This window comes from Streptomyces sp. NPDC048018, from assembly GCF_043202995.1.
GTDB lineage: Bacteria > Actinomycetota > Actinomycetes > Streptomycetales > Streptomycetaceae > Streptomyces.
On record NZ_JBIDBK010000008.1, the window covers coordinates 1 to 56,410 of the forward strand.

Consider the following 56,410-nt stretch of genomic DNA (forward strand, 5'->3'; position numbering starts at 1 on the left):
ATGAAGACGGCGGTGGCCTACCTCGAACCCCACATGGAGAAGTCGGACTCCGAGGGCAAGGGCACCATCGTCCTCGCCACCGTCCGCGGCGACGTCCATGACATCGGGAAGAACCTCGTCGACATCATCCTGTCGAACAACGGCTACAACGTCGTCAACCTGGGCATCAAGCAGCCCGTCTCCGCGATCCTGGAAGCGGCCGAGGAGCACCGGGCCGACGTGATCGGCATGTCGGGTCTCCTGGTGAAGTCCACGGTGATCATGAAGGAGAACCTGCAGGAGCTCAACCAGCGCGAACTGGCCGCCAAGTACCCCGTGATCCTCGGCGGCGCCGCCCTCACCCGGGCCTATGTCGAGCAGGACCTGCACGAGATCTACCAGGGCGAGGTCCGCTACGCCCGTGACGCCTTCGAGGGCCTGCGGCTCATGGACGCCCTCATCGCGGTCAAGCGCGGCGTCCCCGGCGCGACCCTGCCCGAGCTCAAGCAGCGCCGGGTCGCCAAGGGAGCCGGCACCCTGCAGGTCGACGAGCCGGAGCCCGGCGGGCGGTCGGACGTCGCGGTCGACAACCCGGTGCCCACCCCGCCGTTCTGGGGCACCCGGGTCGTCAAGGGCATCCAGCTCAAGGAGTACGCCAGCTGGCTCGACGAGGGCGCCCTGTTCAAGGGCCAGTGGGGCCTCAAGCAGAACCGGGCCGGTGACGGGCCGTCGTACGAGGAGCTGGTGGAGACCGAGGGCCGGCCGCGGCTGCGCGGCTGGCTGGAGCGCCTGCACACGGAGAACCTGCTGGAGGCGGCCGTCGTCCACGGCTACTTCCCCTGCGTCTCCAAGGGCGACGACCTGATCATCCTCGACGACGCGGGCAACGAGCGCACCCGCTTCACCTTCCCGCGCCAGCGCCGCGGCCGCAGGCTCTGCCTGGCGGACTTCTTCCGCCCGGAGGAGTCGGGCGAGACCGACGTCGTCGGCCTCCAGGTCGTCACCGTCGGCTCACGGATCGGCGAGGCCACGGCCAAGCTCTTCGAGTCCGACTCCTACCGTGACTACCTGGAGCTCCACGGCCTGTCCGTGCAGCTCGCCGAGGCCCTGGCCGAGTACTGGCACGCCCGGGTCCGCGCCGAGCTCGGCTTCGCCGGCGAGGACCCCGCGGACGTCGAGGACATGTTCGCGCTCAAGTACCGCGGTGCGCGCTTCTCGCTCGGCTACGGCGCCTGCCCCGACCTGGAGGACCGGGCGAAGATCGCCGAGCTCCTGGAGCCCGAGCGGATCGGCGTCCACCTCTCCGAGGAGTTCCAGCTCCACCCCGAGCAGTCCACGGACGCCATCGTCATCCATCACCCGGAGGCGAAGTACTTCAACGCTCGGTGACCGGGGCGGGGGTAAATCCCTGCGCCTGGTGTGAACCGGACGTACACTGGTCGGTCCAGTGCAGGCCGGCCGCCCACCCCCGTACCGGGGTGGGGGGCCGGCCTCGTCGTCCCTCCGTGGAGGTGTGCCGGATGACCAGTACGGTCCCCGCGTCCTTGTTCCGTGCCAACGGCAGCTCCGCCCTGCAGGCGGTCTTCCTCGACATGGACGGCACCCTCGTCGACACCGAGGGCTTCTGGTGGGACGCGGAGGTGGAGGCCTTCGCCGACCTCGGGCACCGCCTCGACGAGTCCTGGCGGGACGTCGTCGTCGGCGGGCCGATGACCCGCAGCGCCGGCTATCTGATCGAGGCCACGGGCGCGGACATCACCCTGGCAGAGCTCACCGTGCTGCTCAACCAGAAGTTCGAGCAGCGCATCGACCGCGGTGTGCCGCTGATGCCGGGAGCCGACCGGCTCCTCAGCGAGCTGGCCCGGCACGACATCCCGACCGCCCTGGTCTCGGCCTCGCACCGCCGGATCATCGACCGGGTGCTGGACTCCCTGGGGGCCGACCGCTTCGCGCTGACCGTGGCGGGCGACGAAGTGGTCCGTACGAAGCCGCACCCGGAGCCCTATCTGACCGCAGCCCGCGGCGTCGGGGCCGACCCGGTGCTCTGCGCGGTCGTCGAGGACACCGCGACCGGTGTCGCGGCCGCGGAGGCGGCCGGCTGCCGGGTCGTCGCGGTGCCCTCCGTCGCCCCCATCGCGCCCTCGGCCGGACGGGTCGTGGTGCGCTCCCTCGAGGAGGTCGACGTGCCGTTCCTGCGGACCCTGATCGCCACGCCCAGGGGCCTCTGACCCCCGGGTCGCCCCTCCCGAAGCCCTCCCCGCTTCACATCCGGAAACGAACAGGCCATCCGCCGAAAAGGACCCTGAGTGACATTGGTCACCCAGCGTGTCGGCCGACGGGTGGCCTGTCTGCGTGCCGTGTCCGGAACATGACGTTTACGGCCCGCCCATGTGTCCCGATTCGCTCCGCCCCGTACGAATCATTCCGGCGCATGACTATCGAACGCACCGTATTCATGGTCGGCGGACGGTCGCTCCCGCGACCCTGCCCGTCCGGAGGGCACGGCACCGCCCACTAATCTTTCGCCAGTACTCCGCCGCACCATCCGAGTGCTCCGGCGCCCACCCAAGTCGCCGCGTACACAGGACCGATCGCACCCCCTACCGGCCCGATCGACCGCCCCGACCGGGCGGCCGGCGGAGTGACCGAAGCCGCTGTACGTGCCGGCCGTCACCCCGTGCCGGATGAGGAGAACGTTCCCCGATGAACCGCAAGACCCTGGTGCTGCCCGTCGCGGCCGCGCTGCTCACCCCCCTGCTCGCCGGCTGCGGCGGAGGGGACCAGAGCAGAGCGATCGTCGTCGGGACCACGGACCAGTTCGTCGCGACCGAGGACGCTCCCGCGCCGCTCGACCCGGCCTTCGCCTACGACACCGGCGCCTGGAACATCCTGCGCCAGACCGTGCAGACCCTCATGCGCGTCCCGCGCGGCAGCGGCCAGCCCGTTCCCGAGGCCGCCCAGAGCTGCGGTTTCTCCGACAAGGAGAGCGAGAGCTACCGCTGCACCCTCCGCGAGGGCCTGACCTTCGCCGACGGCACCCCCGTCACCGCCGAGGACGTCAAGTTCTCCGTCGAGCGCGTCCTCGCGATCAAGTCCGACAACGGCACCGCCGCACTGCTCTCGAACATCGACGCCGTCGAGACCAAGGGCGAGCTCGAGGTGATCTTCCACCTCAAGACCCCCGACGCGACCTTCCCGTACAAGATCTCCACCCCCGTCGCCGGCATCCTCAGCAAGGCCAAGTACGACGGCAAGGCACTCCGCGCCGGCTTCGACGTCGACGGCTCCGGCCCGTACACGATGAAGACCGAGACCGACGGCGACAAGGTGACGAAGTTCGTCTTCACCAAGAACGCCGCGTACAAGGGCGACATCACCCTGCGCAACGACAAGGTCGAGCTGCGCACCTTCGGCGACGCCGACGGCATGGACAAGGCGCTGCGCGACGACGACATCGACATGGCCGCCCGCGCCATGTCCACCGCGCAGATCAAGGAACTCACCGAGAAGCCCCAGGAGGGCATCGACCTCACCGAGGTCCCCGGCCTGGAGATCCGCTACCTCGGCTTCAACACCAAGGCCCCCGCCGTCGACGAGAAGGCCGTCCGGCAGGCCATGGCCTCCGTCGTCGACCGCGGCCGTCTCGTCGAGCAGGTCTACGGCCCCACCGCCGAGCCGCTCTACTCGCTGATCCCCTCCAGCATCACCGGCCACGCCACGTCGTTCATCGACACCTACGGGCAGCCGGACACCGCCAAGGCCGCCAAGATCCTCCGCGACGCCGGGGTGAAGACCCCCGTCAAGGTCACCCTGAACTACACCACCGACCACTACGGCGCCGAGACGGCCAAGGAGTTCGAGGCCCTGCGCGGCCAGCTCAACGCCACCAAGCTCTTCGACGCCCGGATCCAGGGCACCGAGTGGTCCAAGTTCCGCCCGGCGCAGAAGCGCGGCGACTACGCCGTCTACGGCCTCGGCTGGTTCCCGGACTACCCGGACCCGGACAACTACGTCGCCCCGTTCCTCGACAGCGACAACTTCCTCAACACCCCCTATGTCAATCAGTCGGTCCGCGACCGGCTGATCCCGCAGTCGCGCCGTGAGGCCGACCGCACCGCCGCGACCCCCGTCTACGAGCAGATCCAGAAGATCGTCGCCAAGGACGTGCCCGTACTGCCGCTGTGGCAGGGCAAGCAGTACGTCGCCGCACGCGACGACGTCACCGGCGTCGAGTGGGCGCTGAACACCTCCTCCGACCTGCTCCTGTGGGAGCTCGGACGCGGCACCGCCTGACCCCTTCGTCGTACCGGCCGCGCAGCCGTTGCGCGGCCGGCCTGGTAAGAGATCAAGAGGCAAGTTCTGTGAAGGCACACAACAAGTGGCTGACGGCTCCGCTCGCTGCGGGCCTGGCCGCCACCCTGCTCAGCGGCTGCGGCACCGAAAAGGGCGGCGACGCCGGTGGCTCCGGAGCCACCGTGCGCGTCGGCATGTCGGACGAGATCCTGGCGACCGACCCCGCCGCCGGCTACGACCCCGGCTCCTGGCTGCTCTTCAACAACGTCTTCCAGTCCCTGATCGCCTTCCCGAAGGGCGGCTCCGAGCCCGAGCCCGAGGCCGCCGAGAAGTGCGGCTTCTCGGCCGGCAGCACGGTCTACACCTGCACCCTCCGCGACGGCCTCAAGTTCTCCAACGGCAACCCGCTCACCTCGGAGGACGTCAAGTTCTCCTTCGAGCGCGCGCTGAAGATCGACGACCCCAACGGTCCCGCCCCCCTGCTCGCCTCGATCGCCTCCATCGAGACCCCCGACGAGAAGACCGTCGTCTTCAAGCTGAAGACCCCCGACGCCACCTTCCCCAGCAAGATCGCCTCCGGCGCCGGCTCCATCGTCGACCACCGCGAGTACCCGGCCGACGCGCTGCGCACCGACGGCAAGGCCGTCGGCTCCGGCCCGTACAAGCTCGACTCCTTCGGCCAGACCGAGGCCGTCTTCACCGCCAACGGCAACTACCAGGGCAACGCCAAGCGGAAGAACGACGGCGTCACCCTCAAGCTCTACGGCGGTGACCGGGAAGCCCTCGCCAAGGCCTTCACGGCCGGCGAGGTCGACGTCGCCTACCGAGGCCTGTCCGCCGGCGACATCGCCACCCTGGAGAACGCCCAGGACGACAAGGGCATCCAGGTCGTCCAGGGTTCCAGCGCCGAGGTCCAGCACATGGTCTTCAACGTCAAGGACCCCGTCGTCGGCAAGCTCGGCGTCCGCAAGGCCATCGCCCACCTCGTCAACCGCGAGGCGCTCGTCCAGGACGTCTACCAGTCGACCGCGACGCCGCTGTACTCCATCGTCCCGGCCGGCATCGCCGGACACGCCACCTCCTTCTTCGACACCTACGGCGAGCCCGACAAGGCCAAGGCGAAGAAGGCGCTCCGCGACGCCGGCATCACCGGCAAGGTCAAGCTCACCCTCTGGTCCACCCCGAACCGCTTCGGCCCCTCCACCGACCAGATGATGGAGGCCATAGCCGGCCAGCTCAACGAGAGCGGCCTGTTCGAGGCCAAGGTCCAGTCCGTGCAGTTCGAGCAGTACGAGAAGGACATCGCGGCCGGCAAGTACGGCGTGTACGTCCGCGGCTGGGTCCCCGACTACCCGGACGCCGACAACTTCACCACCCCGTTCTTCGGCGACGACAACGTCCTCGGCAACCGCTACAAGAACGCCCTCATCACCGGCGAGCTGCTGCCCGCCGTCGCCGCGTCCCCCGACCGCGCCGCGACCGGCTCCACCTACAACAAGGTGCAGGACCTCGTCGCCGACGAGCTCCCGCTGCTGCCCCTGTGGCAGGGCAAGCAGTACGCCGTCGCCCGCGAGGACGTCACCGGCCTGGAATGGACCCTCGACGCCTCCACCGTCTTCCGCTTCTGGGAGATCAAGAAGGGCTGACCGAGCCCCCCGTATGCGAAAGGGCCCGGCGCGCATCATGCGCGCCGGGCCCCTCCGCATCCGGTCACTGCGCGCCGGGACGCACCAGACCGCTCTCGTACGCGTACACCGCCGCCTGCACCCGGTCCCGCAGGCCCAGCTTGGTCAGCACATGCCCCACATGCGTCTTCACGGTCGTCTCGCTGACGAACAGATCCGCCGCGATCTCCGCGTTCGACAGACCGCGCGCCACCAGCTTCAGCACCTCGACCTCACGGTCGGTCAGCGTGTTCAGCGTGTCGGGCACCTGCTCCTCGCCCGACGGCAGATGAGCCGAGTACTTGTCCAGCAGCCGACGCGTGATCGACGGCGCCAGCATCGCCTCGCCGGCCGCCACCACCCGGATCGCCTGCACCAGCTCGTGCGCCGGCGCGTCCTTCAGGAGGAAGCCGCTCGCCCCCGCACGCAACGCCTCCACCACGTACTCGTCCAGGTCGAACGTGGTCAGCACCAGCACCTTCGCCGGCCCGTCCCGGCCCGGACCGGTGATCTGCCGGGTGGCCTCCACCCCGTCCATCCGCGGCATCCGGATGTCCATGAGCACCACGTCGGGCTGCAGCGCCCGCACCTGGTCCAAGGCCTGCAGGCCGTCCCCGGCCTCACCCACCACCGCGATGTCCTGCTCCGCCTCCAGAATCATCCGGAAACCGGTGCGCAGCAGCGGCTGGTCGTCGACCAGTAGGACGCGGATCGCCACGAACGAACTCCTTCATCGGCCTGCATTCGGCCCGACCCGGCCTCAGACGGCCGGCGGGACCTGATCCATTCTGCCCTGACCCCCCTCGTCGGGTCCGCCCGACTCCGCAGGGCGCGCGGGCACCACCGGCAGCGGATACACCGGGGGAGTCCCGCCGAACTCCGGACACACCGCCCGGTGGTCGCACCAGCCGCAGAGCTTCGTCGGGCGCGGCCGCCAGTCGCCCGTCTCCGTCGCGAGCCGGATCGCCTCCCACAGCGCGAGCAGCTTGCGCTCCACCCGCAGCAGATCGGCCTCCACCGGGTCGTACGTCAGCACCTCACCACTGCCCAGATAGACCAGCTGCAGCCGGCGCGGCACCACGTTCCTCAGCCGCCAGACCACCAGCGCGTAGAACTTCATCTGGAACAGCGCGCCCTCGCTGTACTCGGGGCGGGGCGCCTTGCCCGTCTTGTAGTCGACGATCCGCACCTCGCCCGTCGGCGCCACGTCGACCCGGTCGATCACGCCGCGCAGCCGCAGCCCCGACTCCAGCTCCGTCTCCACGAACAGCTCACGCTCCGCCGGCTCGAGCCGCGTCGGGTCCTCCAGCGTGAACCAGCGCTCGACCAGCCGCTCCGCCTCCGACAGCCACCGGGCCAACCGCTCGGCCGGCGGCTCCGTCGGGTCCCCGGCGCCGTCACCGCCCTCGGCGAAGAGCTCGCCCAGCTCCGGCCGCGACGCGAGCAGCCGGTCCCACTGCCCCGGGATCAGCGCCTTCGCCCGCGGCGCCGTACGCTCCACGGCCGGCGCGTCGAACAGCCGCTCAAGGACCGCGTGCACCAGCGTCCCGCGGGTCGCCGCCGCACTGGGCTTCTCCGGCAGCCGGTCGATCACCCGGAACCGGTACAGCAGCGGGCACTGCATGAAGTCACTCGCCCGCGAAGGCGACAGCGACATGGGCGCCCGGGGCTCCACCGGCGGCTGCTCGCTCGTAGTCATGACACAGACCCTACGACCCGGCACCGACAGCGACGGCCCACCCGACCCTGATCCACCGGACGGACCCCCGCGGAATACCATCGACGCAGGAGCCCGTCGCGCTGCATGATCGATCAGTGACCCAGCGCGCGGACCGAGCAGCTCGGCGACGAGAGGAACCCGTGAACCAGGACGAGTCCAAGCCGCAGCGGACCGACGACCCGGGCGGCGGCATCCTCATGGGCCGGCCCTTCGGAGTGCCCGTCTACGTGGCGCCCAGCTGGTTCCTGGTCGCCGCCCTGATCACCTGGGTCTTCGGCGACCAGATCGAACGCGTCCTCCCCGACCTCGGCGCCGCCCGCTACCTGGTCTCCCTCTTCTTCGCCATCGCCTTCTACGCCTCGGTGCTCGTCCACGAACTGGCCCACACCCTCGCCGCGCTCCGCTTCAAGCTCCCGGTGCGCCGCATCCAGCTCCAGTTCTTCGGCGGCGTCTCCGAGATCGACAAGGAGACCGAGACCCCCGGCCGCGAGTTCGTCCTCGCCTTCGTCGGCCCGCTGCTCTCCCTCGTCCTCGCCGGGATCTTCTACCTCACCCTCTACGCCGTCGAACCCGGCACCGTCCCCGGTGTCCTCCTCGGCGGCCTGATGATCTCCAACCTGATCGTGGCGATCTTCAACCTGCTCCCCGGCCTGCCCCTCGACGGCGGCCGCATGCTCCGCGCCGTCGTCTGGAAGATCACCGGCAACGCGATGAGCGGCACCGTCGCCGCCGCCTGGGTCGGCCGCGCACTCGCCGTCACCGTACTCATCGGGCTCCCGCTCCTGACCCGCACCGGCCTCTTCGGCAACTCCACCGAGGACATCTCCGGCTTCACCACCGTCACCGACGCCCTGCTCGCCGCGATCCTCGCCGCCATCATCTGGACCGGGGCCGGCAACAGCCTCCGCATGGCCCGGCTGCGCGAACACCTCCCTGAACTCCGCGCCCGCGCACTCACCCGCCGCGCCATCCCCGTCGAGACCACCACCCCGCTCTCCGAGGCGCTCCGGCGCGCCAACGAGGCCGGCGCCCGCGCCCTCGTCGTCGTCGACGGCCACGGCACCCCGACCGGCATCGTCCGCGAGACCGCCATCGCCGGCGTCCCCCAGCACCGCCGCCCCTGGGTCGCGGTCAGCTCCCTCTCCCAGGACCTCGTCGACGGCATGAAGGTCCCCGTCGACCTCACCGGCCAGCCCCTCCTCGACCACCTCCGCGCCAGCCCGGCCACCGAGTACCTGGTCGTCGAGGACAGCGGCGAGATCTACGGCGTCCTGTCCACGGCCGACGTCGAGAGGGCCTTCGTGAAGGCCATGGCACGACCCGGTTCGTAGGCCCGGTACCCTGTTCACATGTCCGAACCGACCGGTGCCGCCCGCCGTCGCGGGCCCTTCAAGGTCGGGGACCAGGTCCAGCTCACCGACCCCAAGGGACGCCACTACACGTTCACGCTCGAGGCCGGGAAGAACTTCCACACCCACAAGGGTTCCTTCCCCCACGACGAGCTGATCGGCGCTCCCGAGGGCAGTGTTGTCCGTACCACGGGGAACGTCGCCTACCTTGCGCTGCGCCCCCTGCTCCCCGACTACGTCCTGTCCATGCCCCGCGGCGCCGCCGTGGTCTACCCCAAGGACGCGGGGCAGATCCTGGCCTTCGCCGACATCTTCCCCGGCGCCCGTGTCGTCGAGGCGGGCGTGGGCTCGGGCTCGCTCAGCTCCTTCCTGCTGCGCGCCATCGGTGACGACGGCATGCTGCACTCCTACGAGCGCCGCGAGGACTTCGCCGAGATCGCCAAGGGCAACGTCGAGCGCTACTTCGGCGGCCCCCACCCCGCGTGGCAGCTGACCGTCGGCGACCTCCAGGACAACCTGTCCGACACCGACGTCGACCGCGTCATCCTCGACATGCTCGCCCCCTGGGAGTGCCTGGAGGCCGTCTCCAAGGCGCTCGTCCCCGGCGGCATCCTCTGCTGCTACGTGGCCACCACCACGCAGCTCGCCCGCACCGTGGAGTCCATCCGCGAGTTCGGCTGCTACGCCGAGCCGCAGCCCTGGGAGTCCATGATCCGCAACTGGCACGTCGAGGGCCTGGCCGTCCGCCCGGACCACCGGATGATCGGCCACACCGGCTTCCTCGTCACCGCCCGCCGTCTCGCGGACGGCGTCGAGCCCCCGATGCGCCGCCGCCGGCCCGCCAAGGGCGCCTACGGCGAGGACTACGAGGGCCCCAACAAGGGCTGACGCCCCACGACGGGGCCCACGCCACCGACGGGGCCGAGAGGCCCCCACGGCGCTGAAGTCCCGACGGTGCTGACGCGCCGACAACGCACCCGTGCCGCCGCCGAGTTCCCGCCCCCGGGCGCGGAAGTCGACGGCGGCACCCTCATGTTCGGCCCCCGGCCGGCACCCGCCTCACCCCGCCCCCGTCACCGCACCCACGACAAGGGCCCACCCGGCTGTTCCGCCGCCCTGTGACGTGTGGCACGATGCCCGGAACTCCTTCCGCACCGCCCTCACAGGAGACTTCTCGCGTGCAGACCTCCGCCGTCACGGACCTGGCGCACACCCATGCCCGGCCGGTGCACTGGCTGGCCACCGCCACCGCGATGGCCGGAGTCGTCGCCCTCGCGGGCCTCACCCAGCCGGGTCCCGCCGGAGCCGCCTCGGCCCCCGCCCCGCTGCCCGCCCCCGACGCCGCCACGGCGCACTACCCGCTCCACTGCGGGGGAGCCCCCAGCAAGATCGCCCAGCGGGCCACCGGAGACCTCGACGGCGACGGAAACCCCGAGACCGTCGCAGTCGTACACTGCGAAGCCGGCTCCGGAACGCCGCCCAGCGGCATCTACGTGCTCACCCGCGGCAAGGGCGCCGGCGCCCCCGCCGCACGCGTCGTGGCCACCCTCGTCGAGCCCTCACAGCTCAAGAACGTCAGCGACTTCGCCGTACGCGACGGCGCCGTCCGGGCCACCCTGCTCGGCTACTCGTCCCCCGACGTGCCCAGCTGCTGCCCCGACCAGCGCGAGCAGGTCACATGGCGCTGGCGAGGGGGAACCTTCGTCCGCACCGGCCAGGACGACGCACGCGCCGTCTGACCCGGCGAACCCGTCACCGCACCGTCACCCGGCGTCGGGACCGTACACCTCGACACCGTCCCCCACCCGCCGCACGTGGATGCAGTCGCCCGGGCACTCCTTCGCGGAGTCCACCACGTCGAGCAGCAGCGGCAGCGGCACCGGCGTCGTCGCACCCGGCTCCTGGAGCAGCTCGTCGTCCGCGCTCTTCACATACGCGAGCCCGTCGATGTCGAGCTCGAAGACCTCCGGCGCGTACTGCACGCAGATCCCGTCCCCGGTGCACAGGTCCTGGTCGATCCAGACCTCGAGCGGCTCCTCGGCACCTGCGGCCGGAGCCTCCTGCTGCACGGTCATGTCTCCTGCCGTTTCTGCGTCTCGCGGGTAAGTCGGGCCAAGCCTGACGGGTGTTGACCACCCATGACGATACAACCGCGGGCTTTTGCAATGACCGGCGGTGGGGTATTTCCCTGGCGTGAGGGGAAGCGCAAGGGTGAAGATCGGACACACCCCGGAGTCTTTTTGATCTAGGGGTTTCAATCATCACCCACCCAGGTAGGGTCAGGAAGCGTCCAGCTCCCCTTGGAGGAGGTGAGGACCGTGGCAGCCCACGACGACGACATCAACCGCGGCATCCGGCCGGGGCGGGGGTCTGAGGACCCCGCCGGCCAGGTTGCCTATCTCGAGCAGGAAATCGCCGTCCTGCGCCGCAAGCTCGCCGACTCTCCGCGTCACACGAGGATTCTCGAGGAGCGGATCGTCGAGCTGCAGACGAACCTGGCCGGCGTGTCCGCTCAGAACGAGCGACTCGCCAATACACTCCGTGAGGCCCGCGACCAGATCGTGGCCCTCAAGGAGGAGGTCGACCGGCTCGCCCAGCCGCCGGCCGGCTTCGGTGTCTTCCTGCAGGCGAATGAGGACGGCACGTGCGACATCTTCACCGGGGGCCGCAAGCTCCGGGTGAACGTCAGCCCCAGCGTCGAGCTCGACGAGCTCAGGCGGGGCCAGGAAGTCATGCTCAACGAGGCGCTCAACGTGGTCGAGGCCATGGAATTCGAGCGCGCCGGGGACATCGTCACCCTCAAGGAGATCCTCGAGGACGGCGAGCGCGCCCTGGTGATCGGGCACACCGACGAGGAACGGGTGGTGCGGCTCGCCGAGCCCCTGCTGGACATCACCATCCGCCCCGGCGACGCCCTGCTGCTCGAACCCAGGTCCGGCTACGTCTACGAGGTCGTCCCCAAGAGCGAGGTCGAAGAGCTCGTCCTCGAAGAGGTCCCGGACGTCGACTACGACAAGATCGGCGGCCTGGGCAACCAGATCGAACTGATCCGCGACGCCGTCGAGCTCCCCTACCTCTACCCGGACCTCTTCAAGGAACACGAACTGCGGCCCCCGAAGGGCATCCTGCTCTACGGCCCGCCCGGCTGCGGCAAGACGCTGATCGCGAAGGCCGTCGCCAACTCCCTTGCCAAGAAGGTCGCCGAGGTGACCGGCCAGCCCGCCGGGAAGTCCTACTTCCTGAACATCAAGGGCCCCGAGCTCCTCAACAAGTACGTCGGCGAGACCGAGCGGCACATCCGCCTCGTCTTCCAGCGTGCCCGGGAGAAGGCGAGCGAGGGCACCCCCGTCATCGTCTTCTTCGACGAGATGGAATCCCTCTTCCGCACCCGCGGATCCGGAGTCAGCTCGGACGTGGAGAACACCATCGTCCCCCAGCTGCTCGCCGAGATCGACGGCGTCGAAGGCCTGGAGAACGTCATCGTCATCGGCGCCTCCAACCGCGAGGACATGATCGACCCCGCGATCCTGCGGCCCGGCCGGCTCGACGTCAAGATCAAGATCGAGCGTCCGGACGCGGAGGCCGCCAAGGACATCTTCGCCAAGTACCTGACCTCCACCCTCCCGCTGCACGCCGACGACCTCGCCGAGCACAGCGGATCGAAGGAGGCCGCCGCCCACGGGATGATCCAGTCCGTGGTCGAGCAGATGTACGCGGAATCCGAGGAGAACCGCTTCCTCGAGGTCACGTACGCCAACGGCGACAAGGAAGTCCTCTACTTCAAGGACTTCAACTCCGGCGCGATGATCCAGAACATCGTCGACCGGGCCAAGAAGATGGCCATCAAGGCCTTCCTCGACCACGACCAGAAGGGCATTCGCGTCTCCCACCTCCTCCAGGCCTGCGTGGACGAGTTCAAGGAGAACGAGGACCTTCCCAACACCACCAACCCCGACGACTGGGCCCGCATCTCCGGAAAGAAGGGCGAGCGGATCGTCTTCATCCGCACCCTCGTCACCGGAAAGCAGGGCGCGGACACCGGCCGCTCCATCGACACGGTGGCCAACACCGGTCAGTACCTGTAGTGACGCGCAACTCGCAGTGACGCGCACCGGCTGCGGATGTCCGGAGAACGGACATCCGCAGCCGTCGCTTTCCACTCACGTATTCGCTTTTGATCTCCCCGTACGCGCGCGGCCGCTCTAGGCTCGTGGGTACCGCCGAATCACGCACTGTGCGGGGAGCGGCGCCGGGCAAGGAGGGCCGCATGACCGTACGGCGAGTAATGGGCATCGAGACGGAATACGGGATCTCCGTCCCGGGGCACCCCAACGCCAATGCCATGCTCACCTCGTCCCAGATCGTCAACGCCTACGCGGCGGCGATGCACCGGGCGCGCCGCGCCCGCTGGGACTTCGAGGAGGAGAACCCGCTGCGGGACGCCCGCGGCTTCGACCTCGCCCGCGAGGCCGCCGATTCCAGCCAGCTCACCGACGAGGACATCGGCCTCGCCAACGTCATCCTCACCAACGGCGCCCGGCTCTACGTGGACCACGCCCACCCCGAGTACAGCGCCCCCGAGGTCACCAACCCCCGCGACGCCGTCCTCTGGGACAAGGCCGGCGAACGGATCATGGCCGAGGCCGCCGAACGCGCCGCCCAGCTCCCGGGCGCCCAGCCCATCCACCTCTACAAGAACAACACCGACAACAAGGGCGCCTCCTACGGCACGCACGAGAACTACCTGATGAAGCGGGAGACCCCCTTCTCGGACATCGTGCGCCACCTGACGCCCTTCTTCGTCTCCCGCCAGGTCGTGACCGGCGCCGGCCGCGTCGGCATCGGACAGGACGGACGCGAGAACGGCTTCCAGCTCAGCCAGCGCGCCGACTACTTCGAGGTCGAGGTCGGCCTGGAGACGACCCTCAAGCGCCCCATCATCAACACCCGCGACGAGCCCCACGCGGACGCCGAGAAGTACCGGCGGCTGCACGTGATCATCGGAGACGCCAACCTCTCCGAGATCTCCACCTACCTCAAGCTCGGCACGACGGCCCTGGTCCTCTCCATGATCGAGGACGCCTTCATCACCGTCGACCTCGCCGTCGACCAGCCCGTGCGCACCCTCCACCAGGTCTCCCACGACCCGTCCCTCCAGTACCTGCTCACGCTGCGCAGCGGCCGGACACTCACCGCGGTGCAACTCCAGATGGAGTACTTCGAGCTCGCGAGGAAGTACGTGGACGAGCGCTACGGGGCGGACGCCGACGAGCAGACCAAGGACGTCCTGGTCCGCTGGGAGGACACGCTCAACCGGCTGGAGAACGACCCGATGAGCCTGGCCGGCGAGCTGGACTGGGTCGCCAAGCGCGAACTCATGGAGGGCTACCGCCGGCGCGACAACCTCGACTGGGACGCCGCCCGCCTGCACCTCGTCGACCTCCAGTACGCGGACGTGCGCCCCGACAAGGGCCTGTACAACCGCCTGGTGGCCCGCGGGCGCATGAAGCGCCTCCTGGACGAGCCGACGGTGGAGCGGGCCGAGACGAGCCCTCCTGAGGACACCAGGGCCTACTTCCGCGGCCGCTGCCTGGAGCAGTACGCGGACGACGTGGCCGCCGCCTCCTGGGACTCGGTCATCTTCGACCTGCCCGGCCGGGACTCCCTCCAGCGCGTTCCGACCCTGGAACCCCTCCGGGGTACCCGGAACCACGTGAAGGAGCTGCTGGACCGCTGCCGGACGGCGGAGGAACTCGTCCGCGTCCTTTCCGGCGACTGAAAAGCACCGGGATTCGACACCCGCTCCCCGGCGCGGCTGAAATGCCCGGGGACTGGGAATCATGGAAGCAGTGCCCGGACGTTCTTGGAACTGCGGGGCCGATGTCAGTCCCGGCTTGTAGGGTCTGATCTTGTAGAGACCACACGAGCGGGCCGATTCGAGCGGGGTGAGGTTTATGGCGACCAAGGACACCGGCGGCGGACAGCAGAAGGCGACGCGTTCCACGGAGGAGGTCGAGGAGACCACCACGGAGGCCAGCTCCGATCTCCAGGAACGCCAGGAGAAGCTCTCGGACGACGTGGACTCCGTCCTGGACGAAATCGACGACGTCCTCGAGGAGAACGCAGAGGACTTCGTGCGAAGCTTCGTCCAGAAGGGCGGCCAGTAGCCTTCGAATCGAAGGTGAGGTCGCAGGGGTGGGTGGATGTCAAAGGCTGCCAGATATTGCCGCGGTTGTGGGCGGGACGTCCCGCTGACCGGATTCGCGCCGGACTTCGATCGCGGGGACGGACCACAGCCGAGGTGCCGGGAATGCGTCGCCACGTACGGGGCCGAGCGTGACCGGACAGGACAGGCAGCCCAGGGCAAGGTCGTCCGGAGCAAGGCGCACATGCCGGCGGGGCACACACCCTGCCGGCAGTGCGGCGGGATCGAGCCGCACAGCGCTCGGCATCGCGGCGCCACCGCCTCGGACGGCCTCGCCACTCGCTGCAAGGCAGGCGGAGAGTCCCAGGGACGAGCGGGTCATCTCCAGCGCCGGTACGGCCTCACCGGGGCCGATCGTGACGAGATGACCACCTCTCGAGGAGGTCTCCGCGCGATCTGTCCCGCGGCTCCCGCCGTACATGTGGATCACCGCCACGGGACGGGTAGGGTCCGTGGCGTACTGTGCTTCAACTGTAATTCGGCCATCGGCAAGTTGGGAGACGATCCCGACGTCCTCCGTCGGGCCATCGCATACCTGGAGGGAAACGCGTGGAAGCCAACAACCTGAGCACAGGGCGTCTCCCAGCTGCCTTCCTGACGCCTGGATCGTCCTCGTTCTACGACTTCCTGGCGAGCCACTCGCCGGAGGTGCTTCCGGGCAACCGCAAGCTCCCCGAGGGGATCGTCGAGGCGCCGCACGGCACCACGATCGTGGCCGCGACGTTTCCCGGCGGGGTCGTGCTCGCCGGCGACCGGCGGGCGACCATGGGGAACATGATCGCGCAGCGGGACATCGAGAAGGTGTTCCCGGCCGACGAGTACTCCGCGGTCGGCATCGCCGGCACGGCCGGTCTCGCCGTGGAGATGGTCAAGCTGTTCCAGCTGGAGCTGGAGCACTTCGAGAAGGTGGAGGGCGCGACGCTCTCCCTGGAGGGCAAGGCCAACCGCCTGTCCACGATGATCCGCGGCAACCTCGGCATGGCCATGCAGGGCCTTGCCGTCGTCCCGCTCTTCGCCGGCTGGGACGAGGGCCGGGAGAAGGGCCGGATCTTCTCCTACGACGTCACCGGCGGCCGCTCCGAGGAGCACGGGTTCGCCGCCACCGGCTCGGGCTCGATCTTCGCGCGCGGGTCGATGAAGAAGCTCTACCGGGACGACCTGACCGAGCAGCAGGCCACGACGCTCGTCGTGCAGGCGCTGTACGACGCGGCGGACGACGACTCGGCGACCGGCGGTCCCGACATGGCCCGGCGGATCTTCCCGATCGTCACCGTCATCACCGACGAGGGCTTCCGCCGGCTCACGGAGGCGGAGTCCTCCGAACTCGCCCGGTCGATCACCGAGCGGCGGCTGGAGCAGCCCGACGGGCCGCGCGCCGCCTTGCTGTGACCCCTCGTCGACCGATGAAGCCCTCCAGAGCCTTTCAGACCGGAAGAAAGGGACGGTAGCCGGTGTCCACGCCGTTCTATGTCTCACCTCAGCAGGCCATGGCCGACCGGGCCGAGTACGCCCGCAAGGGCATCGCCCGCGGCCGCAGCCTGGTCGTCCTCCAGTACGCCGACGGCATCGTCTTCGTCGGCGAGAACCCGTCCCGTGCGCTGCACAAGTTCAGCGAGATCTACGACCGGATCGGTTTCGCCGCCGCCGGCAAGTACAACGAGTACGAGAACCTGCGGATCGGCGGCGTGCGCTACGCCGACCTGCGCGGCTACACCTACGACCGTGACGACGTCACGGCCCGCGGTCTGGCCAACGTGTACGCGCAGACGCTGGGCACCATCTTCTCCAGCGCGGGCGAGAAGCCGTACGAGGTGGAGCTGGTGGTCGCCGAGGTGGGCGCGGAGCCCGAGGGCGACCAGATCTACCGGCTGCCGCACGACGGCTCGATCGTCGACGAGCACGGTTCGGTCGCGGTCGGCGGCAACGCGGAGCAGATCAGTTCCTTCCTGGACCAGCGGCACCGTGACGGGATGTCGCTCGCGGAGGCGCTGAAGCTGGCCGTGCAGGCGCTGTCCCGGGACACCAACGGCACCGAGCGGGAGATCCCGGCGGATCGGCTGGAGGTGGCGGTCCTGGACCGGACCCGTCCGCAGCAGCGCAAGTTCAAGCGGATCCTCGGCCGGCAGCTGAAGCGTCTGCTGGAGGCCGATGACGCGGCCGTCGCGAAGACGGACGACCCGTCGGACGAGGCCGCCGAGGAGTAGGGCGGGCGACGAGAACGGACGGGAGGGCCCCGGGGGCGCGGTGACGCGGTCCCGGGGCCCTCTGTCGTCGCGCGGGGGCGTCAGGTGGTCGGTGCGGGGCCGGAGGAGGCCCGGGGGACGAGGCTGACGGGCAGGTCGCCCGGTTCGGGTGCGCGGCCGTCGAGGACGGCGAGCAGGGCGGCCATGCCGCGTTCGCCGATGCGTTCGGCGGGCAGGCCGACGGTGGTGAGTTCGGGTTCGACGGCGGTGGCGAGGGCGAGGTCGTCGAAGCCGGTGACGGAGAGGTCCTCGGGGACGCGCAGTCCGAGCCGGCGGGCGGCCTTGCAGGCGCCGGCGGCCAGGATGTCGTCGTCGCAGACGAGGGCGGTGGGCCGGGGGCCCGGCCCGGTGAGGGCTCGTTCGGTGGCCTCTCGGGCGCCCTGGACGTCGAGGGGTGCTCGTACGGTCGTCACGTCGGTGCCGGCGAGGGCGTCGGCGAGGGCGGCGGCGCGGACGTCGAAGGTCCAGGACGGGACGGCCGAGGCGAGGTGCAGGAAGCGCCGGTGGCCGAGGCCGAGCAGGTGGCGGGTGACCTGGCGCATGCCGTCCGCGATGTCGAGGTTCACATGGGCGGCCGCGCCGGTGTCGGCGGGGTCGCTGTCGAGCATCACGAGGGGCAGGTCGGTGCCGCGGAAGGCCTGGAGGGCGTCGGAGGCCATGGAGGAGGCGATGACGCCGTCGAGGGCGGCCCGGGCGGAGGCGAAGGGGTCCCTGGCGGGGCCGACGCCGTCGGGGGAGGGGTAGAGCACGACGCCGAAGCCGTGCCGGGCGGCGACGGTGGCGGCGCCGGTGTAGACCCGGGCGAAGAACTCGTTGGTGAGGGCCGGGACGACGAGGAGCGCCGTGCGGGTGCGGCCGAGGCGCAGGTTGCGGGCCGCGAGGTTGGGACGGTAGCCCAGTTCCGCGGCGGCCCGGCGTACGGCGGCGGCGGTGCGTTCGGAGACCCGGCCGCGCCATTTGTCGCCGAGGACGAGGGAGACCGTGGCCTGGGAGACCCCGGCGGCGCGGGCGACGTCGCGGCTGGTGGGGCGGCTCCCGCCGATGGGTTCCGGGCTGTGCACTCGTACCTCCGCGGCGGTTTGCTGCCGGACCGTTCCGGCCGCGCGGGGTGGACCGGCGCGTTGCCGTCATGGTACGTATGACGGCAGACGTTATACGTAAAACCTCGGGCGCAGGCCCCGAGAGGGGAGACGACATGGCCGGCGAGGCCGCGCCCAAGGGCGGCTATCTGGACATTCTGCGCGCGCCCCATGCGGCGCGCCTGCTGACCGGCACCCTGGTCGGCCGGCTCCCCAACGGCACCGGCCCCGTCGCCATCACCGTCTTCACCCGCGCCGAGGGCGGCAGCTACAGCCTGGCGGGCGGCCTCATCGCCGCGTACGGCCTGGCCACCGCCGTCGGCCAGCCCCTCCTGGGGCGCGCCGTCGACCTCAGGGGGCAGCCGCGCGTGCAGCTCCCGGCCGCCGTGATCTCCGCGGTCGGCATGGCCGCGCTGGCCGTCACGGGGATCGGCAACCTGTTCCTCGCCTATGCCGCCGTGCTGGTCGCCGGGCTCTTCACCCCGCCCCTCGAAGGCGGGCTGCGGGCCCTGTGGCCGAGCGTCCTCGGCCGTGAGGACCGGGTGCACCGCGCGTACGCCCTGGACGCGGTGGCGCAGGAGGTCATGTTCACGGTCGGGCCGTTGCTGCTGACGCTGCTCGTCTCCCTGTGGTCGCCCGCCGCCGCTCTGGTCGTCATCAACGTGCTGGGCGTCCTCGGCGCGCTCTCCGTGGTCGTGTCCAAGCCTTCGCGGACCTGGCGCTCGGCGCCCCGCGAGGCGCACTGGCTCGGCGCGCTGCGCTCACCCGGGCTGCTCGCGCTGCTCTCCTGCTTCTTCTTCGTCGGGCTGGCCCTCGGATCCATCACGGTCGCCGCGGTCGCGTACGCCGACGACCGGGGGAACGAGGCCGTGTACGGCTGGCTGATGGCCGCTCTCGGGCTCGGCGCGCTCATCGGCGGGGTGGCCTACGGTGCCCGCCAGTGGGTCGGTGCGCCCGAGCGGCGGCTGCGCGTCCTGGTGCTGCTGCTGGCCCTCGGCTACCTGCCGCTGCTGCTGGTGCCCGGGCCGGCCGCCATGAGCGCTCTCGCGGCGGTCGCCGGTGTGTTCCTGGCGCCCGCCATCGCCTGCGCCTTCATCGTGGTCGACCGTCACGCTCCGGCCGGTACGGTCACCGAGGCCTTCTCCTGGCTCGTCACCACGTTCGGGGTGGGGGCCGCCCTCGGCTCCGCGGTCTCGGGTCCGGCCGTCGAACTCGCCGGGACCCCCGCGGGATTCGCCGTCGCGGGCATCGGCGGTTTCGTCGCGTTCCTGGTCCTGCTGGCCACCGGCCGGGTCCTCGGCCCGGTGCCGCCGGCGCGACACGCCGTCAGCGGGGGTGCGGAAACCGGCGGGCCCCGGACCGGGCAGGCCGAAAAGAACCCGCACTCATCGGAAAATGATCGAAACGGGGCTGCCGAACCCGGTTTCAGCGCAGGGCTTCAGGCGTAATGTTCAGACATGGACCGCCGCATTTTCGGGCTGGAGAACGAGTACGGCGTCACGTGCACGTTCAGGGGACAGCGCCGACTGTCTCCTGACGAAGTGGCGCGCTACCTCTTCCGCCGTGTCGTGTCATGGGGCCGCAGCAGCAATGTCTTCCTGCGGAACGGCGCCCGCCTGTACCTGGACGTGGGTTCGCATCCGGAATACGCAACTCCCGAATGCGACAACGTGGTCGAACTGGTCACCCACGACAAGGCAGGCGAGCGCATTCTCGAAGGACTGCTCGTCGACGCGGAACGCCGCCTGCACGAGGAGGGAATCGCGGGCGACGTCTATCTCTTCAAGAACAACACCGACTCCGCCGGAAACTCCTACGGTTGCCACGAGAACTATCTGGTGGCCCGCCACGGGGAGTTCTCGCGGCTCGCGGACATCCTCATTCCCTTCCTCGTCACCCGCCAGCTCATCTGCGGTGCGGGAAAGGTGCTGCAGACCCCGCGCGGCGCGGTCTACTGCGTCTCCCAGCGGGCCGAGCACATCTGGGAGGGCGTCAGCTCCGCCACCACCCGCTCGCGCCCCATCATCAACACCCGCGACGAGCCGCACGCGGACGCCGAGCGCTATCGCCGGCTCCACGTCATCGTCGGCGACTCCAACATGTCCGAGACGACCATGCTCCTCAAGGTCGGCGCCACCGACCTGGTGCTGCGCATGATCGAGGCGGGCACCGTGATGCGCGACCTCACCCTGGAGAACCCGATCCGGGCGATCCGCGAGGTCAGTCACGACATCACCGGCCAGCGCAAGGTGCGGCTCGCCAGCGGCCGTGAGGCCTCCGCCCTGGAGGTCCAGCGGGAGTACTACGAGAAGGCCGCCGACTTCGTCGACCGGCGCGGCATCCGCAGCGGCGTCGTCGCCCAGGTGCTCGAACTGTGGGGCCGCACCCTCGACGCCATCGAGGCGGAGCAGCTCGACCGCATCGAGACCGAGATCGACTGGGTCATGAAGTACAAGCTCATCGAGCGCTACCGGGCCAAGCACAACATGACCATGTCGCATCCGCGGGTCGCCCAGATAGACCTCGCGTACCACGACATCCACCGCCGCCGCGGTCTGTACTACCTGCTCCAGAAGAACGGCCAGGCGGCCCGGGTGTGCAACGACGTGAAGATCTTCGAGGGCAAGTCGGTACCCCCGCAGACCACCCGGGCCCGGCTCCGCGGTGACTTCATCCGCCGCGCCCAGGAGCAGCGGCGGGACTTCACCGTCGACTGGGTCCATCTCAAGCTCAACGACCAGGCGCAGCGCACGGTGTTGTGCAAGGACCCGTTCCGCTCGGTCGACGACCGGGTGGAAAAGCTGATCGCCGGAATGTAGGAACCGGCCGACGGCGACACGGAACGGTCCGGCGGCCCCGCACGTCCGACGTGCGGGGCCGACGGCATCTCAGGGTGGTCCCCTAGAGTGTCCGGACAACTACTGTGCCGTCTGAGATCTGAGGAACTAGTGCGCCGACTTGCCGGCCTGCTCGTCGTCCCGCTGCTGCTGCTCACCACAGCGGCCTGCGGCAGCGACGACAAGGGCTCCGATTCCGGTTCGATGAAGAACGGTCTTCCCGCCATCACCGCGGGCGAGAAGTTCGGAGAGAAGCCGACCCTCTCCAAGGGTGTGGGGGACCCGCCGAAGGACCTCAAGGTCAACGTCATCAGCGAGGGCGACGGTCCTGTCACCAAGAAGGGCGACGCGCTCCAGGTGAACTACCTGGGCCAGGAGTGGGACGAGACCACCCCCTTCGACAACAGCTTCGACCGGAAGCAGCCCTTCTCGCTGACGCTCGGCGAGGGGCAGGTCATCCAGGGCTGGGAGAAGGGCCTGGAGGGGCAGAAGGTCGGCAGCCGTGTCGAGATCGGCATCCCGCCGACGCTGGGGTACGGCGAGCAGGGCCAGGGCGACATCAAGCCCAACGCCACCCTGGTGTTCGTGGTCGACATCCTGAAGGCCGTCACGATCCCCAAGTCGGCCGAGGGCACCCCGGTCGCCCAGGAGAACAAGGACCTGCCGAAGGTCGGCACCAACACCGACGGCAAGCAGCCCTCGCTGACCGTTCCCAAGGTCGACCCGCCGACCAAGCTGGTCTCCAACTACATCCTGGAGTCCAAGGGCGAGGTCGTCGCGGCGACCGACACCATCGTCGTGAACTACGTCGCCGCCCTGTGGAAGGACGGCAAGGTCTTCGACTCGACCTACACCAACGGCAAGCCGGCCAACTTCCCGCTGAGCCAGCTGACGCTGAAGGGCCTCAAGGACGGTCTCGTCGGCAAGAAGGTCGGCAGCCGGGTCCTGATCGTCGCACCGCCGTCGGAGGCGTTCGGCGACAAGGAGCAGCAGGGTATTCCGAAGAACTCGACCCTCGTGTTCTCCGTCGACATCCTGACGAAGATGTAAGACTGTCCCGGTCGCGCAGACCATCGTCTGGGCGGTTCATAGTTTTTGAGGAGCGCACTGCAGTGAGCATCGAGAAGCCCGAGGTCGACTTCCCGGGCGGCGAGCCGCCGGCCGACCTGGAGATCAAGGACATCTGGGAGGGTGACGGCGCGGTCGCCGAGGCCGGCGACATGGTCAAGGTCCACTACGTGGGTGTGTCCTTCGACTCCGGCGAGGAGTTCGACGCCTCCTGGAACCGCGGCGCCCCGCTGGACTTCCAGCTCGGTGTCGGCATGGTCATCCAGGGCTGGGACACGGGTGTCCAGGGCATGAAGGTCGGCGGTCGCCGCCAGCTGGTCATCCCCGCGCACCTCGCCTACGGCGACCAGGGCGCCGGCGGCAAGATCAAGCCGGGCGAGACCCTGATCTTCGTCTGCGACCTCGTGGGCGTCACCAAGCGCTGACCCGCTCCGTTCGCGGTTCCGAGGGCCCCCGCCTCCCGGCGGGGGCCCTCGGCGTTCGTCCCGGCTTTTGTCCGGACACCCCGGGGCGGTACGGTCGGACGTCTCACCAAGTCAATCCGGCAGAAGAGGGTGCGGGGCGTCGATGGCGATTGCCAAGGCCGAGCGGCTGATGAATCTTGCGCTGTGCCTGCTCGGAACCCGCCGTCCGCTGAGCAAGAGGGAACTCCGCGGCTCCATCGAGGCGTACATGGAGGCGACCGGTGAGGACGCCTTCAACCGGATGTTCGAGCGCGACAAGGACGATCTGCGCGAGCTCGGTCTGGTCATCGAGACCGTCGAGAACCTGGACGCCGAGACCGGCTACCTGGCCCGCCGTGACTCCAACCGGCTGCCGGCCATCACCCTGGACGCCGAGGAGGCCGCCGCCCTCGGGCTCGCGGCGAGGGTCTGGCAGCAGGCCCGCCTCGCGGGGGCCGCGAGCGGCGCCCTGCAGAAGCTGCGCGCGGCGGGGATGCCGGAGGCCGAGGACTCGTACGACACCCACAGCGCTCTGGAACCGCGCATCCCGGTGCACGAGGCCGCCTTCGAGCCGCTGATGCTGGCCTGCCGTGACCGGCGGCCGGTCGTCTTCGACTACCGCAAGGCCAACGCGGCCCGCCCGGAGACCCGGCATGTCGAGCCGTGGACGCTGGAGTGCTGGCGCGGCCACTGGTACCTGGCGGGCTGGGACCGGGACCGCGCCGCCGAGCGGGTCTTCCGGCTGTCCCGGATCACCGGCAAGGTGCGCTCCCGGGCCGGCGCCTTCACCGCGCCCGTGCCCGACGTGGTGACCGTCCGGGAGACCGTCGAGAGCTGGGCGGGCGAGACCGCCACCCGCTCGGCCCGGATCCGGCTGCGGGCCGGCTGTGGCTATCCGCTGCGTTCGCGCGCCCAGTCCGTGAGCGTGGGCGCCGACGGCTGGGACGAGCTGGAGATCCCGTATGGCCACGGCCTGGACGCCTGGCTCGTGGAATTCGGCCCCGACGTGGTCGTGCTCGAGCCCGCCGACCTGCGGGCCGACGTGGTGGAGCGGCTGCGCGCCGTGGCCAAGGGCTGAGGGGGAGAGGAACGACCATGGCTGCCAACGCCATCGACCAGACGAGGCGGATGCTCTCCCTCGTCACCTATCTCCGCGAGCGCCCGGGCGCGCACGTCGCCGACGTCGCCCGGGCCTTCGGGATCACCGAGGACGAGCTGATCTCGGACCTCGACGTGCTGCCGATGTGCGGCACCAGCTTCCGCGGCGGCGACCTGCTCGACATCGACACCGACGGTGACCGGATCTGGTGGCACAACCCGGACGACGTCGCCGCCCCGCTGCGGCTCGCCGCCGACGAGGCCACGGCCCTGCTGGTGGCGGCGCGCGCGGTGGCGACGCTGCCGGGGCTGCGCGAGAGCGACCGCGAGGCGCTGCTGCGGGCCACCGCCAAGCTGGAGGCGGCGGCCGGCGAGGCGGCCGGGGCCAGCTCCCGTCTGTCGGTGACCTTCGAGTCCGAGGGCGGTGTGTTCGCCGAGGTCGACCGGGCGATCTCGGAGCGCCGGCGGCTGTGGCTCCGTTACTACTCGCCGGCCCGGGACGAGCTCACCGAGCGCGAGGTGGACCCGATCCGGCTGTTCGCCGTGGGTCACACGTACATGGAGGCGTGGTGCCGGCTCTCCGAGGCGCGCCGTACCTTCCGGCTCGACCGGGTCGCCGAGATCCGGCTCCTCGACGCGCCGGCGGCGCCCCCGGAGATCGAGCTGCGGGACCTGTCGGAGGGGCTCGTGCAGCCCTCCGCCGAGGACCCGGAGGTCGTGGTGGAGGTCGGGCCCGGCGGCCGCTGGGTCGCCGAGTACTACCCGCACGACCGGGCCGAGGAGCTGCCCGACGGGGGCCTGCGGATCACGCTGCGCACCCCGGCGCCCGCCTCGCTGCGGCGGCTCGCGCTGCGGCTCGGCAGTGACGGCCGGATCGTCGCCCCCCAGGAGCTCGCGGACAGCGCGCGCGAGGCGGCGTCCGCCGCCCTCGCCGCCTACGAGGGCTGAACGGCGCCCGCCGGCCGGGGCCCGGGCGGCGGTGCAACAGGGGGAACGTGACGTTCCGGGGGCTCCGGACGCTGTTTCCAGTGACGTACCCGAACCGCAGTGGGGAGAGTTGAGGGAAATGTCCGCAATGCCCGGCCTGACGGCGACGGTCGCCCCGGTCCACTTCAAGGCCGCGTGCCCCGACTGCCGTTCCCGCTTCGAACTCTCCGCGGGTGCCCTCCGGCTCGCCATCGGCGCCAGCCGCCGCACCACCTTCTACTCCTTCACCTGCCCGGAGTGCGGCAGCGCCGTCCGCAAGCCGGCGGGGGAGCGGATCGTCGAACTCCTCACCGGCGGCGGCGTACGCACCCTGCGCCTGCACACCACGGGCTGACCTCCCGGCCCCCCGGCACCCTCTAGGCTCGGTTCATGTTCTGGCCCATGCTCGCCATCGCCCTCGGCTTCCTCGGCATCGCCGTCCTCGGCATCCTCGGCATCAAGGTCTTCCTGGAGGCCCAGCGCCTCGGCCGTCAAGTGGCACACACCACACAGCGCATCAACGAGGCCGCCGAGCAGCTCGAACGAGCCGCCGCCGACCTGGCGCGAACGGGCGAGACGCTCCGCTGAATTCGCGCCGGTGGCCGGGCTGAGGCCGCACGGGGCTTGCGCGCGGGACGAAAGCGCGAGTATGCACGGCCATTGCCGCCCGTTTACTCCTGCGGGTTACGATCGCTGCAAGCGCGGTGGCCGGACGCATGTCCGACCGTCCGGGCCCGCACTCCAATGTCGCCTCGGTGAAGAAGGTAAACAGCTATGGGTAGGCTCGGCCCCACCGAGATCATTCTGATCCTCGTCGTGATCATCCTGCTGTTCGGCGCCAAGAAGCTTCCGGACATGGCTCGTTCGCTGGGCAAGTCCGCCCGCATCCTCAAGAGCGAGGCCAAGGCGATGAAGTCGGACGACCAGCAGAGCGCGCCCGCCGACCCGCCGCACCCCGCCCCGCAGGAGCAGGCCGTGCCGCGCACCATCCAGGCCGCCCCGGGCGACGTGACCAGCTCGCGTCCCGTGACCGAGCCCACCGACACCACCAAGCGCTGACCCGGTCCGCCGCGGCCGCCGCCCCGAGCGGCGGCTGCCGCACGAGATGAGGACGTGGGTTGCTCAAGTCTGCCCGCAAGCAGGAGAAGGATCCCGAGGGCCGGATGCCCCTCGTGGAGCACCTGCGTGAGCTTCGCAACCGCCTCGCGAAGGGCCTGCTGGCCATCGCGGCGGTCACCGTCGTGGCCCTCGTGTACAGCGAGCAGCTGATGGTGTTCCTGACGAAGTCCGTGCCCAAGTGCGCGCACGGCGTCACGAGCGACGGCGGAAACTGCGCCATCGTCTCCTTCAACACGCTGATGGCGCCCTTCAGCACGACGATCCAGCTCTCGCTGACGACCGGCCTGGTCGTCGCGAGCCCCGTCTGGCTGTACCAGCTCTGGGCGTTCATCGCGCCCGGCCTGCACAAGCAGGAGAAGAAGTACACGTACGCCTTCGTCGGCGCCGCGGTCCCGCTCTTCGCGGCCGGCGCCTACCTCGCGTACCTGATCCTCCCCATCAGCGTGCAGGTGCTCATCAGCCTCACGCCGGAGGGCTCCGCCAACATCCTCTCGCTCGGTGACGTCCTCGACTTCACCCTGCGCATGGTGCTCGTCTTCGGCCTCGCCTTCGAGCTCCCGCTGATCCTGGTGATGCTGAACCTCACCGGCGTGCTGAGCGGCCGGCGGATGGCCCGCTGGTGGCGCGGCGTGATCATGGGCGTCTTCGTCTTCGGCGCCGTCATCACCCCGACCACCGACCCCGTCGGCATGCTCGCCCTCGCCGTGCCGATCACGGTCCTCTACCTGGCAGCCGTCGGCTTCTCGCTGATCAACGACAAGCGGCGCCGGCGCAACAACCCGGACGCCGGACTGGACGACGACGAGGCGTCGAGCCTCGACCTCACTCCGCAGCCCGTCGGCCCGGTCGAGAGCGTCGGCGCCGCCCGGACCCTGCCCGAGCAGGCCACCGGAGAGGCGGACGGCAGGTCGCACCGCCTCAACGGTTACGACGACGTCACCTGATCTTGTAGGGTCCCCCCAGACTCCGTCCGGGGGGACCCGCCATGACCAGCGAGATCACTCTCTTCGTCAATCCCACCGCGGGACGCGGCCGGGGCGCGCACGCCGCGCAGCCGGCCGCTCGTGCGTTCCGGGACGCCGGAGTCACCGTGCGTACCGTCCTCGGCCGGAACGCCGACGACGCCCTGCGACGGGCCCGCGAGGCGGTCGAGGGCGGCACCGGAGCCCTCGTCGCCGTCGGCGGCGACGGCATGGTCTCGCTCGCCCTCCAGGCGGTCGCCGGCACCGGGACCCCACTGGGCGTGATCCCCGTCGGCACGGGCAACGACTTCGCACGCTGCCTCGGACTGCCCCTGCGCGACCCGGCGGAGGCCGGCCGGGTGGCCGCCGAGGCGTTCACGGGCGGCGGCGGAAGGACCGTCGATCTCGGGCGGGTGGAACAACCGCGGGCCGCGGCGGCGGGCGGCCCCGCGCACCGCTGGTTCGGGACCGTGCTCGCCTCCGGCTTCGACTCGCGCGTCAACGACCGCGGCAACCGGATGCGGCTGCCCGCCGGACGCTTCAGGTACGACCTCGCCATCCTCGCCGAGCTCGCCGCCTTCCGGCCCGCCCCGTACCGGCTCACCCTCGACGACGGCGCCGAGACCCGCGTCGAGGCCACCCTCGTCGCGGTCGGCAACGGCACCTCGTACGGCGGCGGCATGCGCATCTGCGCCGACGCGCGCCTCGACGACGGTCTCCTCGACGTCACCGTCGTCGGCGACTGCTCCCGCACGGAGCTGATCAGGGTCTTCCCGAGGGTCTACCGCGGCACCCACCTCGACCATCCCAAGATCACCGTCCACCGGGTCCGCTCCCTCACCCTGGACGCCCACGGCATCACCGGCTACGCCGACGGCGAGCCGCTCGGACCCCTGCCGCTCACCGTCCACTGCGTGCCCGGCGCCCTCCGGGTGCTCGCCCCGCAGACGCCGCCGCAGGTGCCTCGATAAAGATCGCGTCACTGTCAGAGGTGGCGGGTAGGCTCGACAGCAAGATGACAGAGGACCTCACACCAGCCGAAGCGTACGCAGCTGCCCGCGCCCGCAACGCGGAGCAGGCGACCGCGCTGGCCCCCTTCCGCGAGATGTACGAGTTCGGTCTTGACCCCTTCCAGACCGAGGCGTGCAAGGCCCTCGAAGCGGGCAAGGGCGTGCTCGTCGCCGCTCCCACGGGCTCCGGCAAGACGATCGTCGGCGAGTTCGCCGTCCACCTCGCCCTCCGGCAAGGGCGCAAGTGCTTCTACACCACGCCCATCAAGGCGCTCTCCAACCAGAAGTACGCCGACCTCGTCAAGCGCTACGGCCACGACAAGGTCGGTCTGCTCACGGGCGACAACAGCGTCAACGGCGACGCGCCCATCGTCGTCATGACCACCGAGGTCCTCCGCAACATGCTCTACGCGGGGTCCCAGGCGCTCTCCGGCCTCGGCTACGTCGTGATGGACGAGGTGCACTACCTCTCCGACCGCTTCCGCGGCGCCGTCTGGGAGGAAGTGATCATCCACCTCCCCGAGTCGGTGACGCTGGTGTCGCTCTCCGCGACCGTGTCGAACGCCGAGGAGTTCGGCGACTGGCTCGACACCGTCCGCGGCGACACCGAGGTCATCGTCTCCGAGAGCCGCCCGGTGCCGCTCTGGCAGCACGTGCTCGCCGGCCGCCGGATGTACGACCTCTTCGAGGAGGAGACCGACCACGGCGGCCGCGGCGCCTCCCGCCGCGAGGTCAACCCCGACCTGCTCCGCCTGGCCCGCACCGAGAACTCGCGCACGTACAACCCGCGCGACCGGCGCCGCGGCAAGATGGTCCGCGAGGCCGACCGCGAGCGCGAGCGCCGCCAGCGCTCCCGTATCTGGACGCCGGGACGGCCCGAGGTCATCGAGCGGCTCGACGCCGAGGGACTGCTCCCCGCCATCACCTTCATCTTCAGCCGGGCCGGCTGCGAGTCCGCCGTCCAGCAGTGCCTCTACGCGGGCCTGCGGCTCAACGACGAGGACGGGCGCCGCCGCGTCCGCGAGATCGTCGAGGAGCGCACGGCGGCCATCCCCAGCGAGGACCTCCACGTCCTCGGCTACTACGAATGGCTCGAGGCCCTGGAGCGGGGTATCGCCGCCCACCACGCCGGCATGCTCCCGACCTTCAAGGAGGTCGTCGAGGAGCTCTTCGTCCGCGGCCTCGTCAAGGCCGTCTTCGCCACCGAGACCCTCGCCCTCGGCATCAACATGCCGGCCCGCTCGGTGGTCCTGGAGAAGCTCGTCAAGTGGAACGGCGAGCAGCACGCCGACATCACCCCCGGCGAGTACACCCAGCTCACCGGCCGCGCCGGCCGCCGCGGCATCGACATCGAGGGACACGCCGTCGTCCTGTGGCAGCGCGGCATGGACCCCGGCCACCTCGCCGGACTCGCGGGCACCCGCACGTATCCGCTGCGCTCCAGCTTCAAGCCCTCGTACAACATGGCGGTCAACCTGGTCGACCAGTTCGGCCGGCACCGCTCGCGCGAGCTTCTGGAGACCTCCTTCGCCCAGTTCCAGGCCGACCGCTCGGTCGTCGGGATCTCCCGGCAGGTCCAGAAGAACGAGGAGGGCCTGGAGGGCTACCGCGAGGGCATGACCTGCCACCTCGGCGACTTCGAGGACTACGCGCGGCTCCGCCGCGAACTCAAGGACCGCGAGACCGAACTGGCCCGTCAGGGCGCCGCCCACCGCCGCGCCGAGGCCGCCGCCTCGCTGGAGCGGCTCAAGCCCGGAGACGTCATCCACGTGCCGACGGGCAAGTTCGCCGGGCTCGCCCTGGTCCTCGACCCGGGCGTCCCGGCCGGGCGCACCAACGGGCACCGCGGCTTCGAGTACCACGACGGGCCGCGCCCGCTGGTCCTCACCGCCGAGCGGCAGGTCAAGCGGCTCGCCGCCATCGACTTCCCGGTCCCCGTGGAGGCGCTGGAGCGCATGCGCATCCCGCGGTCCTTCAACCCGAAGTCCCCCCAGTCCCGCCGCGACCTGGCCTCGGCGCTGCGCAGCAAGGCCGGGCACATCAACCCGGAGCGGCACCGCAGGCAGCGCTCGGCCGCGGCCGACGACCGCGAGATCGCCCGGCTGCGCACGGAGATCAGGGCCCATCCCTGCCACGGCTGCGACGAGCGCGAGGACCACGCCCGCTGGGCCGAGCGCTATCACCGCCTGCAGCGCGACACCAAGCAGCTGGAACGGCGCATCGAGGGCCGGACGAACACCATCGCCCGCACCTTCGACCGGATCGTCGCGCTCCTCACCGAGCTCGACTACCTGCGCGCCGACGACGTCACCGACAACGGCAAGCGGCTCGCCCGGCTCTACGGCGAACTCGACCTGCTCGCCAGCGAGTGCCTGCGCGAAGGCGTGTGGGAGGGGCTGAACCCGGCCGAACTCGCCGCCTGCGTCTCCGCGCTCGTCTACGAGGCCCGGCAGTCCGACGACGCCGTCGCGCCGAAGCTGCCCACGGGGCGGGCGAAGGCCGCGATGGGCGAGATGGTGCGGATCTGGGGCCGGCTCGACGCGCTGGAGGAGGAGTTCAAGCTCCACCAGACGGAGGGCGTCGGCCAGCGCGAGCCGGACCTCGGCTTCGCCTGGGCCGCCTACCAGTGGGCCTCCGACAAGGGGCTCGACGAGGTGCTGCGCGAGGCGGAGATGCCGGCCGGCGACTTCGTCCGCTGGTGCAAGCAGGTCATCGACGTGCTCGGCCAGATCGCGGCGGCCGCGCCGAAGGAGAACAGCACCGTCGCGAAGAACGCCCGCAAGGCGGTCGAGTCGCTGCTGAGGGGTGTCGTGGCCTACAGCTCGGTGGGCTGACAGCTACAGCTCCGGCAGCGCCCTTGACCCACCCTCAGGGGCGTCGTCCACAGGGGGTTTTCCACAGGGGTGGCGCGGTGTCGGTCCCTTCCGCTTCCATGAACTCGTACAGCAGAACGAGCACTTGGGGCACTGAGGCCATCACCTCGCACCTCCTGCGGAAGGAAACGCACGTGACCACGCAAGCCGGTCCGTCCGCCGTCGGCACCACGACGGCGGACGGGCGGAAGACCGTCCCGGGACCCCGGGGCGTCCCGGGGCTGGGGAACCTGCCGGAGTTCGGCAAGGACCCGCTCGCCTTCTTCGAACGGCTGCGTGAGCGCGGGGACTTCGTCCGCTGGCGCTTCGGCCGCACCCCCGCCCTCTTCATCGCCCATCCCGAGACCATCGGCGAGCTCCTCACCGAGGTCGAGCGGACCTTCGACCAGCCGGACCTCGGCATCGCCTTCCGGACGCTGCTCGGCGACGGCGTCGTGGTCTCCAAGGGCGCCGACTGGCGGCGCAAGCGCTCCCTGGTGCAGCCCTCGGTCCGCCCCCGGCAGGTCAAGTCCTACGCCGCCACGATGGCCGAGTGCGCCGTCGACCTGGCCGAGCGGTGGTCCGACGGGGACCGGGTCGACGTCAAGAAGGAGATGGCCGCCCTCACCCAGCTCATCGCCGTCCGCACCATCTTCGGCGTCGACACCGCCGCCGACGCCGAGGCCATCGGCCGCGCCATGGACGTCGCCCAGCACGAGATCGGCGCCGAGTTCAGCGGCATCGGCGCGATACTCCCCGACTGGATCCCCACTCCCGGACGAGCCCGCATCAAGCGCGCCACCGCCGTCATCGACGCCGAGGTCTCCCGCGTCGTCGCGCGCCACCGGGACGGCGACGGCCAGCGGCCGGACCTGCTCAGCAGGCTCCTCGCCGCCCGGGACGAGACCGGCGTCCCCCTCTCCGACCGGGAGATCCGCGACGAGACGGTCACCCTCTACATCGGCGGGCACGAGACCACCAGCTCCACCCTCGTCTGGGCCTGGTATCTCCTCTCCCGCAATCCCCGGGTCGCGGACGCTCTCGGCGCCGAGCTCGACCGGGTCCTCGGCGACCGCGACCCCGGCTTCGACGACTACGCCGCCCTCGGCTACACCCAGGCCGTGGTGAAGGAGACGCTGCGCCTCTACCCGACGATCTGGCTGCTCACCGGCATAGCCAAGGAGGGTGCCACGCTCGGCGGCGCCCCCATCGCGCCCGGCACCCGGGTCTGGAGCAGCCAGTGGGCCACCCAGCGGGACGGCCGGTGGTACCGGGACCCGCTGGAGTTCCGTCCGGAGCGCTGGCTGCCGGCGAAGGACGGCGGTACGGAGGGGGAGACCGAGGAGATACCGGAGTACGCCTGGTACCCCTTCGGCGGCGGCCCGCGGGTGTGCCTGGGCACGCGCTTCGCCATGGTCGAAGCGGTGCTGATCCTGGCCGTCGTCGCCCGCCGCTTCCGTCTCGACCTCGACGCGGAGGAGGTGCTGCCCGTCCCGGGCCTGACGTTGCAGCCGGACCGGGACGTCCTGGCGACGGTCCGGGCCCGCTAGCGTCCAGAAGGGCCCGGAGGCCCCTGCCGTCCGGCGGTCACCACGCGTCGGCGAGGGCCTCTCGTCAGCCCTTCGTGACGGCGTCCTCGCCCGCCCGTGCCAGGGAACGCGCGAGCGTACGCAGGTCGTCGGCCCGCAGTACCCGGTCGCCGAAGCCCGGCAGCGGCACGTGCAGGTCGGCGGTCCAGCGGGTCGGGATCGCGCCGGGGCCGTGCACGGCCCCGGCGAGGAGGCCGGTGCGGGCGTTGTCGTGCGGGGTGCGTCAGGCCTCCTGCTCGCGCTCCACCTGCTCGTTCCACTCGCGCTTGATCGCGCGCCAGGCCTCGTCCGTCTTGCCCAGGCGCCAGTAGCCCGAGATCGAGAGGCGCTCGCGCGGGACCCCGCGTTCCATGCGGAGGTGGCGGCGGAGCTCCTTCACGAAGCCGGCCTCGCCGTGGACGAAGGCGTGCACGTCGCCGGCCGGGAAGTCGAGCCCGCGCACGGCCTCGGTCAGGGCCTCGCCCACCGGGCGGGCGCCCCGGTGCAGCCAGGTCACGTCCACCCCGGCCGCCGTCGTGAACTTCTGCTCCTCGGACGCGTCCGGGACCTCCAGGAAGGCGTGCACCGTCGTCCCCTCCGGCAGCCGCTCCAGGGCGGCAGCGACGGCCGGGAGCGCGCTCTCGTCGCCGACCAGGAGGTGCCAGTCCGCGGACTCGTCCGGGGCGTAGCCGCCGCCGGGGCCGAGGAAGCGCACGGTGTCGCCCGCCTGGGCCCGTGCCGCCCAGGGGCCGGCCAGGCCCTCGTCGCCGTGGACCACGAAGTCGACGGTCAGCTCGCGCTGCACCGGGTCCCAGGCCCGCACCGTGTACGTCCGGGTCGTCGGCCACTGCTCGCGCGGGAACTCCGCCCGGATCCGCTCCATGTCGAAGGGCTCCGGGTAGCTCACCCCCTCCGCCGCGAAGAGGAGCTTCACGTAGTGGTCGGTGTATGTGCCGATCTCGAAGGTGTCGAGCCCGGGGCCGCCGAGCACCAGGCGCACCATCTGCGGGGTGATCCGCTCCGTGCGCACCACCTGGGCCTCGTGGGCCCTCGGTGCCTTGCGTGCGGGCTGTTCTGCCACGACGTCTCCCGTTCGGGGTGATTACTTAGGTTTGCCTAAGCTAGCATCCCGGAAGCCCCGGGCCCAGAGGGATCAGGGACTCCGGAAGGGCGGCCCGGCCTCAGCCGCCCAGCACCGGCAGCAGACGTCCCACCGCGCCGCCCAGGCCCCACTGCTCGACCAGGCGCGCCAGCGCCTCCGGGTCCCGGGGGGCCGCCGGCACGGCGGCCGAGAACTCCGGCAGCGGCGCGTCCCGGGCCACGCGCACCACCGTCGGCGCCACGTCCAGATACTCCGCCGCCTCGATGATCCCGCGCCGCTTGGCCGGGGTCAGCTTCGACGTCCGGTCGCCCGCGGCCGCGCGCACGCCCGCCAGGTCCCCGTACTCCGTGATCAGCTGCGCCGCCGTCTTCTCGCCGATGCCCTTCACGCCGGGCAGCCCGTCGCTGGTGTCCCCCCGCAGCGCCGCGAAGTCGGCGTACCGGTCCGCCCGCACCCCGTACTTCTCCAGGATGAACTTCTCGTCCACCAGGTCGCAGTCGCCCACGCCCTTGCGCGGATACAGCACGCGCACCCCGCGCCCGTCGTCCACCAGCTGGAAGAGGTCGCGGTCGCCGGTGACGATGTCCACCGGGCCGGCCGCCCGCGCCGTCAGCGTGCCGATCACGTCGTCCGCCTCGAAGCCGGGCGCGCCGACCCGGGCGACGCCGAGCGCCGCCAGCACGTCCACGATCACCGGGACCTGCGGCGCCAGCGTGTCCGGGATCTCCTCCACGTCCGGTCCCGCCGGGGTCTCCTCGGCCACCCGGTGCGCCTTGTACGAGGGGATCAGGTCCACCCGCCACTGCGGGCGCCAGTCGTCGTCCCAGCAGGCGACCAGGTCGTCCGGCCGGTGGTCCTGGACCAGGCGGCCGATGAAGTCGAGCAGCCCGCGCACGGCGTTCACCGGCGTCCCGTCCGGCGCCCGGACCGAGTCCGGCACGCCGAAGTACGCGCGGAAGTAGAGGCTGGCGGTGTCGAGGAGCATCAGGCGTCGCGTCACACCCCCGATCATGCCGCACCCCACCGACAACACCCCCCACCAGGCGTGACACCGGTCACCTTCGCGTTTGTGGGGGAGGAGCCCGGGCAGGCGGGAGCCCGGAGCGGACCCGGTAGGGGATCCGGCCGTCCGGGCACCAGGTCCGGACAGGGACGGATCCCGTACGCGACGGGCGCGCGGGCAGATCCCGCCTCGCTCCACGGCCCGGCTGCTGCGGGGGTGGCGGGCCGTTTTTCGTTGCTACCCCTGAGGTGTATGTGTCCAGGCTCCAGGCCGACCACCTGTACAAGGTGTTCGGCAGACGACCCGACGAAGCAGTCCGTGAACTCGCCGCGGAAGGAGAGAACGCGGTCGACCGCGACGCCCTGCGTGCCAAGGGCACCACGGCAGCCGTCATCGACGCGTCCTTCGTCGTCGAACCCGGCCAGATCTTCGTCGTCATGGGTCTGTCCGGGTCGGGCAAGTCCACCCTCCTGCGCATGCTGAACGGGCTCCTCGCACCCACGGCGGGCCGGGTCCTCTTCGACGGCCGTGACCTCACCGCGCTCGCTCCGCGCGAGCTGCGCGACGTCCGGTCGAAGAAGATCAGCATGGTCTTCCAGCACTTCGCCCTCTTCCCGCACCGCAGCGTCCTCGAGAACGCCGCCTACGGCCTGGAGGTCCAGGGCGTGCCCCGCGCCGAGCGCGAGAAGCGCGCCGCCGAGGCCCTGGAGCTGTGCGGGCTGGCCGGCTGGGAGAAGTCCTGGCCGGACGAGCTCTCCGGCGGCATGCAGCAGCGGGTGGGCCTCGCCCGCGCGCTCGCCACCGACGCCGACCTGCTCCTCATGGACGAGTCGTTCAGCGCGCTCGACCCGCTGATCCGCCGCGACATGCAGGACCAGCTGCTCGTGCTGCAGCAGAAGCTGAAGAAGACCATCGTCTTCATCACCCACGACCTCAACGAGGCCATGCGCCTCGGCGACCGCATCGCGGTGATGCGCGACGGCCGGATCGTCCAGCTCGGCACCGCCGAGGACATCCTGATCCGCCCCGCCAACGACTACGTCGCCTCCTTCATCCAGGACGTCGACCGCACCCGTGTGCTCACGGCCGAATCCGTGATGACGGCCGGCACGGTCGCCCCCGAGGACTGCCCGCCGGGCTGCGGTTGCGAGCTCGTCGCCCCGGAGACGCCGCTGGCCGATCTGTGCGCCGTCTCCGCGCGCTCCCTCCACCCGGTGGCCGTCGCCGCCGCCGACGGCCGGGTCCTCGGCGTCGTCGCCCAGGACCGCCTGCTCGGCGTCATGGGCGGACTCGACGCCGACGTCAGCCCGGCCGAGAAGGCCCGCCCCGTGGACCGGGGCGGGCAGGCCGGCTCCGGAAGCCCGACCGAGCAGGCCGGGGCCGTGCGCCCGGGCGGGAAGGCCGGGGCCGCCACGTCCGTCGACGACACCCGCTCCGACGCCGAGGAGGTGACCACCCATGCCTAGGATCCCCCTCGGCCAGTGGGTCGACAGCAGCGTCGACTGGCTGCAGAGCCGCCTGTCCTGGCTGTTCGACGCCATCAGCACCGGCGTGACCGGCCTCTACGACGGCATCGACGCCGTCCTGTCGGCGCCCCAGCCGCTGCTCTTCGCGGGCATCCTCGCCGTCCTGGCGTGGTGGCTGCGCGGCCTCGCCACCGGCGTCGTCGCCTTCGCCGCGTTCGCGCTCGTCGACTCCGTCGAGCTGTGGGACGAGGCCATGGCGACCCTGTCGCTGGTGCTCGTCGCCACCCTCGTCACGCTCGTGATCGCCGTACCACTCGGCATCTGGGCGGCCCGCTCCAAGACCGTCAGCGCCGTGCTGCGCCCGGTCCTGGACTTCATGCAGACCATGCCGGCGATGGTCTATCTCATCCCCGGCATCATCTTCTTCGGCGTCGGCGCGGTCCCCGGCATCATCGCGACCATCGTCTTCGCCCTGCCGCCCGGCGTACGCATGACCGAGCTCGGCATCCGCCAGGTCGACGGCGAGCTCGTGGAGGCCGCCGAGGCCTTCGGCACCACGCCGCGCAACACCCTGCTGCGCGTCCAGCTGCCGCTCGCCCTGCCCACGATCATGGCCGGCGTCAACCAGGTGATCATGCTCGGTCTGTCCATGGTCGTCATCGCCGGCATGGTCGGCGGCGGGGGCCTCGGCGGTGCCGTCTACCGTGCCATCGGCAACGTCGACATCGGCCTCGGCTTCGAGGCGGGCATCTCCATCGTCATCCTCGCCATGTACCTCGACCGGATGACCGGCGCCCTCGGCCGCCAGGTCTCGCCGCTCGGCCGCCGCGCCGCCGCCAAGGCGCGCGCCGCGAGCGCCGCCCGGGCCGGCGCGAGGATCTGGGGCCACCGCCCGCAGCCCGTCACCGCGCTCGTCGGCGTCGTCGTCCTGGCGCTGGTCGCCGGCGGCATGGGCTTCCTCGGCGGCAGCGGCGGCGCCTCCACCACCGCGTCCGGTCCGAACACCGGCCACGGCAAGAAGATCAGCCTCGGCTACATCCCCTGGGACGAGGGCATCGCCTCCACCTTCCTGTGGAAGGAGCTCCTGGAGCGCCGCGGCTACGAGGTCGAGACCAAGCAGCTGGAGGCCGGCGCCCTCTACACCGGCCTCGCCGGCGGCCAGATCGACTTCCAGACGGATTCCTGGCTGCCCGTCACCCACGCCCAGTACTGGGAGAAGTACCGCAACAAGCTGGAGGACCTCGGCTCCTGGTACGGCCCCACCTCCCTGGAGCTCAGCGTCCCCTCGTACATGAAGGACGTGAACACGCTCGCCGACCTCAAGGGCAAGGCGGGCACGTTCAAGGGCCGCATCGTCGGCATCGAGCCGAGCGCCGGCATGATGGGCATCCTCAAGGACAAGGTCGTCAAGGACTACGGCCTGGAGGGCGAGTACGAGGTCGTGGACGGCTCGACTCCCGGCATGCTGGCCGAACTCAAGCGCGCGTACGACAAGAAGCAGCCGATCGCGGTCACCCTCTGGTCCCCGCACTGGGCCTACTCCACGTACGACCTCAAGAAGCTGCAGGACCCCAAGGGCAGCTGGGGCAAGGGCGACGGCGTGCACACCCTGGCCCGCAAGGGCTTCGCCGCCGAGAACCCCGAGGTCGGTGCCTGGCTGAAGCGCTTCAAGCTCAGCGAGAAGGAGCTCACCGGCCTGGAGGCGGTCATCCAGGAGACCGGCAAGGGCAAGGAGCAGGAGGCCGTCCGCACCTGGCTCGACCGGAACCCGGGCGTCGCGGAGCGGCTCGCCCCGCAGTAGGAACATCGACTCCTGTCCGAAAAGGGGTGGTCGCCGAACGTGTTCGGCGACCACCCCTTTTCGCCACGACGCGAAACACCGGCCCGAAGCTGCGTAAGGTTCAGTTGACCGACCGGTACGAGACCACGAGTGACACGAGGGAGGGGGCCGACATGGACGACAAGGAGTCGCTGCGCGTCGGCGCGGCCGTCAGGAGGCGCCGCCGGGCGCTCCAGCTCACCCTGGCCGTCGTCGCCCAGCGCAGCGGCCTTTCCGTGCCCTTCCTCAGCCAGGTCGAGAACGAGCGGGCCCGCCCCAGCGACCGCTCCCTCCAACTCGTGGCCACCGCCCTGGAGACCACCGCCGCCGAACTGCTCGCGGCGGCCGAGGCCGCCCGGACCGTCGACGTCGTCCGCGCCCACGAGGAGCTGTGGGACATGCCCCCGGGCGTACGGCCGCTGGTGCGCGGCCGGCATCAGCTGCAGGCCCTGGAGTTCACCGGCGAGCAGGACGCCGGCCGGGAATTCCTGCACCGCAACGACGAGTTGCTGTACGTCGCCGACGGCTCCGCCGAGATCGAGGCCGAGGGCCGCGCCTACCGCCTCGGGCGCGGCGACACCCTCTACCTCTCCGGCGGGGTGCGGCACCGCTGGCGGGCCACCGCGGCCGGGACACGCCTCGTGTTCGTGTCCGTCGCGGACCACATCGAGGCCGCCGAGACGTGAGGGCGACCGCATGAGGGTCGTCTCGCTGGTGCCGTCGCTCACCGAGGCCGTCGCCGTCTCCGCGCCCGGCGCCCTCGTCGGCGTCACCGACTGGTGCACCCACCCCGCCGACCTCGGCGGGGCCGTCCGGATCGGCGGGACCAAGAACCCCGACATCGACGCCGTGGCCGCGCTGCGCCCCGACCTCGTGATCGCCAACGAGGAGGAGAACCGGGCCCCGGACCTGGAGGCGCTGCGGGCGGCCGGCCTCGACGTGCTCGTCACCTGCGTCCGCACCCTCGACCAGGCCTTCGCCGAGCTCGACCGGGTCCTCGACGCCTGCGCCGTGCGCAGCCGGCCGGGCTGGCTCGACACGGCCGAGGCGGCGTGGGCCGCCGTCACCCCCGACGGGCCGCCGCGCACCGCCGTCGTCCCGATCTGGCGCCGCCCGTGGATGGTGCTCGGGAGCGACACCTTCGCCGGCGACCTGCTCGCCCGGCTCGGCGTGCGGAACGTGTACGCCGCCCACCCCGAGCGCTACCCGCGCGTCCCCCTCGACGAGCTCAGGGCCGCCGCGCCCGAGCTGGTCGTGCTGCCGGACGAGCCGTACCGCTTCACGCACGCCGACGGCCCCGAGGCGTTCCCCGGGGCCGCCGTGGCACTCGTCGACGGACGGCATCTCACCTGGTACGGGCCGTCCCTGGCCGAGGCGCCCCGGGTGCTGCGAGCAGCGCTCCGCTGAACAGACCGCGCAGCGTGTGGCCGGCCGCCACCAGCCAGGCCGCGACGAGGAACACGTACAGCCCGACCGCCAGCCAGTGGAAGGCCGGCAGACCGGTGTGCCGGGCCAGGCCCTCGGCGCCGGTGACACAGGTGCCGACCGGGAAGGTGAAGGCCCAGAAGGTCATCGCGAAGCCCATGCCCCGGCGGCGGGCCCGGACGACGAGGGCACCGGCGAAGGCCATCCACAGCAGGGCGAAGCCCATGACGGGGACCCCGTAGAGCACCGCGAAGGCGGAGAAGGCCCGGGCGTACGGCGCGGCCAGCACGCCCGGCGCGACGTCGGCGAACTTGCTCGCGGCGGTCGTCGACTGGCCCAGCGGCCCCAGGACCAGGAACAGGGTGGGGGTGAGGGCGGCCGGCAGCGGGCCGTGGGTGACCAGGCGGCCGAAGACGAGGGGCAGCATGACGAGGGTCGCGAGCAGGCTGATGCCGAACATCGCGTAGCAGGCGATCAGGAACGTCTCCTGGGCCTGGCCGGCGGGAAGACGGGGGACGAGCAGCGGGCCCAGCGCGGCCGAGACCATCGGGGCGACGACCGGCAGCAGCCAGACGGGGGCCGCGCCCTCGATGCGGTGGCGGGCCACCATCAGGTACGGGATCGCCACCGCGGCCGCCAGGCCGATCAGCGTTCCCGCGGTGAACAGGACGGCGTCCAGGGCGACCGCGGCGGGGAGGCCGATCCAGTCCCTGCCGACGACCACCGCGCCGCCGCCCACCGCGAGCAGGGCCATGGACAGACAGCCGTAGAACGGGGCGACCGCGGGGTCGAGGAGATGGGCGCGGGCCTGGTCGCGGTGGTGCGTCCAGTGCAGGGCGCGCGCGGAGAGCAGTGTCAGCAGCATCGCGAGGGACAGGGCCCACAGGAGGGCGCAGGCGGTGCGCAGGCCCGGGACGTCCAGGGGAAGCGTGGCGCCCGCGGTGCCGACGATCGCCGTGCCCATCACCGAGGCGTACCAGTGGGGTCCGAGGTGCCGGACCGAGGTCCACCGGGCGTCGGGGGTGGTGACGCCGGAGACCGGCCGAGAAGGTGCGAGGGTTGCCATGACCTCAGCCTCCCGCGCGATCAATGCCCCCACCAGGGACGATGTTGCTATGAGGTCATAAGCTGGCGTTATGAGTTCTCGTCCGGGCGACCTGCCCAGCCTGCTCTCCCACCGGGTTCCCGACCTCGGCGCACTCGAGCTGCTCCTCGCCGTCGCCCGGCACGGCAGCCTCGGACGGGCCGCGCGGGACGTCGGCATCACCCAGCCCGCCGCGAGCAGCCGCATCCGTTCCATGGAGCGGCAGCTCGGGGTGGCGCTCGTGGACCGCTCCCCGCGCGGGTCCCGGCTGACCGACGCGGGGGCGCTCGTCACCGACTGGGCGCGGCGGATCGTGGAGGCGGCGGAGGCCTTCGACGCCGGGGTGCAGGCGCTGCGCGGGCGGCGGGACTCGCGACTGCGGGTGGCCGCGTCCATGACGATCGCCGAGTACCTGCTGCCCGGCTGGCTCATCGCGCTGCGCGCCGAACGCCCCGACACGGCCGTCTCGCTCCAGGCCGGCAACTCCGCGGCGGTCGCCGAGCGGCTCCTCGCGGGCGAGGCGGACCTCGGCTTCGTGGAGGGGCTCGCCGTCCCCGAGGGGCTCGACGGCGCGGTCGTCGCCCACGACCGCCTCGCCGTCGTCACCGCTCCCTCGCACCCCTGGGCCCGGCGCGGCCGCCCGGTCGACCCGGCGGAACTGGCGGCGACCCCGCTGGTCCTGCGCGAGCGCGGCTCGGGCACCCGGCAGGTCCTCGACGCGGCGCTGGCGGGCTTCGGCGGCCTGGCCCGCCCGCTGCTCGAACTCGCCTCCACCACCGCCGTGAAGGCGGCGGCGGTCAGCGCCGCCGGCCCGGCCGTGCTCAGCGAGCTCGCCGTCGCCGAGGAACTCGCCTCGCGGCGCCTGGTCGCCGTCCCGGTGCGGGGCGTCCTGCTCCGTCGTGACCTGCGGGCGGTCTGGCCGACGGGACACCGGCCGACCGGCCCCGCGCGCGACCTGCTGGCGCTGACGCGGGCGCGGCCCGCGGGGTGAGGGAGGGGAGGCCGCCGCCACCCGCGCACCCTGCGGCCCCCCTTGCCCCGGCGCCGTCGGCCCCTCTGCCCGTCGGCCCGTCAGCCTGTCGGCCCCTCTGCCGGTCAGCCCGTCCCTGCGCTCCGGAACGTCACGCGGCCGCCGACCGCAGTCAGGACCACCGGCAGGTCCGGGAGGTCCGTCGCGGAGGTCGTGAGCGGGTCGTCCGCCAGGACCGTGAGGTCCGCGCGGTGCCCGAGCGCCAGGCGGCCCGCCTCGTGGTCCTCCGCCGCCGCGTAGGCCGCGTTGACCGTCATGCCGCGCAGCGCCTCCAGCGGCGTCAGGGCCTGCTCGGGGCCGTGCGGCGGCTGGGTCAGGTCGCGGGTGGGGCGGCGGTGGCGGGCGCCCGCCATGACGCCGAGGGGCGGGAACGGGGCGATCGGCCAGTCGGAGCCGAGGACGACGGTGGCGCCCGCGTCCCAGAGGTCGCGGCAGCGCCAGGCCCGCGAGGCCCGCTCCTCGCCGAGGCGGCGGGACCAGTTGTCGGTGTGGTCGGCGCGGGTGAAGTCGCAGCAGTGGGTGGGCTGCATGGAGGCGATGACGCCGAGCTCCGCGAAGCGGCGCAGGGTGTCGTCCGGGACCGTCTCGATGTGCTCGATCCGGTGGCGGACCCCGCGGCCCGCCTTCTTGATCGCGTCCAGGGCGTGCCGTACGGCCGCGTCCCCGATGGCGTGCGTGGCGGTGGGGACCCCGGCGCGGTGCAGTTCGCCGATGACGTGGGTGTAGGCGGCCGGGTCGGGCCAGAAGGCGTGCGTCGACTCGCCGTGGCAGTCGGGCCGTTCCAGCCAGGCCGTGCCGTTGTCGATGGTCCCGTCCATGAACAGCTTCACGCCGTCGACGCGCCACAGGTCACCGCCCCGGCCCTGTCGCGCGATCAGTTCGTGCACGGCGTCGGCGTCCGCGCCGGGCTGGCACCAGGGCGTGACCCGCAGCCGGAGGGGGAGTTCGCCGGCGGCGTCGAGCTCGGCGAGCAGGGTGAGGCTCTCGCCGTTGGCGTCCATGACGTGACCGCCGGTCAGGCCGGCCGCGGCCATGGAGCGCAGTGCGGCGGCGAGGCGGTCACGGCGCTCGGCGTGGGTGGGCCGGGGGGCGACCCGCTCGACGAGTTCGCAGGCGGCGTCCTCCTGCAGCAGGCCGGTGGGGCGTCCGTCCGCGTCGCAGACGACCTCCGCCGAGGCCTGGGCGAAGGTGCGCGGACCGTCGACGCCCGCGAGTTCGAGGGCCCGGCGGCTGGCCAGGGCCGAATGGGCGTCGAAGAGCAGCAGGAAGGCCGGGACGCCGGTGAGGACGGCGTCGAAGGGGGCGATGCCCACGGGTTCGTCACCGAACACGTTGGGGTCGAGGCCCCAGCCGAACAGCCAGTCGCCGCGTCCGAGTTCGGGGACGGCGCCGGCGAGCGCCGCGCGGACGTCCGCGAGGTCGGTGCAGCGGGAGAGGTCGAGGCCGTGGGTCAGTTCGGCGCCGGTGACGGGGTGGAGGTGCCCGTCGACGAGTCCCGCCGTCACCACGGCGCCCTTGAGGTCGATCACCTCGGTCCCGGCGCCCGCGAGTGCGCGGATCTCCCGGTCGTCGCCGAGCGCGGCGATCCGCCCGCTCTCGGACACGGCGAGCGCGGTCTCCGGCAGGAAGGAGCCGGTGCCGGGGTCGAGCAGTCGGGCGGAGGACAGGACGAGGGGGGTACGCACACGAGCTCCAGGCGGGAACGGGGGTCACGGGGCGGGAGGATGCGGCTCAGGGCCGTGCGGGGTCCGGGGGCGCGGACGGCGCGGACGGCGCGGACGGCTCGGACGGCTCGGACGGGGCGTCGGCGGGGGAGTCGTCCGCCCGGGGTGCGGTGCTCCTGGACGGAGCGGCGGGCAACACGGCCGGCAGCGCCGTGGCCTCGCGTTCGAGCGTGCCCGGCGGCAGGCCGAGTTCGCGTTCCGCGAGCGTCACGGCCATCCGCAGCACCGGCTCCGGGCGGTTGCTGCGGTCGGTGTTGGCGTGGGCGCCCAGGCCGTCGAGGACGACGAGGATCTGGATCGCGGTGACGTGGGGGTCCGCCGTCCGGAACTCGCCGCGGGCGATGCCGTCGCGGATGAGGCCTTCGAGCCGTTCGTCGGAGGCGAGTTCCTGCTCCGCGACCTGGTCACGCAGCACGGAGCGGTAGCGGCTGAGGTGCCGGGCGTTGATCCAGAGGCGGCTGATGTCGTCGTACGCGTCCCCGGAGGAGAGCGCGAAGTAGCGCGCGAGGTACTGGGTGGGGGTCCCGTCGGGGCGGTCGGCGGGCAGCAGGGCGTCGAGCTCGTGGGTGGCGGCGGTGCCGAAGGCCTCGGCGACCAGGTTCTCCGCGGAGGGGAAGTAGTGGCTGATCAGCCCGGGGCGCACGTCGAGCTCCTCGGCGATCCGCCGGAGGGTCGCGCACTCCAGGCCCTCGGCCAGGGCGACCGTGGCGGCCGTGTCGACGATCTCCGCACGCCGGGCCTCGGGGGACTTGCGCACGCGTTTGCGCTGGACGCTGGAGGACATGCCGGTGATGTTATTGAGTGCACGACCAATAAGCAACCGGGCAGGCCGTCACCACGCGGCCCCCGCGCAGGGGCGAGACCCGGGCAGGCTCTTCCGGTGTCCGCCGGCGTCGATCCGGCAGGCCCCTCGCCGTCAGGCACTGTCCGTCGCCGTCCTCGCCGGCGCCTCGCCGGCCGCCTCAGGCGTCGACATCGCCCTCACCGGCCCCGCCCCCGCCCCCACGCCCGCCCCCGCGCCCGGCGCCCGCGCCCTGCCCCGCCGCGGGCGACCCGGGCCTCCCGTACGCCCTCCCGGAGTGCGGGCGGGACCTGCCGCTAGCGCCCTCCCGCCGCCTCGACCAGCCCCCGCATGACCCGCAGGTCCTCGCCCATCTCCGGGTGCCACTGCACGCCGAGGGCCCAGGCGGGGGAGGGGAGTTCGATGGCTTCGACGGTGCCGTCGTCCGCGTGCGCCGAGGCGACGAGGTTCTTGCCGAGGACCTCGACGCACTGGTGGTGGTAGGTCGGGACCTCGGTGCGTTCCGGGGCGAGGGTGGCGTAGCGGGTGCCGGGGATCGGGGTGACGGGGTGGCGGCCCATGACGCCGACGCCCTCCGTGTGGCCGTCGAGGTGCTGGACGAGGGTGCCGCCCAGGGCCACGTTCAGGAGCTGCATGCCGCGGCAGATGCCGAGGAGTGGGGTCCCGGCGTCGAGGGCCGCCTCGATCAGGGCCAGTTCCCAGCTGTCCCGGGCCCGGGCCGGCGGGCCGGTACGGGGGTCCGGCGCGGCCCCGTACCGCACCGGTTCCACGTCCGCGCCGCCCGCGACCACCACGCCGTCCAGCCGGGCGACGGTCTCCGCCGCGGCGGACGGGTCGTCCGGCGGCAGCATGACCGCCAGCCCGCCGCTCTCCCGGACCAGGCGCGGGTACGCGGCGGGGAGCAGCGCCGCGGGCAGGTCCCACACGCCCCAGCGGGCCTGGTCCAGGTAGGTCGTCACGCCGATGAGCGGCTTGGGCACGGGGTCCTCCGGGGTCGGGATCGGGGGTCGGTCAGCGTTCGAGTTCCGCCTCGGCCGCGGCCAGCGCCGCGAACTCCTCCTCGGGCGCCTTCGCCACCAGGTGGTGGCGACTGTAGAACGCGAAGTACGCCAGGGCGATCACGTACACCCCGAGCGCGATGAACGCCGCGTCCTTGTCCACCAGGAAGGTCGCCACGAGGGCCGAGAGGGCGAGGACGAAGGCGATCGAGGAGGTCACCATGCCGCCGGGGGTGCGGTACGGCCGGGCGAGGCCCGGCTCGCGGCGGCGCAGCACGATGTGGGAGAGCGCCATCAGCGCGTACGAGATCGTGGCGCCGAACACCGCGATGTTCAGCATCCGGGCGCCGTCGCCGGTCCCCGCGGCGAGGGCGAAGCCGAGCGCGCCGGGGATCAGCAGGCCCAGGTACGGCGACTTGCGGCGGCTGGTGAGGGAGAGGAAGCGCGGCAGGTAGCCGGCCCGGGACAGCGCGAAGAGCTGGCGCGAGCCCGCGTAGATCAGCGAGAAGAAGGAGGCGACGAGACCCGCGAGGCCGGCGTAGTTCACGAAGCGGCTGAGCGCGGTCGGCTCCCCGTCCCCCTGCAGCGCGACCACCAGCGGGTTGCCGGCCTCCTGGATGGCCGCCGAGCCGCGCGCGCCGGTCGCCGCGAAGAAGGTCACCACCGCGAGCAGCACCAGGATGCCCATCGACAGGGCGAGCGCCCGCGGCATCGAGCGCACCGGGTCCTTCGCCTCCTCGGCCGCGAGCGGCACGCCCTCGACGCCCAGGAAGAACCACATGCCGAAGGGGAACGCGGCCCAGATGCCGAGCAGGCCGAAGGGCAGCCAGGAGTTGGATCCGAGCGCGCCCGGGTCGACCGGGATGTCGTCCAGGCCGTTCACGTGGAAGTCGCTGAGGGCGCCGAGCGCGAAGACCAGCAGGGCCGCCACCGCGACGGCCGTGACGATCAGGCTGAACCGCAGCGCCTCGCCCACGCCCCAGAGGTGGATGCCGATGAAGAGGGCGAAGCAGACGAGGTAGACCGGCCAGCCCGACTCCAGGCCGAAGAGCCCGAGGGACTCGACGTAGTCGCCGATGAAGATGGAGATGGCGGCGGGCGCGAGCACGTATTCGATCAGGATCGCGGTGCCGGTCAGGAAGCCGCCCCAGGTGCCGAGCGCGCGCCGGGCGAAGCCGTAGCCGCCGCCGGCCGTGGGCAGGATCGCGGACAGCTCGGCGAGCGAGAAGACCAGGCAGGCGTACATCGCGCCCATGAGGACCGTCGCGATGGCCAGGCCGCCGAAGCCGCCCTTGGACAGGCCGATGTTCCAGCCGGAGAAGTCGCCGGAGACGACGTACGCGACGCCGAGCCCGGTCAGCAGGAGCCAGCCGGCGCTGCCCCGGCGCAGCGTGCGCCGTTCCAGATAGTCGTCGGCGGCGACCGTGTTTCCTGTGGTGCCTGAGGTGTCTTCCAGCGTCATGACTGCGCTCAGCTCCCCGCAACGGGCCCAATGGATTGGTGCCATACCTTTGCGTCGGGCATGCGGGGAGCGCAAGTCCCCTGCGTTACTTTCGGGTTACGCCGCGGGGCCTGGTGCGGGTCCGGATGCGGGCCCGGCGCCGGGTGCCCTCAGGTCAGGAAGCCGCGCAGCAGCGCCGCCGTCCCCGCGCAGTGCTCCCGCATCACCTCGCGCGCCGCGTCCGCGTCCCCCTCCAGCACCGCCTCCACCAGGGCGGTGTGCTGGTGCTGCGAGTGCTCCAGGTTGCGCACCAGCAGGGGGATGCAGTCCAGCAGGTCGTTGACGGTGGCCCGGACCGCCGCGTACTGCGCGGTCAGCGTCGGTGAACCGGACAGCTCGGCCAGTGTGAGGTGCAGCAGCGTGTCCTGGCGCCGGTAGTCGCCGAGCGGTGCGTCGTGCGTCGCCGTGAGCGCCGCCCGCAGCCGCTCCGCGCCCTCCTCGTCCAGGCCGTGCGCCGCGCACAGCCCGGCCGCGCCGACCTCCAGGACCTCGCGGAAGCGCAGCGTGTCCTCCACGTCCACGGCCGCGATCCGGCGCCGCAGCTCCGCCTCGTCGGCCGTCTGCGGGCGCTGCAGCACGAACGTCCCGCCGTACCGCCCGCGCCGGCTCTCCACCAGACCCTGCTCCTGCAGGACCTTCAGGACCTCGCGCAGCGTGACCCGGCTGATCCCCATCCGGTCGGCGAGCTCCCGCTCGGCCGGCAGGCGCTCCCCGCCGGGCACGAGTCCCAGCCGCACGACCTGCAGGATCTGCTCCAGGGCCTCCTCGAAACCGTTGCCCGCGCGCACCGGCCGCAGCACGGGCGTCAGCCGGTCCGGCGATTCACTCGTACTGGACACCTCGTCGTTTCCCCTTCCCAAGCAATGGTCCTGAGCAATACCTTATGGCTTCCGGCAGGCCGAAGGAGGAGTAATCCCGTGGCAGACCGCACACCCCCGCTCACCGTCGACGAGCTCCGTGCGCTCGTCGCGAGCGGCGAGATCGACACCGTCGTCCTGGCCTTTCCCGACATGCAGGGCCGGCTCCAGGGCAAGCGGTTCGCCGCCCCGTTCTTCCTGGAAGACGTGCTCGACCACGGCACCGAGGGCTGCAACTATCTTCTGGCCGTCGACACCGAGATGAACACCGTCGACGGCTACGAGATGTCCTCCTGGGACCGCGGCTACGGCGACTTCGCCATGCACCCCGACCTCGGCACCCTGCGCCGCCTCCCCTGGAACGAGGCCACGGCCATGGTGATGGCCGACCTCGCCTGGAGCGACCGCAGCCCCGTCGTCGCCGCCCCCCGCCAGATCCTGCGCCGCCAGCTCGAACGGCTCGCCGCCCACGGCTTCACCGCCCACGTCGGCACGGAGCTGGAGTTCATCGTCTTCAAGGACACCTACGAGCAGGCGTGGGACGCCAACTACCGGGGGCTGACCCCGGCCAACCAGTACAACATCGACTACTCGGTGCTCGGCACCGGCCGGATCGAACCCCTGCTCCGCCGCATCCGCAACGAGATGGCCGGCGCCGGCCTCACCGTCGAGTCCGCCAAGGGCGAGTGCAACCCCGGCCAGCACGAGATCGCCTTCAAGTACGACGAGGCCCTCGTCACCTGCGACCAGCACGCCGTCTACAAGACGGGCGCCAAGGAGATCGCCGCCCAGGAGGGCTGCTCGCTCACCTTCATGGCGAAGTACAACGAGCGCGAGGGGAACTCCTGTCACATCCACCTCTCCCTCCAGGACGCCGACGGCCGCAACGTGATGGCCGGTGACGGAGCCGACGGCATGTCGGACGTCATGCGGCACTTCCTCGCCGGACAGCTCGCCGCGATGAGGGACTTCTCCCTTCTCTACGCCCCCAACATCAACTCGTACAAGCGTTTCCAGCCAGGTTCCTTCGCCCCCACGGCCGTGGCCTGGGGCCCCGACAACCGGACCTGCGCGCTGCGGGTCGTCGGCCACGGGCGCTCCACCCGCTTCGAGAACCGGCTGCCCGGAGGTGACGTGAACCCGTACCTCGCCGTCGCCGGACTCGTCGCCGCCGGCCTCCACGGCATCGAGCAGGGCCTCGAACTCCCGCCCGCGTGCACCGGGAACGCCTACACCGCCGAGTACGAGCACGTCCCCACCACGCTCCGCGAGGCCGCCGAGCTCTGGGAGAACAGCGAGATCGCCAAGGCCGCCTTCGGCCCCGAGGTCGTCGCCCACTACCGCAACATGGCCCGCGTCGAGCTCGACGCCTACGACGCCGCCGTCACCGACTGGGAACTGCGCCGCTCCTTCGAACGCATGTGAGGAACGACTTGCCGCACGAACTGCACGTCCTGAACCCGGCGACCGAGGAGGTCGTCGCCACCGTCCCCGCCGCCACCGCCGCCGACGTCGACGCCGCCGTCCTCCGGGCCGGCGCCGCCCAGCGCGCCTGGGCCGCCGCCGCTCCCGCCGACCGGGCCCGGGTCCTGCGCCGCTTCGCCGCCGTCGTCGACGCCCACGTCGAGGAACTGGCCCTCCTGGAGGTCCGCGAGGCCGGCCACACCATCGGCAACGCCCGCTGGGAGGCCGGGAACGTCCGCGACCTGCTCGACTACGCCGCCGGCGGCGCCGAGCGCCTCATCGGACGCCAGATCCCCGTCGCCGGGGGCCTCGACATCACCCTCCTGGAACCCCTGGGCGTGGTCGGCGTCATCGCGCCCTGGAACTTCCCCATGCCGATCGCCGCCTGGGCCACCGCCCCCGCGCTCGCCGCCGGCAACGCCGTCGTCCTCAAGCCCGCGGAGACCACCCCGCTCACCGCCCTGCGGCTGGCCGAGCTCGCCCTGCAGGCGGGCCTCCCCGAAGGCCTCTTCCAGGTCCTCCCGGGCGAGGGACCGGTCGCCGGCAACGCGCTCGTCGAACACCCCGGCGTCGCCAAGATCGTCTTCACCGGCTCCACCCGGGTCGGCAAGCAGATCATGGCCAGGGCCGCCGACCAGGTGAAGCGGGTGACCCTCGAACTCGGCGGCAAGAGCCCCAACATCGTCTTCGCCGACGCGGACCTGGAGGCCGCGGCCGCCGCGACGCCGATGTCCTTCCTCGACAACAGCGGCCAGGACTGCTGCGCCCGCACCCGCATCCTGGTGCAGCGCGACGTGTACGACCGCTTCCTGGAACTCCTCACCCCCGCGATCGAGGAGATCGTCGTCGGCGACCCCCTCGACGAGCGCACCCAGATGGGCCCCCTCATCTCCCGCGCCCAGCTCGACCGGGTCCGGTCCTACGTCACCGAGGACCTCACCGCGGTCCGCGGCAAGGCCCCCGAGGGGCCCGGCTTCTGGTACCCGCCGACCCTCCTCACCGGCGTTCCCGAGGACGCGCCCTGCGCCGTCGAGGAGATCTTCGGCCCCGTCGCCGTCGTCCTGCCCTTCGACGACGAGGCCGACGCGATCCGGCTCGCCAACGCCACCCCGTACGGCCTGTCCGGCTCCCTGTGGACCCGTGACGTCGGCCGCGCGCTGCGCGCCTCCCGTGCGGTCCGGGCCGGCAACCTCTCCGTCAACTCCCACTCCAGCGTCCGCTACTGGACCCCGTTCGGCGGCTACGGCCAGTCCGGCCTCGGCCGGGAACTGGGCCCCGACGCCCTGACCGCCTTCACCGAAACCAAGAACGTCTTCATCAGCACGGAGGCCTGACCGCATGAGCACCCACGAGATCATCTGCCGCCGGCTCGTCGGCCGTACCGCCGTCATCACCGGCGCCGGCAGCGGCATCGGCCTCGCCACCGCCCGCCGCCTCGCCTCCGAAGGCGCCCACGTGGTGTGCGGCGACATCGACGAGCGGGCCGGCAAGGCCGCCGCCGAGGAGGTCGGCGGCACCTTCGTGAAGGTCGACGTCACCGACCCGGAGGAGGTCGAGAACCTCTTCAAGGTCGCCTTCGACACCTACGGCTCCGTCGACATCGCCTTCAACAACGCGGGCATCTCCCCGCCGGACGACGACTCCATCCTGGAGACCGGCCTGGAGGCCTGGAAGCGCGTCCAGGACGTCAACCTCACCTCCGTCTACCTGTGCTGCAAGGCCGCCCTGCCGTACATGCGGCGCCAGGGCCGCGGCTCGATCATCAACACGGCCTCCTTCGTCGCCGTCATGGGCGCGGCCACCAGCCAGATCTCGTACACCGCGTCCAAGGGCGGCGTCCTCGCCATGTCCCGCGAGCTCGGCGTGCAGTTCGCCCGCGAGGGCATCCGCGTCAACGCCCTGTGCCCCGGGCCGGTCAACACCCCGCTGCTCCAGGAGCTGTTCGCCAAGGACCCCGAGCGGGCCGCGCGCCGCCTGGTGCACATCCCGGTCGGCCGCTTCGCCGAGGCCGAGGAGATCGCCGCCGCGGTCGCCTTCCTCGCCAGCGACGACTCCTCCTTCATCAACGCCACCGACTTCCTCGTCGACGGCGGCATCTCCGGCGCGTACGTGACCCCCCTCTAGACCCCGCCACCGCCGCCACCCCTCCCCACCCCCACACCCCCACCCGCGCAGCCGGGCGTCGCAAGGCGCCCGGCTGTCGCGCGTACGTACAGGAGAGAGCCCATGAACAGCCCGCTCCGCACCGCCGCCGCCGCGGCCTCCCTGGCCCTCGCCGCGACCGGCCTGCTCCCCACCGCGAGCGCCGCCGCCCGGCCCGCGGGCCCTCCGGACTGCCCGACCCTCACCGTCTCGGAGGGCTGGTACGGAGACAACAGGGCGCGCCTCGACGAGCTGATCGCCCGCCGCTGCGCCACACGGGCGCACGACGCGCTCCACGGCCGCAAGGGGACGAAGCCCGTCGCCGTCTTCGACTGGGACAACACCGTCGTCAAGAACGACGTCGGCGACGCCACCTTCCACTGGCTGCTCCGCAACGACCGCATCCGGCCGCCGCGCCACGGCGACTGGAGGACCACCAGCCGCTACCTCACCGCCGAGGCCGCCCAGGCCCTCGGCGCCGCCTGCCCCACCGGCGTCCGCACCCTGCCCACCGCGGCCCCCACCGCCGCCGCCACCCGCTGCGCCGACGAACTCCTCGCCGTGTACGGCACGGGCGCCACGACCGGCGGCAGGGCCGCGTTCGCCGGATACGACCACCGCCGCATGGAACCCCAGTACGCCTGGCTCGCCCAGCTCCTGCGCGGCTGGACCGCCCGCGAGGTCCGCTCCTTCGCCGCCGCGGCCCGCGCCGAGAACCTCGCCGCGCCCCAGGGCGCCACCCAGCGCGTCGGCAGCCGCCAGGTCACCGGCTGGGTCCGCTACTACGACCAGCAACGCGACCTGATCCGCGCCCTCCGGGGCGCCGGGTTCGACGTGTGGATCGTGTCCGCGTCCCCCGAGCCCGTCGTGGACGTCTGGGCGCCCGGCGTCGGCATCGACCCCTCCCATGCCGTCGGCATCCGCAACACCACCGAGCACGGGCGCCTCACCGCGCACCTCCAGGGCTGCGGCGGCGTCCGCGACGGCGAGGACCGGATGATCACCTACATCGACGGCAAGCGCTGCTGGATCAACCAGGAGATCCTCGGCGTCCACGGCCCCGCCGCCGAACGCGTCCAGCCCGCCGCCCGCCGCCAGGTCCTCGCCGCCGGCGACTCCGACACGGACGTCACCTTCCTCCGCGACGCCACCGGCCTTCGCCTCGTCCTCAACCGCAACAAGACCGAACTCATGTGCCGCGCCTACGACAACGCCGACGGCCGCTGGATCGTCAACCCCATGTTCCTCGACCCGAAACAGCCCCGGCCCACCCCGTACCCCTGCGCCACCACGGGCTACACCGCCGCCGACGGCACACCCGAACCGGTGCGGCGCTCCGACGGCAGTGTGGTGCCGGACCAGCAGGACACCGTCTTCTGACGCGCCGGGGTGCGATGGGCGTGGCCGCCGCACCCGGGCGGCGGGGCGTCGAACTCGTGCTCGCGGTGATGCTGTTCACCGACGCCACCGAGACCCGCGACTACGCGCGACTGCGCGGGCCGGTGGGCGGTGGACGCCTGCTGGGGATCGCGCTGCCCGCCTCGCTCGTGCTCGCCGGTCTGTTCGGCGCGCTGTGCTTCCCCGGCACGAACGGATGGCTGCTCGCCGTCATGGCGCTGGTCGTCATGCCCATCGACCTGGCCCCGGTCCTGAGCCTCCTGCGGGACGAGCACGTCCGCTGCGGGTCCGGGCCGCCCTCAACATCGAGGGCGGCTTCAACGACGGGCTGGTCTCGCCGCTCTTCGTGTTCTGCGTCGCGAACCTCGTCTCGGCCGAGGGCGCCGGCTTCGGCGACCTGCTCCTGAACGCCCTCAAGGGCGCCGGCTACGCGACGCTCGTCGGCTCGGTCGTCGGGCTGCTCGCCTCCTGGCTCGTACGCACGGCGCACGCGGCCGGCTGGGCCGAGCCGACCGGACTGCACCTGGCCGGCCTCGCCCTGCCCTTCCTGACCTACGCCGCCTCCGTCCTCGTCGACGGCAACGGCTTCGTCGCGGCCTTCGTCGCCGGCCTCTGGTACGCGAACACCGTCCACGTCCTCGGCACCGGCTCCCTCGACCTGGTCCAGGACGTCAGCCATCTCCTCGCCCTGGCGGTCTGGTACGTCTTCGGCGCCCTCGCCACCGAGGCCTTCCAGGGCGGCCGGGTCCCGCAGATCCTCGGCTACGCCGCCCTCGTGCTCCTCGTGGCCCGCTTCGTCCCCGCCGTCGCCTCGCTCGCCGGCACCGACTTCACCCGCGCCGAACGCGCGGCGGTCGGCTGGTTCGGCCCGCGCGGCGTCACCTCGATCGTCTTCGCGGTCCTCGCCTACATCCAGCTCGCCGAGGACGAGGCGGCCCTGATCCTCGACGTCACGGCCGCCACCGTCCTGCTCAGCGTGGTCGTGCACGGCGCCAGCGGCGAGCCCGTGGCCCGCTGGTTCGCCCGCCACCCCCGGCCCGGGGAACCCGCCGGACCGCCCGCCCCGGGGACGGCCGGCCCCGAAGGCGCGCCGGCCCCTCCCGGTCCCGCCTAGAGGAAGGTCCGCCCCTCGCCCCGGTACGTCGGGACCGCGGCCGTCACGCGGTCGCCCTCCACCAGGTGCAGCGTGTCGAAGCGCTCGCACAGCTCGCCCGCCTTCGCGTGGCGGAACCACACCTTGTCGCCGATGCGCAGGTCGTCCGCGGGGGAGCCGAGCAGCGGGGTCTGCACCTCGCCCGGGCCCTCCTGCGGGTCGTACCGCAGCCCCTCCGGCAGATAGGGGACGGGAAGCCGGTCCCGCCCCGCCGCGCCCGAGGCCGGGTAGCCCCCGCCCAGCACGGTCACCACGCCCACCCCCGGGCGGCGCACCACCGGCTGGGCGAACAGCGCCGCCGGACGCCCCGAGAACGACGTGTAGTTGTCGAAGAGCCGCGGTACGAAGAGCCCCGAGCCCGCCGCGATCTCCGTCACCGCGTCCTCGGCCGCCGTGTGCTGCACGCTCCCCGTGCCGCCGCCGTTCACGAACTCCAGGTCCGGCGCCACCGCCCGCACCGCCCGGACCACCGCCGCCCGGCGCGCCGCCAGCTCCCTGCGGGCCGCGGACTGCATCAGCCGGATCGCCCGCGAGCGCAGCGGCCGCCCCGCGACCGCGTCGCCGACCCCGGCCACGTGGCCCTCGTACGCCATGATCCCCACCAGCCGGAAGCCGGGACGGCGCGCCACCGAGCGGGCCAGCTCGGCCAGCTCGGCGGGCTCGCGCAGCGGCGAGCGCAGAGCCCCGATCCGTACCCGGCCGCCGAGCAGGCGCAGCGAGGTGTCCAGCTCCAGGCAGACCCGGACCTCCTCCGTGCCGCCCGCGCGCGAGGCCTCGATCAGGTCGAGCTGCGCCACGTCGTCGACCATCACGGTCACGGCGCCGGCCAGCTTCGCGTCACCCGCGAGCTCCCCGTACCCGGCCCGGTCGGCGGACGGGTAGGCGAGCAGGACGTCCTCGAACCCGGCCCGGGCCAGCCACAGCGACTCCGCGAGCGTGAAGGACATCACGCCCGCGAAACCGTCCCGCGCGAGCACCCGCTCCAGCAGCGCCCGGCAGCGCACCGACTTGCTCGCGACCCGGACCGGCTTGCCGCCGGCCCTCCGGACCAGGTCGTCGGCGTTCGCGTCGAAGGCCTCCAGGTCGACGACGGCGACAGGCGCGTCGAGATGGGCGGTGGCCCGGTCGTACCGGGCACGGTCGGCGGCACGGGGAGTCATGGGCCCGAGCTTGCCAGACCGGTTTACGCGTGGGTAGCCCCTGGGTTCCCGCGCCCGCGGGAACAGCCCGTAGAGTGGCCGCCATCGCTTTCGCGGATCGACCAGGGGGACGGGGATGAGCACCGAGCCGCAGCGGCCCGCGTCCCGCATCACGGAGGCCCTCCTCCCGCAGGAGCGCCCCGCACCCCCCGCGACACCGCTGGCCACGGCCCCGCCCGCGCCCCGGGCCGCCGAGCGCCCCGTCTCCCGCATCACCGAGGCCCTGCTGCCCGCCGAGCGCCCCGCCGCGACCCCGCCGGTGCCCCCCGCCGCGACCCCACCCGAGCGCCCCGCGGCGCCTCCGGCGGTGCGCCCCGGCGCGCAGCCGTTGCCGCCCGAGCAGCCGTCCCCCGGCGCCGAGGCCCCCGTCGAGACCACCACCCGGCTCCGTCCCGTCCGCGACGACCGCCCGTCCCCGCCCGCCGGACAGGTACGCGCCGGCCGTCCCGCCCCGGCCGCCGGGCCCGCACCCGCCTACCGGCCCGCCGCGGATCCCCGTCCCGCCCCGCCCGCGGGCGCGCACGTCACCCCGGGCCACGTCCACGACGCCTGGGCCCTCTCCGCGGAGACCCCCTTCGAGACCACCACCCGGCTGCGGCCCGTCCGGGAGCGCGGCACCGCGCGGCTCGCGGGTGCCGTGGCCTGCGCCGTGCTCGCGCTCGGGCTGGTCGGCGGGGCGCTCACCGGCGCCGTCCTCGCCGGCAGCGGCGCGGGGGAGCCCGCCGAGCCGGCCGGCTACACCCAGGCCCGCGCGCTCTGGCACAACGCGCCCGTCGACACCCTCTTCCCGCGCACCCTCACCGGCGCGTCCGCCGGCCCCGGCGGCTCCGCCCGCACCTGGACCCGGATCGTCGTCGCGCCCGACGCCCCCTGCACCGCCACCACCCTGCCCAAGGCCCTGAACACGACCCTCGCCACCATCGGCTGCGACCGCGTCCTGCGCGCCACCTACACCGACGCGACCTCCTCGCACGTCGTCACCGTCGCCCTCGTCTTCACCCAGGCCGACCCGGCCACCATGCGCACCCTCGGCTCCCGCGCCGCCGACGAGGCGCCGCCCGCCCTGGCGGCCCCGGGCACGGTCGCCGCCGGCTTCGGCCCCCCGCAGCGGGCCAGCTGGTGGCGGCACGTCCTGACCGACCTGCCCGTCGTCGTGACCGCCGTGTCCGGCTTCGCCGACGGCCGCGCCGTCGCCGAACCCGAGCCGGCGGAGCGCGCCATGACGCCCAAGCGGACCACCGCCGTCGCCCAGGCAGGCCTCGGCCACGAGGCGAAGGGCGTCGCGGACGCCGTCGAGCGCACCCTGCGCCGCACCGTCGCCGGCACCGTCGAGGAGGACCAGCGGTGACCCCGCGCCGTACCGCCGCCGCCCTGCTCGCCGCCGCCTTCGCCGTCCTCCCCGCGACGGCCTCGCCCGCGTACGCCGACACCATCCGCGCCCGCCAGTGGGGCCTCGACGCCCTGCACACCGGCAGGGCCTGGCAGACCACCCGCGGCGAGGGCGTCACCGTCGCCGTCCTCGACACCGGCGTCGACGCCACCCACCCCGACCTCGCCGGATCCGTTCTGCCCGGCACCGACCTGGTCGGCTTCGGCGCCTCCAGCGGGGACCGCGCCTGGGCCCGCCACGGCACCGCGATGGCCGGGATCATCGCCGGTCACGGCCACGGACCCGACGCCCAGGACGGCGTCCTCGGCGTCGCCCCCGAGGTCCGCATCCTGCCGGTGCGCGTGATTCTCGAAGGCACCGACAAGCTGCGCGACAAGGCCCGCAAGACCCGTGGCACC

At 72.2% G+C, this 56,410-nt stretch carries 53 protein-coding genes (1 of these 53 cut by a window edge); 39 read left to right on the plus strand and 14 right to left on the minus strand.

The annotated features are described in order from the left end of the window. From ACGF1Z_RS27500 to ACGF1Z_RS27515, 4 genes are all read left to right on the plus strand, one after another. Positions 1 to 1,368, plus strand: a 1,368-nt coding sequence (locus ACGF1Z_RS27500) for a vitamin B12 dependent-methionine synthase activation domain-containing protein (protein WP_393008499.1), incomplete at its 5' end; no start/stop codon positions are given. A gap of 131 nt (positions 1,369 to 1,499) precedes the next feature. Next, positions 1,500 to 2,207 carry an HAD family hydrolase gene (locus ACGF1Z_RS27505; RefSeq protein WP_393008501.1) on the plus strand — a complete coding sequence of 236 codons (708 nt, stop codon included), beginning with the start codon at positions 1,500 to 1,502 and terminating at the stop codon, positions 2,205 to 2,207. Positions 2,208 to 2,682: 475 nt separating this feature from the next. Next, the gene (locus ACGF1Z_RS27510) at positions 2,683 to 4,272 is read left to right on the plus strand and encodes an ABC transporter substrate-binding protein (protein ID WP_393008503.1); all 1,590 of its coding nucleotides are present in this window, start codon (positions 2,683 to 2,685) and stop codon (positions 4,270 to 4,272) included. A 68-nt stretch (positions 4,273 to 4,340) separates the two neighbouring features. Further along, entirely contained in the window at positions 4,341 to 5,918 is a 1,578-nt protein-coding gene (locus ACGF1Z_RS27515) for an ABC transporter substrate-binding protein (RefSeq protein ID WP_393008505.1), read from the plus strand. A 64-nt stretch (positions 5,919 to 5,982) separates the two neighbouring features. Here ACGF1Z_RS27515 and ACGF1Z_RS27520 read toward each other — a convergent pair whose 3' ends face one another. Together ACGF1Z_RS27520 and ACGF1Z_RS27525 are read right to left on the minus strand one after the other, a co-directional pair. After that, the gene (locus tag ACGF1Z_RS27520) at positions 5,983 to 6,654 is read right to left on the minus strand and encodes a response regulator transcription factor (RefSeq protein WP_345490029.1); all 672 of its coding nucleotides are present in this window, start codon (positions 6,652 to 6,654) and stop codon (positions 5,983 to 5,985) included. Positions 6,655 to 6,696: 42 nt separating this feature from the next. After that, on the minus strand, positions 6,697 to 7,635 hold the full coding sequence (locus ACGF1Z_RS27525; RefSeq protein ID WP_393008507.1) for a RecB family exonuclease: 939 nt from the start codon (positions 7,633 to 7,635) through the stop codon (positions 6,697 to 6,699). Positions 7,636 to 7,853: 218 nt separating this feature from the next. Here ACGF1Z_RS27525 and ACGF1Z_RS27530 point away from each other — a divergent pair, with 218 nt between their 5' ends. The 3 genes from ACGF1Z_RS27530 to ACGF1Z_RS27540 all read left to right on the plus strand — a co-directional run bounded on the left by ACGF1Z_RS27530 (position 7,854) and on the right by ACGF1Z_RS27540 (position 10,744). Continuing rightward, positions 7,854 to 8,987, plus strand: a complete 1,134-nt coding sequence (locus tag ACGF1Z_RS27530) for a site-2 protease family protein (RefSeq protein ID WP_393008932.1) — start codon at positions 7,854 to 7,856, stop codon at positions 8,985 to 8,987. A gap of 18 nt (positions 8,988 to 9,005) precedes the next feature. Beyond that, positions 9,006 to 9,893 (plus strand): tRNA (adenine-N1)-methyltransferase, encoded by an 888-nt coding sequence (locus ACGF1Z_RS27535; RefSeq protein ID WP_393008509.1) that lies wholly within the window; start codon positions 9,006 to 9,008, stop codon positions 9,891 to 9,893. Positions 9,894 to 10,183: 290 nt separating this feature from the next. Continuing rightward, positions 10,184 to 10,744: a hypothetical protein gene (locus ACGF1Z_RS27540; protein ID WP_393008511.1), complete on the plus strand. Its 561-nt coding sequence runs from the start codon at positions 10,184 to 10,186 to the stop codon at positions 10,742 to 10,744. 24 nt (positions 10,745 to 10,768) lie between these two features. Here the strand turns inward: ACGF1Z_RS27540 and ACGF1Z_RS27545 are convergent, their stop codons facing one another. After that, on the minus strand, positions 10,769 to 11,080 hold the full coding sequence (locus ACGF1Z_RS27545) for a ferredoxin (protein ID WP_393008513.1): 312 nt from the start codon (positions 11,078 to 11,080) through the stop codon (positions 10,769 to 10,771). 243 nt (positions 11,081 to 11,323) lie between these two features. Between ACGF1Z_RS27545 and arc the strand changes: the two genes are divergently transcribed. The 6 genes from arc (at position 11,324) to prcA (ending at position 17,414) form a co-directional block, all read left to right on the plus strand. Beyond that, positions 11,324 to 13,090: a proteasome ATPase gene (gene arc, locus ACGF1Z_RS27550; protein ID WP_376638226.1), complete on the plus strand. Its 1,767-nt coding sequence runs from the start codon at positions 11,324 to 11,326 to the stop codon at positions 13,088 to 13,090. A gap of 182 nt (positions 13,091 to 13,272) precedes the next feature. Next, entirely contained in the window at positions 13,273 to 14,784 is a 1,512-nt protein-coding gene (gene dop, locus ACGF1Z_RS27555; RefSeq protein WP_393008516.1) for a depupylase/deamidase Dop, read from the plus strand. A gap of 175 nt (positions 14,785 to 14,959) precedes the next feature. Beyond that, complete coding sequence (locus tag ACGF1Z_RS27560) at positions 14,960 to 15,172, plus strand: ubiquitin-like protein Pup (RefSeq protein ID WP_315895804.1); 213 nt, start codon at positions 14,960 to 14,962, stop codon at positions 15,170 to 15,172. 402 nt (positions 15,173 to 15,574) lie between these two features. Beyond that, on the plus strand, positions 15,575 to 15,778 hold the full coding sequence (locus ACGF1Z_RS27565) for an endonuclease VII domain-containing protein (RefSeq protein ID WP_393008518.1): 204 nt from the start codon (positions 15,575 to 15,577) through the stop codon (positions 15,776 to 15,778). Beyond that, positions 15,760 to 16,599 carry a proteasome subunit beta gene (prcB, locus tag ACGF1Z_RS27570; RefSeq protein ID WP_393008520.1) on the plus strand — a complete coding sequence of 280 codons (840 nt, stop codon included), beginning with the start codon at positions 15,760 to 15,762 and terminating at the stop codon, positions 16,597 to 16,599. The genes ACGF1Z_RS27565 and prcB overlap by 19 nt, the downstream gene beginning before the upstream one ends. 62 nt (positions 16,600 to 16,661) lie before the next feature. Continuing rightward, complete coding sequence (prcA, locus tag ACGF1Z_RS27575) at positions 16,662 to 17,414, plus strand: proteasome subunit alpha (RefSeq protein ID WP_393008522.1); 753 nt, start codon at positions 16,662 to 16,664, stop codon at positions 17,412 to 17,414. A gap of 80 nt (positions 17,415 to 17,494) precedes the next feature. Here the strand turns inward: prcA and ACGF1Z_RS27580 are convergent, their stop codons facing one another. After that, positions 17,495 to 18,514 carry a LacI family DNA-binding transcriptional regulator gene (locus tag ACGF1Z_RS27580; RefSeq protein ID WP_393008524.1) on the minus strand — a complete coding sequence of 340 codons (1,020 nt, stop codon included), beginning with the start codon at positions 18,512 to 18,514 and terminating at the stop codon, positions 17,495 to 17,497. A 134-nt stretch (positions 18,515 to 18,648) separates the two neighbouring features. Here ACGF1Z_RS27580 and ACGF1Z_RS27585 point away from each other — a divergent pair, with 134 nt between their 5' ends. The 13 genes from ACGF1Z_RS27585 to ACGF1Z_RS27645 all read left to right on the plus strand — a co-directional run bounded on the left by ACGF1Z_RS27585 (position 18,649) and on the right by ACGF1Z_RS27645 (position 32,437). Further along, positions 18,649 to 19,980 carry an MFS transporter gene (locus tag ACGF1Z_RS27585; protein ID WP_393008526.1) on the plus strand — a complete coding sequence of 444 codons (1,332 nt, stop codon included), beginning with the start codon at positions 18,649 to 18,651 and terminating at the stop codon, positions 19,978 to 19,980. A gap of 9 nt (positions 19,981 to 19,989) precedes the next feature. After that, entirely contained in the window at positions 19,990 to 21,351 is a 1,362-nt protein-coding gene (pafA, locus tag ACGF1Z_RS27590; RefSeq protein WP_393008528.1) for a Pup--protein ligase, read from the plus strand. Positions 21,352 to 21,480: 129 nt separating this feature from the next. Then, a complete protein-coding gene (locus ACGF1Z_RS27595; RefSeq protein ID WP_393008530.1) occupies positions 21,481 to 22,419 on the plus strand; it encodes an FKBP-type peptidyl-prolyl cis-trans isomerase in 939 nt (312 codons plus the stop codon). A gap of 62 nt (positions 22,420 to 22,481) precedes the next feature. After that, positions 22,482 to 22,862: an FKBP-type peptidyl-prolyl cis-trans isomerase gene (locus tag ACGF1Z_RS27600; protein WP_393008534.1), complete on the plus strand. Its 381-nt coding sequence runs from the start codon at positions 22,482 to 22,484 to the stop codon at positions 22,860 to 22,862. Positions 22,863 to 23,004: 142 nt separating this feature from the next. Next, positions 23,005 to 23,958 (plus strand): helix-turn-helix transcriptional regulator, encoded by a 954-nt coding sequence (locus ACGF1Z_RS27605; RefSeq protein WP_393008536.1) that lies wholly within the window; start codon positions 23,005 to 23,007, stop codon positions 23,956 to 23,958. 17 nt (positions 23,959 to 23,975) lie between these two features. After that, positions 23,976 to 24,926 (plus strand): helix-turn-helix transcriptional regulator, encoded by a 951-nt coding sequence (locus ACGF1Z_RS27610; RefSeq protein WP_393008538.1) that lies wholly within the window; start codon positions 23,976 to 23,978, stop codon positions 24,924 to 24,926. A 127-nt stretch (positions 24,927 to 25,053) separates the two neighbouring features. After that, positions 25,054 to 25,299 carry a hypothetical protein gene (locus ACGF1Z_RS27615; protein WP_393008933.1) on the plus strand — a complete coding sequence of 82 codons (246 nt, stop codon included), beginning with the start codon at positions 25,054 to 25,056 and terminating at the stop codon, positions 25,297 to 25,299. 35 nt (positions 25,300 to 25,334) lie between these two features. After that, positions 25,335 to 25,532: a hypothetical protein gene (locus ACGF1Z_RS27620; RefSeq protein WP_393008540.1), complete on the plus strand. Its 198-nt coding sequence runs from the start codon at positions 25,335 to 25,337 to the stop codon at positions 25,530 to 25,532. A 186-nt stretch (positions 25,533 to 25,718) separates the two neighbouring features. Beyond that, complete coding sequence (gene tatA, locus ACGF1Z_RS27625) at positions 25,719 to 26,003, plus strand: Sec-independent protein translocase subunit TatA (RefSeq protein ID WP_376638215.1); 285 nt, start codon at positions 25,719 to 25,721, stop codon at positions 26,001 to 26,003. A 104-nt stretch (positions 26,004 to 26,107) separates the two neighbouring features. Next, positions 26,108 to 27,007 (plus strand): twin-arginine translocase subunit TatC, encoded by a 900-nt coding sequence (gene tatC, locus ACGF1Z_RS27630; RefSeq protein WP_393008934.1) that lies wholly within the window; start codon positions 26,108 to 26,110, stop codon positions 27,005 to 27,007. A gap of 41 nt (positions 27,008 to 27,048) precedes the next feature. Continuing rightward, positions 27,049 to 27,996, plus strand: coding sequence for a diacylglycerol kinase (locus ACGF1Z_RS27635; protein ID WP_393008542.1), 948 nt, complete (start codon positions 27,049 to 27,051; stop codon positions 27,994 to 27,996). A gap of 44 nt (positions 27,997 to 28,040) precedes the next feature. Beyond that, entirely contained in the window at positions 28,041 to 30,869 is a 2,829-nt protein-coding gene (locus ACGF1Z_RS27640; protein WP_393008544.1) for a DEAD/DEAH box helicase, read from the plus strand. Positions 30,870 to 31,042: 173 nt separating this feature from the next. Continuing rightward, a complete protein-coding gene (locus tag ACGF1Z_RS27645) occupies positions 31,043 to 32,437 on the plus strand; it encodes a cytochrome P450 (protein WP_393008546.1) in 1,395 nt (464 codons plus the stop codon). A gap of 64 nt (positions 32,438 to 32,501) precedes the next feature. On the opposite strand, the gene ACGF1Z_RS27650 is transcribed toward ACGF1Z_RS27645, so the two are convergent. From ACGF1Z_RS27650 to ACGF1Z_RS27660, 3 genes are all read right to left on the minus strand, one after another. Beyond that, entirely contained in the window at positions 32,502 to 32,654 is a 153-nt protein-coding gene (locus ACGF1Z_RS27650) for a hypothetical protein (protein ID WP_393008548.1), read from the minus strand. 45 nt (positions 32,655 to 32,699) lie between these two features. Then, the gene (locus ACGF1Z_RS27655) at positions 32,700 to 33,536 is read right to left on the minus strand and encodes a siderophore-interacting protein (protein WP_393008550.1); all 837 of its coding nucleotides are present in this window, start codon (positions 33,534 to 33,536) and stop codon (positions 32,700 to 32,702) included. Between the two features lie 100 nt (positions 33,537 to 33,636). Further along, on the minus strand, positions 33,637 to 34,542 hold the full coding sequence (locus ACGF1Z_RS27660) for a 5'-3' exonuclease H3TH domain-containing protein (RefSeq protein ID WP_393008935.1): 906 nt from the start codon (positions 34,540 to 34,542) through the stop codon (positions 33,637 to 33,639). Positions 34,543 to 34,814: 272 nt separating this feature from the next. Between ACGF1Z_RS27660 and ACGF1Z_RS27665 the strand changes: the two genes are divergently transcribed. The 4 genes from ACGF1Z_RS27665 (at position 34,815) to ACGF1Z_RS27680 (ending at position 39,252) form a co-directional block, all read left to right on the plus strand. Further along, positions 34,815 to 36,026 carry a glycine betaine/L-proline ABC transporter ATP-binding protein gene (locus ACGF1Z_RS27665; protein ID WP_393008552.1) on the plus strand — a complete coding sequence of 404 codons (1,212 nt, stop codon included), beginning with the start codon at positions 34,815 to 34,817 and terminating at the stop codon, positions 36,024 to 36,026. Next, complete coding sequence (locus ACGF1Z_RS27670) at positions 36,019 to 37,827, plus strand: ABC transporter permease/substrate binding protein (RefSeq protein WP_393008555.1); 1,809 nt, start codon at positions 36,019 to 36,021, stop codon at positions 37,825 to 37,827. Before ACGF1Z_RS27665 ends, ACGF1Z_RS27670 begins: the two co-directional genes overlap by 8 nt. A 152-nt stretch (positions 37,828 to 37,979) precedes the next feature. Then, entirely contained in the window at positions 37,980 to 38,531 is a 552-nt protein-coding gene (locus ACGF1Z_RS27675) for a cupin domain-containing protein (RefSeq protein ID WP_393008557.1), read from the plus strand. 10 nt (positions 38,532 to 38,541) lie between these two features. Continuing rightward, positions 38,542 to 39,252, plus strand: a complete 711-nt coding sequence (locus ACGF1Z_RS27680) for a helical backbone metal receptor (RefSeq protein WP_393008559.1) — start codon at positions 38,542 to 38,544, stop codon at positions 39,250 to 39,252. Here ACGF1Z_RS27680 and ACGF1Z_RS27685 read toward each other — a convergent pair. Continuing rightward, entirely contained in the window at positions 39,191 to 40,336 is a 1,146-nt protein-coding gene (locus tag ACGF1Z_RS27685) for a TDT family transporter (RefSeq protein ID WP_393008561.1), read from the minus strand. The two genes, ACGF1Z_RS27680 and ACGF1Z_RS27685, sit on opposite strands and share 62 nt — an antisense overlap. Positions 40,337 to 40,406: 70 nt before the next feature. Between ACGF1Z_RS27685 and ACGF1Z_RS27690 the strand changes: the two genes are divergently transcribed. Continuing rightward, a complete protein-coding gene (locus ACGF1Z_RS27690; protein ID WP_393008563.1) occupies positions 40,407 to 41,345 on the plus strand; it encodes a LysR family transcriptional regulator in 939 nt (312 codons plus the stop codon). A 104-nt stretch (positions 41,346 to 41,449) separates the two neighbouring features. Here the strand turns inward: ACGF1Z_RS27690 and ACGF1Z_RS27695 are convergent, their stop codons facing one another. The 5 genes from ACGF1Z_RS27695 to ACGF1Z_RS27715 form a co-directional block, all read right to left on the minus strand. After that, on the minus strand, positions 41,450 to 43,069 hold the full coding sequence (locus ACGF1Z_RS27695; RefSeq protein WP_393008565.1) for an amidohydrolase: 1,620 nt from the start codon (positions 43,067 to 43,069) through the stop codon (positions 41,450 to 41,452). A 46-nt stretch (positions 43,070 to 43,115) separates the two neighbouring features. Continuing rightward, complete coding sequence (locus tag ACGF1Z_RS27700) at positions 43,116 to 43,892, minus strand: TetR/AcrR family transcriptional regulator (RefSeq protein WP_393008567.1); 777 nt, start codon at positions 43,890 to 43,892, stop codon at positions 43,116 to 43,118. A gap of 314 nt (positions 43,893 to 44,206) precedes the next feature. Beyond that, complete coding sequence (locus tag ACGF1Z_RS27705) at positions 44,207 to 44,890, minus strand: gamma-glutamyl-gamma-aminobutyrate hydrolase family protein (protein ID WP_393008569.1); 684 nt, start codon at positions 44,888 to 44,890, stop codon at positions 44,207 to 44,209. A gap of 31 nt (positions 44,891 to 44,921) precedes the next feature. Further along, a complete protein-coding gene (gene eat, locus ACGF1Z_RS27710; protein ID WP_393008571.1) occupies positions 44,922 to 46,370 on the minus strand; it encodes an ethanolamine permease in 1,449 nt (482 codons plus the stop codon). A 149-nt stretch (positions 46,371 to 46,519) separates the two neighbouring features. After that, a complete protein-coding gene (locus ACGF1Z_RS27715) occupies positions 46,520 to 47,248 on the minus strand; it encodes a FadR/GntR family transcriptional regulator (RefSeq protein WP_393008573.1) in 729 nt (242 codons plus the stop codon). Between the two features lie 78 nt (positions 47,249 to 47,326). Between ACGF1Z_RS27715 and ACGF1Z_RS27720 the strand changes: the two genes are divergently transcribed. The 6 genes from ACGF1Z_RS27720 (at position 47,327) to ACGF1Z_RS27745 (ending at position 53,384) form a co-directional block, all read left to right on the plus strand. Then, complete coding sequence (locus tag ACGF1Z_RS27720) at positions 47,327 to 48,691, plus strand: glutamine synthetase family protein (protein ID WP_393008575.1); 1,365 nt, start codon at positions 47,327 to 47,329, stop codon at positions 48,689 to 48,691. Positions 48,692 to 48,699: 8 nt separating this feature from the next. Then, a complete protein-coding gene (locus ACGF1Z_RS27725) occupies positions 48,700 to 50,064 on the plus strand; it encodes an aldehyde dehydrogenase family protein (protein WP_393008577.1) in 1,365 nt (454 codons plus the stop codon). Between the two features lie 4 nt (positions 50,065 to 50,068). Beyond that, positions 50,069 to 50,854 (plus strand): 3-oxoacyl-ACP reductase, encoded by a 786-nt coding sequence (locus ACGF1Z_RS27730; RefSeq protein ID WP_393008579.1) that lies wholly within the window; start codon positions 50,069 to 50,071, stop codon positions 50,852 to 50,854. 102 nt (positions 50,855 to 50,956) lie between these two features. Next, entirely contained in the window at positions 50,957 to 52,252 is a 1,296-nt protein-coding gene (locus ACGF1Z_RS27735) for a haloacid dehalogenase-like hydrolase (RefSeq protein ID WP_393008581.1), read from the plus strand. Positions 52,253 to 52,272: 20 nt separating this feature from the next. After that, on the plus strand, positions 52,273 to 52,677 hold the full coding sequence (locus ACGF1Z_RS27740; RefSeq protein WP_393008583.1) for a hypothetical protein: 405 nt from the start codon (positions 52,273 to 52,275) through the stop codon (positions 52,675 to 52,677). Beyond that, complete coding sequence (locus ACGF1Z_RS27745) at positions 52,617 to 53,384, plus strand: cation:proton antiporter (RefSeq protein ID WP_393008585.1); 768 nt, start codon at positions 52,617 to 52,619, stop codon at positions 53,382 to 53,384. Before ACGF1Z_RS27740 ends, ACGF1Z_RS27745 begins: the two co-directional genes overlap by 61 nt. Here the strand turns inward: ACGF1Z_RS27745 and ACGF1Z_RS27750 are convergent. Continuing rightward, positions 53,381 to 54,583 carry an amino acid deaminase/aldolase gene (locus ACGF1Z_RS27750; RefSeq protein WP_393008587.1) on the minus strand — a complete coding sequence of 401 codons (1,203 nt, stop codon included), beginning with the start codon at positions 54,581 to 54,583 and terminating at the stop codon, positions 53,381 to 53,383. The genes ACGF1Z_RS27745 and ACGF1Z_RS27750 overlap by 4 nt on opposite strands. A gap of 115 nt (positions 54,584 to 54,698) precedes the next feature. On the opposite strand from ACGF1Z_RS27750, the gene ACGF1Z_RS27755 reads away from it, so the two are divergent. Beyond that, positions 54,699 to 55,970: a hypothetical protein gene (locus ACGF1Z_RS27755; protein ID WP_393008589.1), complete on the plus strand. Its 1,272-nt coding sequence runs from the start codon at positions 54,699 to 54,701 to the stop codon at positions 55,968 to 55,970. After that, positions 55,967 to 56,410: the start of a type VII secretion-associated serine protease mycosin gene (mycP, locus tag ACGF1Z_RS27760; RefSeq protein ID WP_393008591.1), read on the plus strand. 720 nt of this gene lie beyond the right edge of the window; 444 of the gene's 1,164 nt are visible here — the first part of the coding sequence; its start codon is at positions 55,967 to 55,969; its stop codon lies off the right edge, out of view. The genes ACGF1Z_RS27755 and mycP overlap by 4 nt, the downstream gene beginning before the upstream one ends.

What these genes read in the sequence shown, in the direction of transcription:
- ACGF1Z_RS27505 (WP_393008501.1), top strand. Translation starts at nt 1,500, where the DNA reads ATGACCAGTACGGTCCCCGCGTCCTTGTTCCGTGCCAACGGCAGCTCC.
- ACGF1Z_RS27510 (WP_393008503.1), top strand. Translation starts at nt 2,683, where the DNA reads ATGAACCGCAAGACCCTGGTGCTGCCCGTCGCGGCCGCGCTGCTCACC.
- ACGF1Z_RS27525 (WP_393008507.1), bottom strand. Translation starts at nt 7,635, where the DNA reads ATGACTACGAGCGAGCAGCCGCCGGTGGAGCCCCGGGCGCCCATGTCG.
- ACGF1Z_RS27530 (WP_393008932.1), top strand. Translation starts at nt 7,854, where the DNA reads ATGGGCCGGCCCTTCGGAGTGCCCGTCTACGTGGCGCCCAGCTGGTTC.
- ACGF1Z_RS27535 (WP_393008509.1), top strand. Translation starts at nt 9,006, where the DNA reads ATGTCCGAACCGACCGGTGCCGCCCGCCGTCGCGGGCCCTTCAAGGTC.
- ACGF1Z_RS27545 (WP_393008513.1), bottom strand. Translation starts at nt 11,080, where the DNA reads ATGACCGTGCAGCAGGAGGCTCCGGCCGCAGGTGCCGAGGAGCCGCTC.
- dop (WP_393008516.1), top strand. Translation starts at nt 13,273, where the DNA reads ATGACCGTACGGCGAGTAATGGGCATCGAGACGGAATACGGGATCTCC.
- ACGF1Z_RS27560 (WP_315895804.1), top strand. Translation starts at nt 14,960, where the DNA reads ATGGCGACCAAGGACACCGGCGGCGGACAGCAGAAGGCGACGCGTTCC.
- ACGF1Z_RS27565 (WP_393008518.1), top strand. Translation starts at nt 15,575, where the DNA reads ATGACCACCTCTCGAGGAGGTCTCCGCGCGATCTGTCCCGCGGCTCCC.
- ACGF1Z_RS27585 (WP_393008526.1), top strand. Translation starts at nt 18,649, where the DNA reads ATGGCCGGCGAGGCCGCGCCCAAGGGCGGCTATCTGGACATTCTGCGC.
- pafA (WP_393008528.1), top strand. Translation starts at nt 19,990, where the DNA reads ATGGACCGCCGCATTTTCGGGCTGGAGAACGAGTACGGCGTCACGTGC.
- ACGF1Z_RS27605 (WP_393008536.1), top strand. Translation starts at nt 23,005, where the DNA reads ATGGCGATTGCCAAGGCCGAGCGGCTGATGAATCTTGCGCTGTGCCTG.
- ACGF1Z_RS27610 (WP_393008538.1), top strand. Translation starts at nt 23,976, where the DNA reads ATGGCTGCCAACGCCATCGACCAGACGAGGCGGATGCTCTCCCTCGTC.
- ACGF1Z_RS27615 (WP_393008933.1), top strand. Translation starts at nt 25,054, where the DNA reads ATGCCCGGCCTGACGGCGACGGTCGCCCCGGTCCACTTCAAGGCCGCG.
- ACGF1Z_RS27620 (WP_393008540.1), top strand. Translation starts at nt 25,335, where the DNA reads ATGTTCTGGCCCATGCTCGCCATCGCCCTCGGCTTCCTCGGCATCGCC.
- tatA (WP_376638215.1), top strand. Translation starts at nt 25,719, where the DNA reads ATGGGTAGGCTCGGCCCCACCGAGATCATTCTGATCCTCGTCGTGATC.
- tatC (WP_393008934.1), top strand. Translation starts at nt 26,108, where the DNA reads ATGCCCCTCGTGGAGCACCTGCGTGAGCTTCGCAACCGCCTCGCGAAG.
- ACGF1Z_RS27635 (WP_393008542.1), top strand. Translation starts at nt 27,049, where the DNA reads ATGACCAGCGAGATCACTCTCTTCGTCAATCCCACCGCGGGACGCGGC.
- ACGF1Z_RS27640 (WP_393008544.1), top strand. Translation starts at nt 28,041, where the DNA reads ATGACAGAGGACCTCACACCAGCCGAAGCGTACGCAGCTGCCCGCGCC.
- ACGF1Z_RS27660 (WP_393008935.1), bottom strand. Translation starts at nt 34,542, where the DNA reads ATGCTCCTCGACACCGCCAGCCTCTACTTCCGCGCGTACTTCGGCGTG.
- ACGF1Z_RS27670 (WP_393008555.1), top strand. Translation starts at nt 36,019, where the DNA reads ATGCCTAGGATCCCCCTCGGCCAGTGGGTCGACAGCAGCGTCGACTGG.
- ACGF1Z_RS27675 (WP_393008557.1), top strand. Translation starts at nt 37,980, where the DNA reads ATGGACGACAAGGAGTCGCTGCGCGTCGGCGCGGCCGTCAGGAGGCGC.
- ACGF1Z_RS27680 (WP_393008559.1), top strand. Translation starts at nt 38,542, where the DNA reads ATGAGGGTCGTCTCGCTGGTGCCGTCGCTCACCGAGGCCGTCGCCGTC.
- ACGF1Z_RS27685 (WP_393008561.1), bottom strand. Translation starts at nt 40,336, where the DNA reads ATGGCAACCCTCGCACCTTCTCGGCCGGTCTCCGGCGTCACCACCCCC.
- ACGF1Z_RS27690 (WP_393008563.1), top strand. Translation starts at nt 40,407, where the DNA reads ATGAGTTCTCGTCCGGGCGACCTGCCCAGCCTGCTCTCCCACCGGGTT.
- ACGF1Z_RS27700 (WP_393008567.1), bottom strand. Translation starts at nt 43,892, where the DNA reads ATGTCCTCCAGCGTCCAGCGCAAACGCGTGCGCAAGTCCCCCGAGGCC.
- eat (WP_393008571.1), bottom strand. Translation starts at nt 46,370, where the DNA reads ATGACGCTGGAAGACACCTCAGGCACCACAGGAAACACGGTCGCCGCC.
- ACGF1Z_RS27730 (WP_393008579.1), top strand. Translation starts at nt 50,069, where the DNA reads ATGAGCACCCACGAGATCATCTGCCGCCGGCTCGTCGGCCGTACCGCC.
- ACGF1Z_RS27735 (WP_393008581.1), top strand. Translation starts at nt 50,957, where the DNA reads ATGAACAGCCCGCTCCGCACCGCCGCCGCCGCGGCCTCCCTGGCCCTC.
- ACGF1Z_RS27750 (WP_393008587.1), bottom strand. Translation starts at nt 54,583, where the DNA reads ATGACTCCCCGTGCCGCCGACCGTGCCCGGTACGACCGGGCCACCGCC.
- ACGF1Z_RS27755 (WP_393008589.1), top strand. Translation starts at nt 54,699, where the DNA reads ATGAGCACCGAGCCGCAGCGGCCCGCGTCCCGCATCACGGAGGCCCTC.